Origin of the sequence: Runella sp. (assembly GCF_027484545.1) — a bacterium.
Taxonomy (GTDB): domain Bacteria; phylum Bacteroidota; class Bacteroidia; order Cytophagales; family Spirosomataceae; genus Runella.
The window spans coordinates 1-57,671 of record NZ_JAIXST010000129.1 but is presented as its reverse complement, the minus strand read 5'-3'; the positions used below and the strand labels follow the sequence as shown (position 1 = coordinate 57,671).

General features: G+C 41.9%; 48 protein-coding genes and 2 tRNA genes (1 of these 50 running past the window's edge). 16 read left to right on the top strand and 34 right to left on the bottom strand.

From position 1 onward, the window contains the following. A protein-coding gene (locus Q0081_RS11415) for an ATP-binding protein (protein ID WP_298352977.1) crosses the window boundary here: on the top strand, positions 1–196 show its end. It extends 1,502 nt beyond the left edge of the window; 196 of the gene's 1,698 nt are visible here — the last part of the coding sequence; the start codon falls outside the window, past its left edge; it ends in the stop codon at positions 194–196. 75 nt (positions 197–271) lie between these two features. Here Q0081_RS11415 and Q0081_RS11410 read toward each other — a convergent pair whose 3' ends face one another. Together Q0081_RS11410 and Q0081_RS11405 are read right to left on the bottom strand one after the other, a co-directional pair. Next, positions 272–979, bottom strand: a complete 708-nt coding sequence (locus tag Q0081_RS11410) for a hypothetical protein (protein ID WP_298352974.1) — start codon at positions 977–979, stop codon at positions 272–274. A 6-nt stretch (positions 980–985) separates the two neighbouring features. Further along, entirely contained in the window at positions 986–1,972 is a 987-nt protein-coding gene (locus tag Q0081_RS11405) for a Gfo/Idh/MocA family protein (RefSeq protein ID WP_298352972.1), read from the bottom strand. A 181-nt stretch (positions 1,973–2,153) separates the two neighbouring features. Between Q0081_RS11405 and Q0081_RS11400 the strand changes: the two genes are divergently transcribed. Further along, positions 2,154–3,509 (top strand): ATP-binding protein, encoded by a 1,356-nt coding sequence (locus tag Q0081_RS11400; protein WP_298352970.1) that lies wholly within the window; start codon positions 2,154–2,156, stop codon positions 3,507–3,509. A 19-nt stretch (positions 3,510–3,528) separates the two neighbouring features. On the opposite strand, the gene Q0081_RS11395 is transcribed toward Q0081_RS11400, so the two are convergent. From Q0081_RS11395 to Q0081_RS11360, 8 genes are all read right to left on the bottom strand, one after another. After that, a complete protein-coding gene (locus tag Q0081_RS11395; protein WP_298352968.1) occupies positions 3,529–4,233 on the bottom strand; it encodes an HNH endonuclease in 705 nt (234 codons plus the stop codon). A 132-nt stretch (positions 4,234–4,365) separates the two neighbouring features. Next, positions 4,366–4,899 (bottom strand): protoporphyrinogen oxidase HemJ, encoded by a 534-nt coding sequence (gene hemJ / locus Q0081_RS11390; RefSeq protein WP_298352965.1) that lies wholly within the window; start codon positions 4,897–4,899, stop codon positions 4,366–4,368. Positions 4,900–4,996: 97 nt separating this feature from the next. Then, on the bottom strand, positions 4,997–6,457 hold the full coding sequence (locus Q0081_RS11385) for a lytic transglycosylase domain-containing protein (protein WP_298352962.1): 1,461 nt from the start codon (positions 6,455–6,457) through the stop codon (positions 4,997–4,999). Between the two features lie 81 nt (positions 6,458–6,538). After that, positions 6,539–8,005 (bottom strand): Asp-tRNA(Asn)/Glu-tRNA(Gln) amidotransferase subunit GatA, encoded by a 1,467-nt coding sequence (gene gatA / locus Q0081_RS11380; protein WP_298352959.1) that lies wholly within the window; start codon positions 8,003–8,005, stop codon positions 6,539–6,541. 172 nt (positions 8,006–8,177) lie between these two features. Then, positions 8,178–8,378 carry a twin-arginine translocase TatA/TatE family subunit gene (locus tag Q0081_RS11375; protein WP_298352956.1) on the bottom strand — a complete coding sequence of 67 codons (201 nt, stop codon included), beginning with the start codon at positions 8,376–8,378 and terminating at the stop codon, positions 8,178–8,180. Between the two features lie 178 nt (positions 8,379–8,556). Continuing rightward, a complete protein-coding gene (locus Q0081_RS11370) occupies positions 8,557–8,997 on the bottom strand; it encodes a YkvA family protein (protein ID WP_298352953.1) in 441 nt (146 codons plus the stop codon). 84 nt (positions 8,998–9,081) lie between these two features. Further along, on the bottom strand, positions 9,082–9,612 hold the full coding sequence (locus tag Q0081_RS11365; protein ID WP_298352950.1) for a YfiT family bacillithiol transferase: 531 nt from the start codon (positions 9,610–9,612) through the stop codon (positions 9,082–9,084). Further along, positions 9,612–10,118 (bottom strand): phosphoheptose isomerase, encoded by a 507-nt coding sequence (locus Q0081_RS11360; protein WP_298352948.1) that lies wholly within the window; start codon positions 10,116–10,118, stop codon positions 9,612–9,614. Before Q0081_RS11360 ends, Q0081_RS11365 begins: the two co-directional genes overlap by 1 nt. Positions 10,119–10,203: 85 nt before the next feature. Between Q0081_RS11360 and Q0081_RS11355 the strand changes: the two genes are divergently transcribed. Then, entirely contained in the window at positions 10,204–11,055 is an 852-nt protein-coding gene (locus tag Q0081_RS11355) for a UDP-2,3-diacylglucosamine diphosphatase (protein ID WP_298352946.1), read from the top strand. 13 nt (positions 11,056–11,068) lie between these two features. On the opposite strand, the gene Q0081_RS11350 is transcribed toward Q0081_RS11355, so the two are convergent. The 7 genes from Q0081_RS11350 to rimP form a co-directional block, all read right to left on the bottom strand. Then, complete coding sequence (locus Q0081_RS11350; RefSeq protein WP_298352944.1) at positions 11,069–11,797, bottom strand: carboxypeptidase-like regulatory domain-containing protein; 729 nt, start codon at positions 11,795–11,797, stop codon at positions 11,069–11,071. Between the two features lie 58 nt (positions 11,798–11,855). Further along, positions 11,856–12,689, bottom strand: coding sequence for a phosphatidate cytidylyltransferase (locus tag Q0081_RS11345; RefSeq protein WP_298352941.1), 834 nt, complete (start codon positions 12,687–12,689; stop codon positions 11,856–11,858). Continuing rightward, on the bottom strand, positions 12,670–12,882 hold the full coding sequence (locus tag Q0081_RS11340; RefSeq protein ID WP_298352938.1) for a DUF2007 domain-containing protein: 213 nt from the start codon (positions 12,880–12,882) through the stop codon (positions 12,670–12,672). The genes Q0081_RS11345 and Q0081_RS11340 overlap by 20 nt, the downstream gene beginning before the upstream one ends. Beyond that, positions 12,872–13,837 (bottom strand): CPBP family intramembrane glutamic endopeptidase, encoded by a 966-nt coding sequence (locus tag Q0081_RS11335; RefSeq protein WP_298352936.1) that lies wholly within the window; start codon positions 13,835–13,837, stop codon positions 12,872–12,874. Before Q0081_RS11335 ends, Q0081_RS11340 begins: the two co-directional genes overlap by 11 nt. A gap of 183 nt (positions 13,838–14,020) precedes the next feature. Next, a complete protein-coding gene (gene infB, locus Q0081_RS11330) occupies positions 14,021–17,311 on the bottom strand; it encodes a translation initiation factor IF-2 (RefSeq protein ID WP_298352934.1) in 3,291 nt (1,096 codons plus the stop codon). Positions 17,312–17,480: 169 nt separating this feature from the next. After that, positions 17,481–18,725, bottom strand: a complete 1,245-nt coding sequence (gene nusA, locus Q0081_RS11325) for a transcription termination factor NusA (RefSeq protein WP_298352931.1) — start codon at positions 18,723–18,725, stop codon at positions 17,481–17,483. A gap of 84 nt (positions 18,726–18,809) precedes the next feature. Beyond that, a complete protein-coding gene (rimP, locus tag Q0081_RS11320; RefSeq protein WP_298352929.1) occupies positions 18,810–19,277 on the bottom strand; it encodes a ribosome maturation factor RimP in 468 nt (155 codons plus the stop codon). Positions 19,278–19,426: 149 nt separating this feature from the next. On the opposite strand from rimP, the gene Q0081_RS11315 reads away from it, so the two are divergent. Then, positions 19,427–20,692, top strand: a complete 1,266-nt coding sequence (locus Q0081_RS11315; RefSeq protein ID WP_298352927.1) for an McrC family protein — start codon at positions 19,427–19,429, stop codon at positions 20,690–20,692. Positions 20,693–20,747: 55 nt separating this feature from the next. On the opposite strand, the gene lpdA is transcribed toward Q0081_RS11315, so the two are convergent. The 14 genes from lpdA to Q0081_RS11245 all read right to left on the bottom strand — a co-directional run bounded on the left by lpdA (position 20,748) and on the right by Q0081_RS11245 (position 36,336). Next, on the bottom strand, positions 20,748–22,151 hold the full coding sequence (lpdA, locus tag Q0081_RS11310) for a dihydrolipoyl dehydrogenase (RefSeq protein ID WP_298352925.1): 1,404 nt from the start codon (positions 22,149–22,151) through the stop codon (positions 20,748–20,750). A 261-nt stretch (positions 22,152–22,412) separates the two neighbouring features. Then, positions 22,413–22,625, bottom strand: a complete 213-nt coding sequence (locus Q0081_RS11305) for a type II toxin-antitoxin system HicB family antitoxin (protein WP_298352923.1) — start codon at positions 22,623–22,625, stop codon at positions 22,413–22,415. Further along, positions 22,625–22,882, bottom strand: coding sequence for a type II toxin-antitoxin system HicA family toxin (locus Q0081_RS11300; RefSeq protein ID WP_298352921.1), 258 nt, complete (start codon positions 22,880–22,882; stop codon positions 22,625–22,627). The genes Q0081_RS11305 and Q0081_RS11300 overlap by 1 nt, the downstream gene beginning before the upstream one ends. A 62-nt stretch (positions 22,883–22,944) precedes the next feature. After that, positions 22,945–24,540 carry a 2-oxoglutarate dehydrogenase complex dihydrolipoyllysine-residue succinyltransferase gene (gene odhB / locus Q0081_RS11295; RefSeq protein WP_298352918.1) on the bottom strand — a complete coding sequence of 532 codons (1,596 nt, stop codon included), beginning with the start codon at positions 24,538–24,540 and terminating at the stop codon, positions 22,945–22,947. A gap of 99 nt (positions 24,541–24,639) precedes the next feature. Further along, a complete protein-coding gene (locus Q0081_RS11290) occupies positions 24,640–27,411 on the bottom strand; it encodes a 2-oxoglutarate dehydrogenase E1 component (RefSeq protein ID WP_298352915.1) in 2,772 nt (923 codons plus the stop codon). 84 nt (positions 27,412–27,495) lie between these two features. Beyond that, entirely contained in the window at positions 27,496–28,446 is a 951-nt protein-coding gene (locus tag Q0081_RS11285) for a PorP/SprF family type IX secretion system membrane protein (protein WP_298352913.1), read from the bottom strand. A gap of 357 nt (positions 28,447–28,803) precedes the next feature. Continuing rightward, positions 28,804–28,889, bottom strand: a tRNA-Leu gene (locus tag Q0081_RS11280). 51 nt (positions 28,890–28,940) lie between these two features. Beyond that, a tRNA-Gly gene (locus Q0081_RS11275) sits at positions 28,941–29,013 on the bottom strand. A gap of 140 nt (positions 29,014–29,153) precedes the next feature. Then, on the bottom strand, positions 29,154–30,002 hold the full coding sequence (locus tag Q0081_RS11270; RefSeq protein ID WP_298352910.1) for a UbiA family prenyltransferase: 849 nt from the start codon (positions 30,000–30,002) through the stop codon (positions 29,154–29,156). Between the two features lie 30 nt (positions 30,003–30,032). After that, positions 30,033–30,740 carry a DUF6089 family protein gene (locus tag Q0081_RS11265; RefSeq protein WP_310586493.1) on the bottom strand — a complete coding sequence of 236 codons (708 nt, stop codon included), beginning with the start codon at positions 30,738–30,740 and terminating at the stop codon, positions 30,033–30,035. Positions 30,741–30,899: 159 nt separating this feature from the next. Continuing rightward, positions 30,900–32,720: a DUF6089 family protein gene (locus Q0081_RS11260; protein ID WP_298352905.1), complete on the bottom strand. Its 1,821-nt coding sequence runs from the start codon at positions 32,718–32,720 to the stop codon at positions 30,900–30,902. A gap of 129 nt (positions 32,721–32,849) precedes the next feature. After that, entirely contained in the window at positions 32,850–34,298 is a 1,449-nt protein-coding gene (locus Q0081_RS11255; RefSeq protein ID WP_298352903.1) for a M17 family metallopeptidase, read from the bottom strand. Between the two features lie 113 nt (positions 34,299–34,411). Beyond that, on the bottom strand, positions 34,412–35,104 hold the full coding sequence (locus tag Q0081_RS11250) for a sulfite oxidase-like oxidoreductase (protein WP_298352901.1): 693 nt from the start codon (positions 35,102–35,104) through the stop codon (positions 34,412–34,414). A 122-nt stretch (positions 35,105–35,226) separates the two neighbouring features. Further along, positions 35,227–36,336: an o-succinylbenzoate synthase gene (locus tag Q0081_RS11245; RefSeq protein WP_298352898.1), complete on the bottom strand. Its 1,110-nt coding sequence runs from the start codon at positions 36,334–36,336 to the stop codon at positions 35,227–35,229. A gap of 102 nt (positions 36,337–36,438) precedes the next feature. Here Q0081_RS11245 and lpxK point away from each other — a divergent pair, with 102 nt between their 5' ends. Next, on the top strand, positions 36,439–37,467 hold the full coding sequence (gene lpxK, locus Q0081_RS11240; RefSeq protein ID WP_298352896.1) for a tetraacyldisaccharide 4'-kinase: 1,029 nt from the start codon (positions 36,439–36,441) through the stop codon (positions 37,465–37,467). Here lpxK and Q0081_RS11235 read toward each other — a convergent pair. From Q0081_RS11235 to Q0081_RS11225, 3 genes are all read right to left on the bottom strand, one after another. Beyond that, on the bottom strand, positions 37,436–38,914 hold the full coding sequence (locus Q0081_RS11235) for a gliding motility-associated C-terminal domain-containing protein (protein ID WP_298352893.1): 1,479 nt from the start codon (positions 38,912–38,914) through the stop codon (positions 37,436–37,438). The genes lpxK and Q0081_RS11235 overlap by 32 nt on opposite strands. Before the next feature lie 87 nt (positions 38,915–39,001). Continuing rightward, complete coding sequence (locus Q0081_RS11230) at positions 39,002–39,631, bottom strand: gluconate 2-dehydrogenase subunit 3 family protein (protein WP_298352890.1); 630 nt, start codon at positions 39,629–39,631, stop codon at positions 39,002–39,004. After that, complete coding sequence (locus Q0081_RS11225) at positions 39,628–41,367, bottom strand: GMC oxidoreductase (RefSeq protein WP_298352887.1); 1,740 nt, start codon at positions 41,365–41,367, stop codon at positions 39,628–39,630. The genes Q0081_RS11230 and Q0081_RS11225 overlap by 4 nt, the downstream gene beginning before the upstream one ends. A gap of 313 nt (positions 41,368–41,680) precedes the next feature. Between Q0081_RS11225 and Q0081_RS11220 the strand changes: the two genes are divergently transcribed. The 11 genes from Q0081_RS11220 to Q0081_RS11170 all read left to right on the top strand — a co-directional run. After that, positions 41,681–43,456, top strand: coding sequence for a glycosyltransferase family 39 protein (locus tag Q0081_RS11220; RefSeq protein ID WP_298352885.1), 1,776 nt, complete (start codon positions 41,681–41,683; stop codon positions 43,454–43,456). Further along, positions 43,456–44,277 carry a transketolase gene (locus Q0081_RS11215; protein ID WP_298352882.1) on the top strand — a complete coding sequence of 274 codons (822 nt, stop codon included), beginning with the start codon at positions 43,456–43,458 and terminating at the stop codon, positions 44,275–44,277. The genes Q0081_RS11220 and Q0081_RS11215 overlap by 1 nt, the downstream gene beginning before the upstream one ends. A 6-nt stretch (positions 44,278–44,283) precedes the next feature. Then, positions 44,284–46,263 carry an NAD-dependent epimerase/dehydratase family protein gene (locus Q0081_RS11210; RefSeq protein WP_298352878.1) on the top strand — a complete coding sequence of 660 codons (1,980 nt, stop codon included), beginning with the start codon at positions 44,284–44,286 and terminating at the stop codon, positions 46,261–46,263. Positions 46,264–46,303: 40 nt separating this feature from the next. Further along, positions 46,304–48,013, top strand: a complete 1,710-nt coding sequence (locus Q0081_RS11205; protein ID WP_298352875.1) for a hypothetical protein — start codon at positions 46,304–46,306, stop codon at positions 48,011–48,013. 109 nt (positions 48,014–48,122) lie between these two features. Then, a complete protein-coding gene (locus tag Q0081_RS11200) occupies positions 48,123–49,046 on the top strand; it encodes a transketolase family protein (RefSeq protein ID WP_298352872.1) in 924 nt (307 codons plus the stop codon). Positions 49,047–49,054: 8 nt separating this feature from the next. Beyond that, the gene (locus tag Q0081_RS11195) at positions 49,055–50,668 is read left to right on the top strand and encodes a hypothetical protein (protein ID WP_298352869.1); all 1,614 of its coding nucleotides are present in this window, start codon (positions 49,055–49,057) and stop codon (positions 50,666–50,668) included. Next, a complete protein-coding gene (locus Q0081_RS11190; RefSeq protein WP_310586492.1) occupies positions 50,665–51,783 on the top strand; it encodes an acyltransferase in 1,119 nt (372 codons plus the stop codon). The genes Q0081_RS11195 and Q0081_RS11190 overlap by 4 nt, the downstream gene beginning before the upstream one ends. Before the next feature lie 147 nt (positions 51,784–51,930). After that, positions 51,931–52,674: a glycosyltransferase family 2 protein gene (locus Q0081_RS11185; protein WP_298352864.1), complete on the top strand. Its 744-nt coding sequence runs from the start codon at positions 51,931–51,933 to the stop codon at positions 52,672–52,674. Between the two features lie 137 nt (positions 52,675–52,811). Next, complete coding sequence (locus Q0081_RS11180) at positions 52,812–55,538, top strand: hypothetical protein (protein ID WP_298352861.1); 2,727 nt, start codon at positions 52,812–52,814, stop codon at positions 55,536–55,538. Between the two features lie 14 nt (positions 55,539–55,552). Next, positions 55,553–56,581 (top strand): hypothetical protein, encoded by a 1,029-nt coding sequence (locus tag Q0081_RS11175; RefSeq protein WP_298352858.1) that lies wholly within the window; start codon positions 55,553–55,555, stop codon positions 56,579–56,581. Positions 56,582–56,660: 79 nt separating this feature from the next. Next, the coding region (locus tag Q0081_RS11170; protein ID WP_298352855.1) for a BamA/TamA family outer membrane protein at positions 56,661–57,671 on the top strand (1,011 nt) is incomplete at its 3' end.

The window sequence follows — 57,671 nt, the reverse complement described above, 5'->3', positions numbered from 1 at the left end:
AGGCATTGAGAGTAAATACCAACAACGCATCTTTGACCGGTATTTTCAAGTACCTACCAACGGCCAATCCAAGACAGGAACAGGGCTTGGATTGGCGATTTCCAAAGAATTTATTGACGCTCAAAATGGACACATCGGCGTTGAAAGCGAATTGGGCAGCGGCAGTCGTTTTTGGTTTCAGTTGCCCATGGCTTAAATCAAAATGCTCGTAATGCTCATCGGGATTTGTAATCCTGATGAAATCTGACCACAGATTTACAATCTGTACCTATCACCTCCAAAGCCGCCGAATTGCCGCCAAATGCGAAAACAACACTACAGGTACCACAAAACCTGGAAGCCAAATAAACGTCGGTTTCAAAACGCCGACATTGGGTTGCTCAAAGGCCAATTGTTGAAATGGAAACGGAGCCGACAATACCGCAGTCGTCACGATATTAATCAATAAACCTAAGGCAAAAATATTCCACCACAACAATGCCTTCGATGACCATTTCTTTTGGCGAAAAACCATAAATACCATCATTGGAGCAGTCAACCCGGCCAAAATATCCCAATTCCGCCCTTCAAACGTCATGATTTGCGGAATCTGTCCGACTACAAACAATTGAAATAATAAGAGTTCAACCCCAATCCGTATCGTATGTACCCAAGTCAGGTGACGAAGCGATAAACCTTCCATAAATTGTCGCCCTTTACGTGACACGAATACTCCTCCAATGAAAATGAAAGGAGGCAGCACGGCAACTAAAAATCGCGGCGGCACGGCCTGTAATTCCAGAAAAAATGAATTTTGAGCCAAAACATAAAGTAAACATAGCCACAGCAGACATCCTAAAAAGATGAAAGGCATTTTCTTTTTAGCAACACTACGAACGGCATAGTAAATACCTACAACGAGTAAAACTACCAATAAAGCAAAACAGGCCGAAAGCAAGGTAGGAATGGGTACATAAAGATAGCGCAAATCAGGCTGCATAATTTTTTAAAGGATTTTATCAAAATCTTTATAAATCAACCCAATCTCCTGTCTTACTGCATCCAGCAGAGCAATCAAATTCATACTGTCTCTCAAAGTCCAACTATCACTTTCCAATTTACCCTCTGCCAAACACGCATTCACCTCTTCTATTTCATATTGATACCCCCACGTCGGACGGTCAAAAGGAAATGTTTCGGTCGTTTCATCGTCGTAAGTGACCGTCACAGACTTGCTTTCGTGCCAACGTGAAGCAATGGCAATGCTTCCTTTTTCGCCGTATATAAAGGCCTCACAGGGCGTATTGGCCATAAAAGTACAATCCAGAAAGGCAAACTTTTCATCCGTATACGTCAGCGTCATTCCGGTAGATTCATCCACTTTGGTAACTCCAAAAATGGCCTGAGCGGTGATTTTGGTTGGTTTTCCTAAAATAAGGTAAGACAGGAACAACGGATAAATGCCAATATCTAACAGTGCTCCGCCGCCTAAGTCTTTATTAAAAGTACGTTTATCTACATCATACGGTGCTTTAAAACCAAAATCCGCTTTCACTCCCAATACTTTCCCAATCGCCCCCGACGCAATGATTTCAAGCGTTTTAAGGGTTGTAGGCAAAAAACGAGTCCACAATGCCTCCATCAAAAACACGTTTTTTCCGCGGGCTACGTGAATCATCTCACTTACCTGAGCGGTATTCATAGCAAAGGGTTTTTCACACAAAACAGGAATACCAGCGTTGAGACAAAGAAGGGTATGTTCAAAATGCCCAATGTGCGGTGAAGCAATATAAACCGCATCCAATTCGGGACATTGGATGATTTCTTCGTAACTACCGTAGGTATATTCAGCGCCATATTCGCGGGCAAACAGTTGCGCCCGCCCCAGATCTCGTGACGCCACCGCCATTAGCCTAGCGTCAGCTACCTGCATCAAATCCTGAGCAAATTTATGCGCAATGCGCCCTGGTCCGATAATTCCCCAACGTGTCATGATATTTCTAATTTGAGTTTAGACAAAGTAACTATTTACAGCGCGCATCTGCTAAAAAAGGGTCAGATTTATCGCAATATTTTCTAAAAGTAATCAATTACCCTAATTTCATTACAAATTTTCATAATATTTACCCTAATTTTGTTACATAAAAAAGTATTTTTTACCCTAATTCTGTGTCATGTTTCAAAGAAAACTACTGAAAGAGTTAACTGATTGGATGAAAAAGCCCGCTCGTAAACCTCTGGTTTTGAGAGGAGCAAGACAGGTGGGAAAGACTACGGTTGTTAATCAATTTGCTCAACAATTTTCCCAATACATTTATCTGAATTTGGAACTGCCTGAAGACCGCCTGCCTTTTGACAATTTCAGTTCAATTGAACTATTATTACAAACCTTATTTTTCGCAAAAAATCAGTTAATAAGCAAAAAAGAACAAACGTTACTATTTATAGATGAGATTCAGGCCGTTCCTAAAGCGCTCCAAATTCTTCGATTTTTTTATGAATCCGCTCCCGAAATAGCAGTCATTGCGGCAGGCAGTATGCTTGAAACACTTTTTGATAAGCACATAAGTTTTCCGGTAGGAAGAGTAGAATACAAAGTAGTAAGACCCGCTTCGTTTCCCGAGTTTTTAGCAGCAATAAACGAAAAAACCGCGCTCGAACAACTCGAAAATGTGCCGATTCCAAGTTTTGCTCACATCAAAATGCGGCAGCTTTTTCATCAATATGCATTAATTGGCGGGATGCCCGAAGTAGTACAGCATTATAGTCAGTTTAGAGATTTAACAGCCCTATCGCCTATTTATGACGCCCTTCTTACGTCTTACTCAGATGATGTAGAGAAATACGCGCATTCAGGAAGTCAGACTCAGCACATCCGACATGCCATGAGTGCGGCTTTCGGGCAAGCCGGCAAACGCATCAAGTTTGAAGGGTTTGGCAATTCTCCTTACAAATCAAGAGAAATGGGCGAAGCATTACGAACCTTAGAAAAAGCTTTATTGGTGCAATTGATTTATCCCGAAACGTCTGCCATTTTACCTTTTAATCCGGACCTTAAAAAATCTCCTCGCTTACAGGTGCTTGATACGGGACTGATGAATTATTTGGCGGGAATTCAAATAGATATACTTGGAACAACCGATTTGAACAGTGTATATCAGGGGACAATGATTGAACATTTAATTGGGCAGGAGATTTTGTCCAAACAATACTTAGCATTAGGTAGCCTGCATTTTTGGGTCAAGGAAAAAAATAGCTCGACTGCCGAAATTGATTTCCTATATCCCTATCAGGGAAAATTGATACCCATCGAAGTAAAATCAGGTACAGACGGGCGTTTAAAATCCCTGCATCAGTTTATGGATTTAGCACCTCATACCATGGCGGTACGGTTTTATGCTGGAGAAGTAACCATTACAAATAGTAGTTCCATTGAAGGCAAGCCCTATTATTTGCTGAATTTACCTTACTATTTAGCTACTCAAATTGACAACTATTTGGATTGGTTTCAAACCCAAATTGGGCTGTAGAAGACAAGTTTTGGAAACTTTAATTATTCCGTTTACTAAAAACGGTATCTAAATGAAACTGTAAGAATTCTTTCTTAGGCAGATACCTTATGGGAAGCAGTAACTTTTTATTCTCTAATTCAGCGAAGTATTTTTGGTAGTAATCTTTATTGGCATTCATTTTTAAGTCTTTAGAAATAACCACCGAAAACTGTTCAGTGATTCCTATCAATCCCTTGTCAAAAGCTTTGTCATAAAGACTGGAAAGGCAAATTCCATTTTCAGGATTCAACCTTTCATTTTCATTAACCGCCCATGGAATAATATGACTTGCTACTAACAAATCCGGAATATCAATGTTAGAAACCGCACATTTTGTTGAATAATTTGACAAAACAATCTGCCTAAATACATTCTGATTGATTCGCATTTTGACTTCTCGAATCTTTGTTTCTCCTTTCAGGTCTTTAATATCTCTAAACAGTCCCTCAAATTTTTCTTCAAGGGTCAAATTCTCTTTTTCGGCTAAAATTCGCTCACTTTCAAACAGTAAACTTTCCCTATTTTCAACAAATTCATCCCAAATCGGTTGGCATTGCTTTCGGCCGCCATCCATTCCTTTTATTCCTCTTGCCTGATGATAGGGGTCAACAGCTGCAAAATTAGTGAGTCTGATAGCCACAGCATTAGCCGTTCTTCCAATCAACTTGGCAAGGCGAATTACATCAGAATTTCGGCTGTCCATTTTACCAAAAGGTAATTTCAGGTACAAATTAAGAGCCAATATCAATTCATCCTTTGTCCAAAGATTTACAGCCATTTAATTACCAAATTATGGTTTCGAGAGAAAATTTTAGGCAAATAAAGTCAAAGCCGTCTACCCCTCCCGCCGCTTTCGATACGCTTTGGCAAATACAAACAGCAATACCCCAAAGACCAATACCCCACCGAAAGCGTATAAGAAATTGAGCATGTCTCTTAAAACAGCAAGCAGAACAATACTTAATAGAAAGAGCGTAGGGAGCTCATTGAGAAGACGAAACTGAAAGGAATCAAAGGGTTTTTCGCCTTTTTCCAGTTTGATAATAATACGTTTACACCAAATATGATAAACCGTCAGCAAAATAAGAAGTGAGAATTTAGCTTGGAACCAGCCCATCTGCCAATAGCTGGGGTTCAAGAAAGTCATGATAAGCCCACATGTCCAAGTGAGCATCATGGCAGGATTACAAATAATTTTGTAAACACGCCATTCCATGAGCCCAAATTGCTCTTTAAAGGGCTGCCGTAAATGTTCCGGTTTTTGGTCAGCTTCTGCGTGATATACAAATATCCGAACTAAGTAAAACAAGCCTGCAAACCAAGCTACGGCTCCCACAATGTGGAAGGCTTTGAAGTAAAAAAGAGCCATTGATAATGAGTTATCCGTTAATAGTTATCGGTGTATTTGAAAATGCATAAATGAGGTCTGATAACGTTTAACGGATAACCAATAACGTTCTGAATTGTTATCCAACAATCAATTTTTGTCCTTTCCGTACAGTATTACCTCTAAGTCGATTTATTTTTTTGAGACGGTTGATGTTGATGCCGTACCGTTCTGCTATTGTAGAAAGCGTATCTCCCGACTGAACCTGGTGATAACGCATTTTTATTTTACCTTTTGCTTTAGCAGGGGCAAGATTAGCTAAAACGGCTTTGTTCGACTCTTTATAAATCACCAGTTTCTTTCCGCGTATCACCGTATTGCTCCGCATCCGATTCCAGCGCTTCAAGTCGTAGGTATCTACTCCGTAACGATTCGCTATTCTTCCCAGTGTCTCCCCTTTGCGTACCGTATGGTACATTTTCTTGGTTTGACGCGTGATAATTGTCTCGGGGTCATCATTTTCATCACCTGCCGCTACAAGCCCACCTACCTTTTTGATAGCCAAAGCACTGTCAGTACCGTCTTCTTCGTTAGAAGCTAAAGCCAATTGGGATTGGAAGGGTGACTTAGCCGCAGAATCCCAAATAGCCAAACGATTTTCCTTCAAATATTCAAAATCATGGCTTGGTACTCGAAGCACATAATCTTTTACGTACGAAGGCAATTCTGTATTAATCAGTTGAGGATTAAGTTTGTAGAGTTCCTCAAAAGTGATGTTACTTAATTTGGCAAACGTATGCAGGTTGAAATAGCCCGAAATCTGAACTGTATCTGAGAGAGTGGGATAATCAGGGGTTTCGGCAAAAATACCATGATCCGCGTGGTAATGCATCATGTAGGTCATCGCTACAAATTGCGGCACATAATGACGGGTTTGCTTAGGAAGAAAATTATAAATTCCCCAAAACGTACTTGAACCCGAGCGGCGCATTGCTCTTTTCACGTTCCCCGGGCCTACGTTGTAGGCCGCTAATGCCATTTCCCAATCGCCAAACGCTTTGTGAAGTCTTTTTAAATAACGGCAAGCAGCATCGGTAGCTTTTACGGGATCAAAACGTTCATCGATGTAATCGTCCTGCTTCATTCCATATTCACGCCCTGTAGCAGGCATAAATTGCCACAAGCCTCCCGCTCCTGCGTACGAAATAATTCGTGGGTTCAGCCCTGATTCAATCAACGACAGGAATTTCAGTTCCTTGGGCATATCGTACTTTTCGAGCATTTGTTCGTAAAGTGGGAAGAACAAATTCATTTGTTCCAGCATTCGTTTTACGAAACTGGGCTTGCGATAAATGAAGTATTCAACAAACTGATGCGTAACTTTATGATAACGTAATGGAATCTCACTCTCCAACTTCGCCAAGCGCTCTCTTATCAATGCCTCAGGTACGGTCGAGTCAGCCATGATTTCGACTTGTACCAATTCTTCTACACTGCTGGTGTCTATTTCTACCTCTTGCGTACGGGCGAACTCGGTTGCTCCAATCAAAAATAGTCCCGACAACATCCCTACGCTCACAATTCGCTTCAATTCCATCATTGTTTTGTTGTTTTCTCGTTAGGTTTTACATTTTACAATGAGTTTTCAATGGCTATAGTAAAAGGAAAAATTCCTATTCAATTAAAACGAAGAATCAACACCTACCTGTGTTCCTTCGATTACATATTTAGAAAATGCCAACAGTTCAGCTTCACCAAAAGGTTTACCTATCATTTGCAATCCCATCGACATTCCTTGGGTATCTGTTCCGTTAGGTATCGAAATCGCGGGATTTCCTACCACATTGGCCTGAACTGTAAATATATCTGCCAAATACATCTGCAACGGGTCTTCGGTCTTATCACCAATCGGAAAAGCCGTTGTAGGCGTTGTGGGCATCACTAAAAAATCATATTTTTCAAAAAGTCGGTCCGTTTGTTCTTTCATCAAACGTCGTACTTTTTGGGCTTTGGTATAATACGCATCATAATAGCTGGCACTCAACACAAACGTACCCAACATAATCCGACGTTTTACTTCACTCCCAAAACCTACACTACGTGATTTCTTGTATAAAGACATCAAATCATTTGCTTTACTACTCCGATGACCATAACGAACCCCATCAAATCGGGAAAGATTTGAACTTGATTCTGCCGTTGTTAAAATGTAGTAAGTAGGTAAAATATAAGGCAGTAAATCAAAGTCGACTGCCTCTACAACGTGACCCTGCTCGCGTAGCCAATCCAATTTTGACTGCATAGCCTGCTTAATTTCAGGTTGAAGGGCTTCACTTTCTACCCCTTCACGCAAGTATCCGATACATAAGTTAGCTTGTGAAGATTGAGAAGAAGCTATAAGAAGTGAATAAGAGGGAACTGATTGTTGTGAAACTGTACTGTCAAATTCATCAGGACCTGCCATAATTTCAAGCAACAAAGCAGCATCTTCCACGCTTTTTGTAATGGGGCCGATACAGTCAAACGAAGAACCATAGGCAATCAATCCCCAACGGGAAATACGTCCGTAAGTTGGTTTTAAACCGACCAAGCCACAAAAGGCTGCCGGCTGACGTACTGAACCTCCTGTATCAGAGCCGAGCGATGCCAAACACATATCTGCCTGTACTGCCACTGCCGAGCCACCTGAGGAACCACCCGGCACCCGCGAAATATCGGCGGCATTGCGTACTGCACCAAAAGCCGAATTCTCGTTGGAAGACCCCATTGCAAACTCATCGCAATTTTGGCGTCCAATGATAATTGCATCCTCATCCAATACCCGTTGCACTGCCGTGGCCGTGAACTGAGATACAAAGCCATCTAAAATTTTACTCCCTGCCTGCAGACCATGATCTTTATAACACAATACGTCTTTTATTCCTATGACCATGCCAGCCAGCCGTCCTGCCGTTCCTGCCGCTATCTTTTGGTCTATTTCATCTGCTCTTTGAAGTGCTTCCTCATCATAAACTGCCAAAAAAGCATTTAGTACCGCATTTTTCTCTCCAATATTCTCCAGATAATACGCCACCAGCTGACGACACGTAACCGCACCGACTCGAAGGTCTGCCTGTACTTCACTAAGAGAGGAATAATTATAGTTCACAATAAAAGGGTTTCAACCAATGCAGGTTGACGTTAAAACAGGAATGGTACAAAATAAAAAATCCGCAGTAGTCTTTCGGCTACTGCTGATTCTGATTGAAATTAAGAAAGATTACAATCCTACTGCACTATCATCTATCCGGGATAGTCAATTAGAATCCATTTTAAAAGAATTAACGAGTCTCGTCCAATCCTTTTTCGATACTGTCCTTCACCTCTTTAGAAGCATCTTTAAACTCGCGAATACCTTTCCCTAAGCCTTTCATAAGTTCAGGGATTTTTTTCGCGCCAAAAAGGAGCAATACAATCAGGCCAATTAGAATGACTTCCTGTCCTCCTAAACCTAAAATCAAAAAAATCGAAAGCATATTCATTGGAAAATTCAGTTAGTGATTATTTATTTATCCGTTGTTTGAAAATAGGTATCTATCTACCAACAACTAATTAGTACATCAATAAAACGAAATAAGGCCAACGTCTACCTTATCTTTTTTAATTTTAACCCTTTTTTAAGGTTTTACTCTGCAAAAATAACAACTATTTCGCAGAATATCAGTCAATGGAGACAGTATTTCGCTCCGTATCCCATTGACGAAACGCATTTAAGTCATCAGCAATGGCATTGAAAAGCCAAACGACCAAAGCGATATCGTCTGTAAATCCAATCACAGGCAACAAATCGGGGATCACATCTATAGGCGAAAGAAAATATACTAAAACTGCAATAATTCGCGTAAGCGTTTTCCAAGGCACGGTTCGATACTCTCCTTTTACGTACGCCTTTAACAGGCGTGCCAATAAAGCAATTTTTTCACGAAATGCGTCGTACCCTGCTCCTTTCAGGGCATTGGTCTTATTAAGGACATCACGTAAAAGCTGCATAAGACTACCCGTATTGCGGGCATAACGACTGGCTTTCCCCGTAGCACTTTTAAAAAAAACGGACTTTAATACCCGCATAAGGATATTATCAGATGTAGATGCAGAAGGCATTATTACAATTTAAATTAATGGTTAATAGCTTAACGTAAAACCAAACAAAAAGATTTGCTGACCGCTGAATATTCCTAATTGGCCTTATATCCAACCTTGTCGGATACAAAGTTGATGGATGTGCTCATAGTGATGTTCGCTGTGCCAGGCATACATCGCCACCACTTGATGTAAAGGATAAACCAATTTACTTTCGGGATGGAAATAAGTGCGCTCTAAATCTGCCTCCGTAAGAGAATTCAACAACATCACCCAGCGTAAATGAACGTATTTGAGTAATTGAAGCGACCAATCCACCGGGGCAGCTTTCCCGTCCGCAAGTTCGGCCCATAGCGCTTCCTCATAAGGCTTTATATTGGGATTATCTTCTGTTAGAGCCAACTTAAAACGGATATAGGCATTCATGTGGCTGTCAGCTATGTGGTGAACCGTTTGGAGAACGGTCCAGCCTTCAGGGCGATAGGGAGTTTCCAACTGCGCCTCCGTCAATACATTGACGATATTAAACAGCTTAGAAGGTAAAGCACTTATGGTTTGAATTTGGGCCTGAGTTTCGGCTTTACTGTACGTTTTGCCAAACTCAAAACGTCCAACGGGGTATTTTAAATTTTCCATTATCTTCCAAAATCATCTTGTACGCGTACAATATCATCTTCATTCGAAGGGTTTTCTGGGTCAGTATGTTGCCAAATCTCAGCCAAAACACCCCATTCAGTAAGCCCTACCAAACGGTGGCGCTCCCCTTGACGGAGTGTAATTAATTCTCCGGGCTGATACGTTTTCACTTGCGTTTCTTCGTCTGTATCGCTTGTTACCACGCCTACAATTCCCGAAACTACCCGCCAAATTTCCGCACGACGGTGATGATACTGCCACGAAAGCCGCTTTTCGGGTGCTACAACCAAAATTTTGGGACTCAATTTTTGAGTAATCTGAAGACTTGATAGCTCAACTGTCGGAAAATAAGTAGATGCAAACTGAGGGGTTTGAGATTCGTCCAATACAAAAAAACCTCCCCAAGGGCGAGTTTGATCTTGATTTACAACCTTAAATCCTTGTTCACCCAATTGAGCGGCTATTTTTTCAAATATTTCTGACTTAGTGAGAATAGGTGTTTCCATGAAAATTTGCTTGTGTGAGTCGTAAAATTAGGAAAAATCTTGTAAAGTAATCTCCGTATTTTTGTCCGAATTTCAAAAGCCTCTCATGTCATTTCAACAATTAGAAGTAACACTTTTACCGGAAAAGAAAATTTATTTTGCTTCCGATTTTCATCTTGGTGCCCCCAATCATACTGAAAGTTTGAAACGTGAACGCAGATTAGTACGCTGGTTGGAATCCATTCGCCACGACGCTCAGATGATTTGCTTAGTAGGAGATTTATTTGATTTTTGGTACGAACACAAACGAGTGGTTCCTCGCGGTTTTGTACGTTTTTTGGGGAAATTAGGAGAACTTACCGATGCCGGGATAGAAATCATTGTCTTTCCAGGCAACCATGATATGTGGATGACTGATTATTTCGAAAAAGAACTCAATATAAAGACGTTCCGAAGACCGTTAGAGTTTACAGTTCACAGTTCACAGTCTAAAGTTTACAGTTTACAGTTTACAGAAAACCCTGAACAGTCAACAACTCAAACCATAAACATTTTAATCGCACACGGAGACGGATTAGGGCCGGGCGATTACAACTATAAATTACTCCAAAAGGTATTTGAGAGTAAATTGGCGCGTTGGGCATTTGGGAATTTAATGCATCCCGATTGGGCGCTTTGGTTAGGGCAATCCTGGGCCCAGCACAGTTGGAAGAAACACGACAAAGAAGCACAACCCGTCTTTCTTGGCGAAGACAAGGAATGGCTGTTACTGTACGCTAAAGAGGAAGAAAGTAAAAAGCACCGTGATTTTTACATTTTTGGCCACCGGCACATAGAATTTGACCAAGCAGTCAATAGTGAAAGTCGAATGCTGATTCTTGGCGATTGGATAAACTACAATACGTTTGCGGTGTTTGATGGCACTGCGATGGCGTTAAAAAACTACATTGAGTATTAAAAAGTGCCGATTACTATTTTTTCAAAATATCCTGACGTGAAATATTTTCGCGGGGAGCCTGTTTAAGAATTTCGCGGTATTCTTTCTTTTTCAAATCTCCATTTTTGACCGACTTAATGAAACTCGCCCACGCAAATGGATTTAAAAAGGGCATAGTAGTTGTAAAGCTTCGGTTGGCGGCATTTTCCCGGCCAAATATCTGCTGATCCATGAAGTTTCGATAATTCCCTGCGGCACTCAAAGGCGTAGCAGCCGCCATTTGCATCAACAATTCCTGACGGGTGTTCCTTTCCAAATTGTCGCGCTCAAATTCATCAGGCAATTTCATAGATATAAATGCCTTCTTAAACTCCTCTTCCGTCGCATAAGGGTATACTTTCACCTCTGCCAACGTTTTAACATCTTCCTTCATCAAAATAATGGCCGAATAAGACTCTTCCATGTGTCGTTTTGGAATGATATGGTATTGCTTTTGGTAACCCAAATAACTGAAAACCACACTATCTCCCGGAAAAACGGGCAAAGCAAAATACCCCTCTATGTCGGCAAGTGTACCTCGTCCCGCACGAGGAATTAAGATATAGGCTTTTCCAAGAGTCTGAGTTCCTTTTACACCCACTACCCGCCCCGTAAACATGATGCTTTTCACCTGCCCCTGTGCCTGTACTTCCTGCAAGGCCAAGGCACTAATCAGTAAGACTGTTACCCAAGTGAAAAGACTGTATGTAATTTTTTGTTGCATAATCTACTTTTGAAATTGACAGGTAACGGTATCTTTCTTATAAAGTCTAACTTGTATCTTACGAAAAAATTTTAACAAACGTCACAATAAAAGGGGTAGAAAGTAATAATCCATCAAATCGGTCCAGAAATCCACCATGTCCGGGAATTGTACTGCCTGAATCTTTGATAGCGATACTGCGTTTAAATAGTGACTCAACCAAATCTCCCAAAGTACCTGATACGACCATCAACGCTCCAATACAGTACCATTCCCAGGGGCGGTGAGTCTTAAAATAAACTCCTAATATAAAGGCGATTATGGCTGCAAATAAAGCCCCTCCCGCAGCTCCTTCCCACGATTTTTTAGGCGATACCCGTTCAAATAATTTACGCTTTCCGAAATAAGTACCGGCAAAGTAGGCTCCTATATCCGTAGCCCAAAGCAGAAATAAACATCCAAGTACGATTTCATAATTGTATATACCTCCTCGCATAGCCAACACACTCAAAAGTGAAAAAGGAAGAGCAACGTAAATAATACCCAAAAATGTAAAGGCAATATTCTGAAATGGTTTAAGGTCTCGTTTTTTATATAGCTTAATAAAAAATATCATAGTCACTAATGGACTGATTAAGAAGTAGTTTTGAAAACTTATTACTTCTTTTTCAATCAAAAAAGTAATGATATTAATAAAAACGCCACACATAGTTCCATAATAAGTAAGCGGTTGATTTCCATCCAAACCAAGCAGTTTATAAAACTCCAATTGCGTCAGTACGCTGATGGCACAAAAGAGTACTATAAACGTCCATTCGCTGTAGAGAATCGCAGATAAAATAATGGCTACGCCAAAAATGGCAGCAATAATACGTTGTTGAAGATTGGAAAGATTATTCAAAGGAGATTTCATTCACTACAATTGTTTTAGCAATGATAGCATCTTTCACAGGAACATACAACTCGTATTTTCCAAAATGATAACTGCTGTCCTGTTTATTGATGATAACCGCAGAAAATCCTTGCTGCTCTAAGTAATCTCGGACGATTTCGGCGCGGTGTTGAAAGCTCGTTTCAAAGATTTTTTCCCAATTATCAAATACCATTGATTGCAGCGCTACGTTGGGAAATCATTTTTAGATTAAGAAGTAATCCGGCGGTAAGCGCTAATGAAATCAAGGCGACTATCCACGAAACAGCAGAATCGGACTTCTCAATATCAAAATTAATTACCTGTTGATGAGATAAAAACACAATCACGACGGTGGCTGCATTGTTTATAAAATGGGCAAAAATAGGAGTCCATAAATTTCGTGTCCAAGCATACATATATCCAAACATAGCTCCCAAAAGCATTCTTGGTACAAATCCATAGAATTGCAGGTGAATAGCGCTGAACAAGGCCGCTGTTGCCCAGATAGAGGCGTGCATATCACCGATTTTATGGAATATCTTTCGTTGAATAATGCCTCTGAACAGCACTTCTTCCCCAACAGCCGGTATAATAGCAATGACCACCAAAGCCACTATTAACTCTGCTCCAGTACTGAAATTGGTTAAAAACCGTGTCATAGTAGCCAACTCATCTTCTTTACGAAGCATCCATTCCTCAATTCGTTGCAAACCTTGCGGCAAATGAAGATTTCCATTCCATTCAATAATCCAGCTGTTGAATGGCATAAATACCAAAACAATTAAGAGGGCAATTGCGAGAAGCAAATAGGAAGGTAAAGGTCGACGCACAAATTCTTCGACTCGATGCTGCTCTGACCAACGCCAATAGATCACGCCCGGAATCAAAAAAGTAAAAAGATGAGAAATCGCCTGTAACAACATCAAATACCACCAGGAATTTGGGAACTGTTGAGGGTTTTGGAGCATTTGAGAAACATCTTCTAAACCCATCCCTCCCTGCGGCATACTCAATGCCATGATAGCTGCCATAGCCAGTAGATTACCCAATGACATACCTAACAATACTAATCCAAGCAGCAACATCACGTTACGCCACGGGGGGCGTTGTGGGATACTATGTGCAATATCAGAATGAATTTCTTCCACGGGTTAGGTTAAAAACTAATACAAATATAACATTCCCTGCAAAAATATGACAACCTATTCCATTTTAGTGTCAAATTTAATGAGCAACAATAGTGTTTCAAAAGTAGTTTAAAAAAGATGCTCATAAATCAAACAAGCTTTTGGGGTCTCCAAAAGCCTGTTTGATTTATGAATAGTTGATGACTAAAGTGTCCGTTTAACTTCCTTCATTTCAAAGCTTTCAATAATATCTCCTATTTGAATATCATTTAAACCTTTGATACTGACACCGAATTCAAATCCTGATTTCACTTCATTAACGTCATCTTTGTAGCGTTTAAGCTGCGAAATTTCGCCTTCGTGCACAACAATAAAATCACGTATCACCCGAACTTTATTATTTCGTTTAATGATACCATCTGTGACGTAAGAACCAGCAACGGTACCGATTTTGCTAATCTTAAAGACCTCACGTACTTCCGCATTTCCGACGATTGCTTCTTCCATCGTTGGTTCCAACATACCTAACATGGCGTCTTTGACCTCATTGATGGCATCGTAAATGACCGAGTAAAGACGAATCTCTATTTGCTCCTGCTCAGCCAATTTCTTAGCATTATTTGAAGGTCTCACTTGGAAACCTACAATGATGGCATCAGAAGCTATCGCCAAATTGACATCAGATTCGGCAATTTGTCCAACGGCCTTATTGATAATATTGACCTGAACTTCTTCAGTCGAAAGTTTAAGCAACGAATCTGAAAGGGCTTCTACTGAACCATCCACATCACCTTTGATGATAATGTTTAGTTCTTTGAACGTTCCAATTGCCTTACGACGTCCAATTTCTTCTAAGGTAATGTGCTTACGAGTACGGATTGTTTGCTCACGCATGATTTGCTCACGCTTATTCGCAATTTCGCGGGCTTCGCGTTCGTTCTCCATTACATTGAACTTATCTCCCGCTTGTGGCGCTCCATTTAAGCCCAACAGCTGTACGGGAGTAGATGGTCTTGCCTCTTTGAGACGAGTGCCTGTAGCATCAAACATTGCTTTAGCACGTCCATAGTGCGCTCCGGCGATGATAACATCCCCTACTTTCAGCGTACCTGTTTGTACCAAAATTGTTGCCAGATAACCTCGGCCCTTATCAAGTGAAGCTTCGATTACTGTACCCGAAGCACGACGATTAGGATTAGCTTTTAATTCCAGTAATTCTGCTTCAAGCAATACTTTTTCGAGTAACTCAGCAATACCTACTCCGGACTTAGAAGAAATTTCCTGCGTTTGGTATTTTCCTCCCCATTCTTCTACCAGAATGTTCATGTTTGCCAAAGCTTCACGAATTTTTTCAGTATTAGCACCTGGCTTATCTATTTTACTAAAGGCGAATACAATAGGAACTCCCGCATTCTGAGCATGATTGATTGCTTCACGGGTTTGAGGCATGATTGAGTCATCGGCCGCAATTACGATGATAACTACGTCAGTCACTTTAGCTCCCCGAGCACGCATGGCTGTAAAGGCTTCGTGACCCGGCGTATCCAAGAAAGCAATTCGGCGACCGCCTTCTGTTTTAACACTATAAGCACCAATGTGCTGGGTAATGCCCCCCGCTTCACCCGCAGCAACGCGAGTACGACGGATATAGTCAAGTAACGATGTTTTACCATGGTCAACGTGACCCATAATAGTCACAATAGGCGCTCGCTCCAAAAGATCTTCTTCGGCATCTTCCTCTAATACAACATCGCCCTGAATTTCTTCTTCGGCTGAGATAAATGAGACTTCAAAACCAAATTCGTCGGCAATAAGCGAAATACTTTCTGCATCCAAACGTTGGTTGATAGAGACAAACATCCCCATGCTTAAACACACAGATATAACTTCCTGCACAGAAGAGTCCATCAGAGAAGCAAGTTCATTTGCCGAGATAAACTCAGTTACTTTGAGCACTTTTGCATCCTCCTGCTCTTGCATTAAGCGTCCTTCTTCGGCCTCAGCACGCACTTTACGACGTTCACGTCGTTTATCCGCGCCAAAGTTTTTACCTCTCGTTCCTCCACTCAAGCGGGCATTAGTCGCCTTTATTGAATCTGCAACTTCTTTCTGCGTAATTTCGTCTTTTCGCTCACGTCGGTTATTGTTTCCACCTTTTTTGTTCGCTCCACCACCTCCGGTAGTTGTAGCTGGTTTCTTTGCATTTGCATTGTTATTAGCGGCATTCGCATTAGTACCCGTGGCAGGAGTAGTATTAGAAACAGGATGTGCAGGAGTAACAGGTCTTGAATTACCTCCATCACGGGGAGCGTTCGCTGGCTTATCGCCAGGTCTTGCCCCTCTGTTAGCAGGTGCATTCTCTATTACTTTCTCTCCTTTACGAACTCGCTTACGTTTACGTTTTTTATCTTTATCCCTATTAGCGGCGCTATTGTCATTACTGCGGCGTTCTGTAGGGAGTTCAATTTTTCCTAAAATTGTCAACCCTTTCAACGGATCTGCTTTTGCTTCAATCAGCATAGGCTCCACCTCTGGCTCAACTACTGGCACTTCTTTCGGTGGCTCAGGCTTTCTTTGAGCAGGCGGGGTCGGTTGTTGCGGCCTTGAATTCCTATTGGCAGGCTGTTGTTCCTGCTGCGGTCTGAAACCTTCTTCTCTGCGGGGAGGTCTTTGCTCCCGAGATTCTGGTCTGTTCTCCACAATTTTATTTTCTACAACAGGTACTTTAATCGGTTCCGGTTTGGGTTCTTCTTTAGGTACTTCCACAACTTTAGGTGCTTCCACAGCAGGCGCAGAAATCTCTTCTACAAGTGTCGCAACTTTTTCTACAGGCTTTGGCTGCGGCAGCTCTACCACCGGTTTTGGTAATTCCTCCGCAGGTTTTACTTCCTGTTTAGGCTCAGGCACAGGGGTTGGTTTGACTTCAACCACAGGTGTCGACACTGGTTGCACGACTGCAACTACTTCTGGAACAATTTCTTTGGTCGTTTCAATTACAGGAACTACCAGAGGTTCTATTTTCTTTTCTTCAACCACAGCAGGCACCACAGGTTTTGGTATTTCCGCAGGTTTGGGGGCAGGTGGAGGCGAAACGATTTTGGGAGCATCCAAATCAATTTTACCAACTACTTTTAAACCAATAGGTGATGTTTCAGCATGTTCAGACTCCTTTCCGACCGGTTCAGGCTGTGGCTCTGCAACAGTGGGTTTTGTATTGACAGCAGCGGCCTGTGAAGTACGGAAATACAATACAGGGCTATCATCAGGCTTAGATTGAGGCACGGCTACTTCTTCTTTTTTGGGTGTGCCTCCCCCCAATAACGCCTCAGCCCTGAATTCCTTTGCTAAGAATTCAAGCTGTTCTGCGTTCAATTTGGTATTGGGATTGTTGTCCACCTTATACCCTTTTGCCGCTAAAATACTCGCTACCGCAGCGTGGTTACGGTTGAGTATTCGAGCCGCTTGGCTAAGGCGCATACTTTTTTCTTCCGACATATTGGAAATGTTCGTACCGAAGTACGGGTTATTGGTTATTCGTTATTTGGGAAAAACCTTAAAAATTAGTCCAAAGATACAGATTTATTTATCAACAATGGACATATATACAACTAAACAAGGCTTAAAACCACGTTAGTATTGGGCATTTTAAGTTTCAATACTCCTTTTATTCAAACTCTCGACGCAAAATTTCTAAGATTTCATCCACTGTCTCTTCTTCAAGGTCTGTACGGCGAATCAGTTCTTCCTTGCTGATGCTAATCACTTGTTTAGCGGTATCCAAACCAATTTTACGGAATTCCTCAATCATCCATTCGTCAATCTCATCCGTAAATTCGCTCAAATCAACATCTTCTTCGTCTTCCTGACCTTCTACATCACGGAATACATCTATCTCCATTCCTACCAAACGGCCCGCCAATTTAATATTCTGACCTCCTTTACCAATTGCTAAAGATACTTGGTCAGGTTTTAAATAAACCGATACTCGTTTCGTCTCGCGGTCTATCACCATGGAAGTGATTTTGGCAGGACTCAGTGCCCGTTGGATAAGCAATTCAAGATTCTCGGTATAATTGATAACATCAATATTCTCGTTGTTCAATTCCCGCACAATTGTGTGTATCCGCGAACCTTTCATCCCTACACAGGCTCCTACCGGATCAATGCGATCATCGTAAGATTCTACGGCTACTTTCGCTCTTTCTCCCGGCTCCCGAACAATCTTACGAATATTAATAAGTCCGTCATAAATTTCGGGAATTTCCGTTTCAAACAATCTTTCCAAAAATACCGGTGACGTACGTGAAAGCGTAATGCGAGGCGTACCGTTGTTTAATTCAACTTTATGAATTACTACTTTTACGGGTTCTCCTTTACGGTACTTGTCCTTAAAAATTTGTTCCTGTTTTGGCAATACAAGTTCGTTTCCTTCCGAGTCTAAACAGATAATCTCATTTTTGAGCATCTGATACACATCTACCGTGAGAAGGTCGCCAACCATGTCTTTGTATTTGATATACAACAACTCTTTTTCCAAATCTTTGATTTTTTGAATCAACGTTTGGCGAGCAGTCTGCACCATACGACGTCCGAAGTCTTCCAACTTTACTTCTTCAGCCACTTCTTCCCCAACTTCAAAGTCATCCTGAATTTTATGGGCTTCGGTCAAAGGAATTTTATCGGGTTCCCAAATATCTTCTGAATTGTCGTCTACAATCTCACGAGTACGCCACATTTCAAGATCACCGCTATCGGGGTTGATAATGACGTCAAAATTGGTATCTGTACCATATTTTTTACGAATCATCGTGCGAAACACTTCCTCCAGGACTTTGATGATCGTTGGACGATCAATGTTTTTGGAGCGAGCAAACTCGGCAAACGATTCTATTAATACTACACTATCCATTTTCTTACGAAAGAGTTAATAGTTATTTGTTAACGATACACCGCGGTCGCGACGATCCGCCGTTGCGGTTATTAATGCTTTATTTTAAAACTTTATCTGTACTTCTACTTTGGAAATATCAGCGTATGCAAAGAACAGCTCAACAGGTAATTGGTCTTTTTTCTTCTTTTTTACTTCTTCCAGCAACATAAATCCCTCCTCCGTCGCCGATTGAAGTTGCCCTTTTTTCTCTATTCCATCTTTCAATACAATTCGTAATGTACGGCCAATATTTTTGCGAAACTGACGCGGCATGGCCAATGGATAATCTACTCCTGGCGACGAAACTTCAAGTGTATATGCGTGAGGGATCAATTCTTCGGCTTCAATCAAATCATCTAATTTGCGGCTAATCTCAGCACATTCATCAATACTTATTCCGGCATCGCTGTCTATCAATACAGTTACTTTCGGCCTGATTTTGGAAGGTGATACCTGTACTTCAACTATGAAAAAGGTATCATCTTCCAAAAGCGTGGAAAGTAAAGCGATGATTTTTTCTTTTACGTTCATTTTTTGCCAACAAAAAAGGGGAATTTGACTCCCCTCAATAATCATCCATCATACAATTGCGGTGCAAAGGTAATTGATTTTTACTAATTTAGCAATAGCGTTTGTATCTAAAAACCTCATAGTACGCAATTCCTAAAGAAAGCACCCGTATGCCTCAACATTTTATTATTTCAGAGTATGGTTCTATCAGACGAGGGAGCGATTACCCTCTTTCTGAACGGGTTAACACATTATCGGACATTTTTGTTTCCGAATCTACGTTTGCGTTTTTGAAACAACTTACGTTTAAGGCAAATGCCGATTCCGTCCTAAGTTTTACGATTCAAAAAAGCCGGGAATGTATTCGGATAAAAAAACAAGTTGGTTTACTGGAAACTTCTGACGGTACTCAAATCGAAATTTTACCAAAAGTAGTTCGCAACGACAATCCGGTCCAAGCCAGAATGTGTCTGTTGAAAATGCTGCGCTACGTTCCTGATTTACCCTTTCATACACTCACACAGGCTCATTTACACCACGCTAATTTGCCGCTTTGGGAAGTTTTCATATCGGCTTTTATTGCTGAAATGGAAAAATTGACAAGACAGGGAATTCAGAAATCGTACATAACCATAGAAGATAACCAACCTTTTTTACGCGGGAAGTGGCTTCTTAATCGTCAAAATCACGCACACCCCGAAACTTTGTACGTAGCCCATGATGAATTTTCGGCAGCTATTTTACCCAATCAACTCTTAAAAACGTGTCTTTTATTCTTAGTAAAACGAAGCAGACATTTGCCCAATCAAACAAGATTGCGGCAGTTGCGATTTGCATGGGATGAAGTAACTGTTTCGGAGAATATAGATGCTGATTTTGAAAAGAGTAAAGGATTGATGAGGAATTTCAAGCGCTATGAAAAGGCGCTTCAATGGGCTAAAGTATTGCTCCAACAACAATCTTGGGCTACCTCAGGGAAGGAGGCTAATGACTCCTTACTGTTCCCGACAGAACGGCTTTTTGAAAACTACGTGGCTAAAGGATTTAAAGCCTATTTGACGGATTTTGACGTAGTTTATCAAGACACTTTACATTATCTGATAGACGATCACGCAGGTAAAAAGCAATTTAATTTACGCCCTGATTTGGTGCTGAGAAAAGGGAATCGAACGATAGTGCTGGATATGAAATGGAAGTGGATTGAGCCAAACGCTCCAAAGCAAAGTATTGAGCAGGCTGATTTATACCAACTGTATGCTTATGGCCAAAAATACAACGCTGATGCTCTTTTCCTAATCTATCCTGCGCATGAATCATTTCAAACTCCGCTCCCACCTTTCCGTTATGACGAACAGCTAACGCTTACGGCAATTCCGTTCAATATCACAAATTCTTTAGCCAATGAGATGGCGAAGATAAAAACCTTTTTAGAGTAAACCCTCGGTAAATGACACATTTGAAATATCATTTACCGAGGCTACTAATTTTACTTTATGCATTCAAAGCACGGTTGCCTGTGGCAGCCAAACACGCTTCTTTGAAAGCTTCAGTATAGGTAGGATGCGCGTGCGACATACGACTCACGTCTTCTGCCGATGCACGATATTCCATTGCTACCACAGCTTCTGCTATCATATCAGCAGCGCGTGGGCCAATAATATGCGCTCCCAAAATCTCATCGGTTTCTTTATCCGCCAACACTTTTACGGTACCGTCAATGTCCATACTGGCACGGGCGCGTCCAAGCGCTTTAAAAAGGAATGAGCCTGATTTATAAGCAATTCCTTTGGCTTTGAGCTCGTCTTCGGTATAACCTACTCCCGCTACTTCCGGCCATGTATAGACCACGTTAGGAATCAACAGATAATTAATATGCGGTTTTTGTCCAACGATTGTTTCCGCTACAAACACACCTTCTTCTTCCGCCTTATGAGCCAGCATAGCGCCCCGAATCACGTCACCGATCGCGTAGATGTTAGGAACCTTCGTTTGCAGCGTATGCTCATCTATTTCAATTTTACCGCGTGAATCAGCGGCTAAACCTGCATTTTCAAGGGCTAGTCCATCGGTATAAGGGCGGCGTCCAACACTCATAAGGCAATAATCACCTGTAAAAGTTACGATTTCACCTTTTGGGTTTTCAGCAGTAATAACTACTTCATCGCCCGTGTTCTCAACCGTTTTTACCTTGTGACTAAAATAGAAATCAGCACCTAATTTCTTTACAGTACGCAGCAGTTCTTTACCCATGGTGGCGTCCATGGTTGGAATCATGGCAGGAGCGTATTCAATAAAAGTTACTTTCGCACCAATTCTGGCATAGACTGAGCCCAACTCGGCTCCAATCACTCCCGCTCCGATTACAATAAGATGTTTCGGAATTTCCTGAAGAGTCAACGCTTCGGTTGAAGTGATAATGCGTTTTTTATCAATGACTACCCCCGGTAACGATGAAGGTTTAGACCCGGTGGCAATGACAATGTTCTTACCCGCAATCATTTCAATATCTCCACTTTCCTTTGTGATTTTCACAGTATTTTTATCCACAAAAGAGCCCATCCCTTGATAAACATCAATCTTGTTTTTCTTCATCAGGAACTCAACCCCTTTGCATACTTGGTTCACAACTTCAGCCTTACGAGCTATCATCTGCGCAAAATCAACCTGAAGATTTTCGAGTTTGATGCCATGTTCGGCAAAAGAGTGAGAAGCGTTGTAATAATGCTCGGAAGAATCAAGCAATGCCTTGGAAGGAATACAGCCTACATTGAGACACGTACCTCCGAGGGTTTTATATTTTTCGATAATAGCCGTTTTCAAGCCCAATTGCGCACAACGAATAGCGCAAATGTAGCCGCCAGGCCCTGAACCGATTACGATGACGTCGTATTGCATGGTGAGTTATAAATTTAATAGAGATTTCAACTATAAAATTGAATATGAATATTATTAATCATTTTGATTTGGGCCTCTTAAAAACGGCCTATAGACCTGAGGTCTCAGAGTGGCTTGTTAACCAACCTTTGGTTTCTATTGAAATCATAGACACTAACTCCCAACCCTTCTCTCCGTATTCGTCTAATTTTTCCTGAAACTGTTCTAACTCCTCTAAACTAACGTACACTTGTAAATATTCCCATTGCATAGATAAAAGTTTTAAGCAAAAATCAACCTGCCTTTTGGCACAGGAATAGTCCACCCTTCTTCCTGAGCGATTTTGAGCCATTCAGAAGCTACCTGATTAACATTTTTTAACGCATCTTCATAGCTCGTTCCATGAGCTATACACCCCTTTAATTCAGGAATTTCGGCTAAGAATGCCTCATCCTCCTGACTCCAATAAATAATTATTTCGTATTTTGAAGCCATTATTGAGTCGTTATTTTATTACTGACAATAAAATCTCTTACTTGTTTGACTTGGTAAGGTTTTGCTTGGTTATTCTTGTCACGTTGCAAATTGATAATCCCTACAATTCCTTTTTTCTTAAATATATGATGACTCCCAGCAGTGGTTCTTTCTTCAAAATCCAAATGTAATAATACATTTCTAAGTTCGTCGAAAGTAAAGTTTTTGTCCGAAGTACCCGAAAGAAGTTTAAAAATCAATTTCTCAAATTTACCCATTCCTTATTTCAAAAAACAGCAAAGACGCCTTTTCAAGCGTCTTTGCACTAGCATTGATTTTATTAAACTTCTAACAACAACCGTGTCGGGTCTTCTAAAATTTGTTTTACACGAACCAAAAAGCTAACCGAATCCTTGCCGTCAATAATACGGTGGTCGTAACTGAGAGCTACGTACATAATGGGGCGAATCACTATTTCACCATTTACCACTACGGCACGTTCAACGATATTGTGCATTCCAAGAATAGCCGATTGGGGCGCATTGATAATGGGAGTAGAAAGCATCGAACCAAAAATACCGCCATTGGTAATGGTGAAGGTTCCTCCCGTCATTTGGTCAATGGTCAACTTATTATCACGTGCCAAACCTGCCAAACGAATAATTTCTTTTTCGATTTCAGAGAAAGTCATTTTCTCGGTATGACGCACTACCGGCACCACTAAGCCGCGTTCCGTTGAAACTGCAATGGCAATGTCAGCACTGTCATTATAAACAATTTCATCTCCATCAATGTACGCATTTACCACCGGGAAGTCTTTCAATGCCACGGCACAGGCCTTGGTGAAGAAAGACATAAAACCCAAACCTACACCATGCTTTTCTTTGAATTTGTCTTTGTATTTAGCTCTTAACTCCATGATTGGCTTCATGTCTACCTCATTAAAGGTAGTAAGCATAGCCGTCTCATTTTTCACTGCCACTAAACGACGGGCAATCGTCTTACGCAATGAAGTCATTTTTACCCTACGTTGTCCCACTTTTTCAGTAGCCGCCGGCTGACTGACAGGTGCAGCAGGAGGAGTAACAGGCATTGGCGTTGGCGGTGGAGTCGGTGCGGTAGGTTGCGCACTGCTTGCCGAAGCTTTATCTGCATCTTCTTTTGTTATTCTTCCACCTACTCCACTACCCGATACATTGGCCGCTTCGATTCCTTTTTCTGCCAAAATTTTTGCGGCGGCAGGAGAAGGATGTCCCGTAGCATAGTTTCCGGAACTTGCTGCCTGCTGCACAGTTGCCGTTTCTGCTGCGGGAGGTTGTGGTCCATTCACAGCCGTTGGCTGAGCAACAACGCCACCTACTTCGATACGGCAAATAACGGCACCGATAGGTAAAGTAGCGCCTGTTTCGGCTACAATTCGCAGGGTTCCGGCAGCTTCAGCAGGAAGTTCAAAGGTAGCTTTATCAGATTCCAATTCGCAAAGAACTTCGTCTAATTGAACGGTATCTCCGTCTTTTTTATTCCAATTGGCTATGGTAACTTCCGTTACAGATTCCCCCACTGTCGGCACCTTCATTTCTACAACCTTCGCAGCGGCTGCCGGAGCAGACGCAGGTACGGGAGCAGGAGACGGTGCCGCAGAAGCTGCAACCGGTGCGGGTGCAGCGACGGCTGCCGCAGGAGCAGCCACACCATTCGCAGAAGTTTCAACCGTACAAATCAATCCTCCAATGGGCAATACATCTCCTTCCTGAGCTTTAATATGCAGCATACCATCTGCTTCAGAAACCACTTCAAAAGAGGCTTTGTCTGAATCCAAACTGCATATTACTTCGTCGCGTTTGACGTTCTCACCGTCTTTTTTTACCCAAGAACCAATCGTCACTTCTGTGATGGACTCTCCTACGGTAGGTACTTTTATTTCGATCTGTGACATTTTCTGTTACCCGTTAATTGTTATCTGTTAATCGTTATTTGAAGTTTAATTGTTAAAGATCATATTCACAAATAACATTTTGAGTGATCAAATATAGTTTTATAGCTGAAAAGCCTGTTCAATGAGTTCGGTTTGTTCTTTGGCGTGAACTTTCATATATCCCGTAGCCGGTGAAGCACTGGCTTTGCGGGCAATTACTTTTCCTAAACCAATTTCGGGAAACTCACGCAAAATATACGACCAATATCCCATATTTTCCGGTTCTTCCTGAACCCATAGTACCTCGGCTTTTTTGTATTGAGCCAAATAAGCCTCCACTTGTTTCTTGGGGAATGGATGCAACTGTTCTACCCGAATGATGGCGACGTCCTTACGACTGTCCTTTTGTTGTTTATCCAATAAATCCCAATAGAGTTTACCGGTACACAACAACACGCGTTTTACCTTTTTGGGTTCAACATAGGTATCACCGATGGTTTCCTGAAAACGAGTCCCCTCAACAAAATCGCTCATCGGAGAAACCGCTACTGGGCTGCGAAGCATCGATTTAGGCGACATCAGAATACAAGGCTTACGGAAGGGCAATGCCAATTGCCGACGCATCATGTGAAATAAATTCGCCGGCGTCGTGATGTTGCAAATGTACATATTGTACTCTGCCGAAAGCATCAGAAAGCGCTCCGGACGGGCGCTTGAGTGCTCAGGGCCCTGTCCTTCGTACCCATGAGGCAAAAGCATTACCAAGCCGTTCATTGCATTCCATTTTGATTCAGTAGCAGCGATAAACTGGTCCACCATGATTTGAGCTCCGTTGACAAAGTCTCCAAATTGAGCTTCCCAAATGACCAAAGCATGAGGGTTAGCCATGGCATAGCCGTATTCAAAACCCATTACCCCGTATTCCGACAGTAACGAATTGTAGATTTCAAACTTGCCTTGCCTTTCACCTACATAAGACAAACTGTTGTGATTGGAGTTGGTTTCTGAATCGTGCAAAACGGCATGACGGTGCGAAAAAGTACCGCGTTGTACATCCTGCCCGGTCATCCGCACGGTTTTTCCTTCCGTAAGAATAGACCCATACGCCAAAAGCTCACCTGCCGACCAGTTGAAAGGCTTTTCGCCCGCAAAAATCTGCTTGCGTTCTTCAATCACTTTCTCGATTTGCTTCAATACTTTGAAACCTTCGGGCAACGAAGTAAGCGCATTTCCTATTTTTTCAATTACTTCCTTCGAAATTCCTGTTGCGGGAGATTCTTCAAAATCTTCGGGAACCGAACGACGCAATTCCGCCCAATCGCGTTCCAATTTAGGGCGTTCGTAAGGAAGTTGCTTTTGTTTTACTTTCTGTAATAAATCCTGCAATTCACCTTCCAGTTCAGCCCGCATTTGGTCCGCAATTTGCGCATCCAATTCTCCGCGCTCGGTCAACACTTTCAAATATAAATCCCGGCCGTTAAGCTGCTGAGAAATTTTGGTGTACATGGTAGGCTGCGTAAAACGCGGCTCATCCGATTCGTTATGGCCATATTTACGATAGCAAACCATATCCACAAACACATCACGGTTGAATTCCTGACGAAACTCAATAGCGACTTTCATCACAAAAGCCACCGCTTCCGGGTCATTGCCGTTGACGTGAAAAATGGGAGCGTCTACAATTTTGGCAATATCTGAGCAGTAAATGGAAGAGCGGTCGTCTTCGTGGTCAGTTGTAAACCCGATTTGATTATTAATGACAAAATGAAGCGTGCCTCCTGTGTAATAAGCAGGCAAGTTTGACATCTGCGTCACCTCATATACAATACCCTGCCCAGCTACGGCCGCATCGCCGTGAATCAAAATAGGCAGAACGGGGTCGTATTTATCCTGGCCCGCAATGTGACTGTAATGCTCATCGGCACGGCCACGGGCATAACCTACCACTGCAGGATTGACAGCCTCCAAATGAGAGGGGTTGGCCATTAATTTGAGGCTCACGCGTTTTCCTGTGGGAGTTTCGATTTGACTTTCGTACCCCATGTGGTATTTTACATCGCCATCGCTGAATTCGTCCAAAACGACGTTTTCTTCAAATTCATTGAATACCTGCTCATACGGCTTCTGAAGAATGTTAGTTAGTACGCTGAGACGACCTCTATGGGCCATCCCTATGACTACTTCCTCCACGCCCAGTTCTGCACCAAGATTGATGGCCACATCCAATGCAGGAATTGTAGCCTCTCCACCTTCCAATGAGAAACGTTTTTTACCTAAAAACTTAGTATGCAAAAAATTCTCGAACGTAACCGCTTCATTCAATTTTTCGAGAATACGTTTTTTCTGCTCGATGGTCGGGTTGAAATTGAGATATTCATTTTCAATTTTCTTCCGAAGCCAGCTTTTTGCTTTACGATCACGGATGTATTGGTATTCAAAACCAATCTTTCCTGTATAGACTTTTTGAAGCGCATTTACAATTTCCCGCAAAGTTGCGGCACGTCCAAACACCTCAATACCCGCTTCAAATACAGCATCTAAATCGGCATCTGAAAGGTTAAAATCTTTCAATTCCAACTCCGGGTACCGATTTTTACGCGGCCCGAGCGGATTGGTTTGTGAGGCCAAATGCCCCCGTTGGCGATAGCCTCTGATGAGGTGCACCACCTCCATTTCTTTGCGAGTATGGTTGGCTGAAACGGGCTTTTCTACCGTTGCAGAGCCATTTCCGTTTACTTTAGGTTTATTCTCTCCGTATTTAATTGAAAATTCAAAACCTTCAAAAAATCGTTGCCAACTCAAGTCCACTGAGTCAGGTTGTTGTTGGAATTTTTGGTACAGCTCCTCTATGTACGCTGCTTCCGAATTCGCTATATATGAGTATTTTTCCATTTAAAAACCACTTAGTTTCAATCGGGCAAAGTTAGCTTATGAATTTGTAATAAGTTGCAAAAATCGTATAGTTTTAGCAAAAATCTACTCGGAACGGGGATTGGGCTGAAGTGTAAAAACAATTTCGTGAATCCCTTTACCTACCCCGGAAATAGAAGATGTCTGTCCATTAAAATCTTCCACTCGGCGCGAATTGTAGGTATATCCAATGCGAATGTTCTTAGAAAAGTCGTACGCAAGCAATCCTTGCCAGTACGTAGTTGTACCAAATCGAATTGATGCCCCCACCATAAAACGGGTTTTATAATTAAGAAGAGCATTTACATCCATCCTTATTTTACTGTTTTCGGGTTTGGTCAATAATATAGATGGTGTCAATTTGATATCTTCTGTCAACTCTTTTTTTAGACCTATCTGCACAAATATAGGTCGTTGGTAGTTGAGCAAACCGCTGGTGTTATTGTATTCGTATTGTTGTTTAAGTACTTCCGGCATAGATACCCCTCCAAAAAACGTCTCATCCTGGTAATAAATTCCCACTCCAGCGCTGGCAAGGGCTTTATTGATACTTCCTCCCGTACTGATAATGTTGCGGGAAGGTAAAACGTTGATTCCCCCTAACGCTCCTATCGAAATTTTTTGGTAGTCAGAAATTTTGAAAATATAGCTAATGCTTCCAAAAACGGCGGTATTGAAAGAAACCCGATCATTCAACCCCTGTAGTCCTAAACCCACTTTCCCATTTCCAACGCTGCCGTCCATGGCAAACGATTGGGTAATGGGCAAACTTTGAACGCCTGGAATCACCTGACGGCGAAGTATCGCATTGAAATGAAAATTTTCACGAACACCGGTTACCGCCGGATTGATAGATAACGGATTAACCAGATATTGCGAATACTGAACCTCGCGTTGTGCCTGAAGATTGTAAGAAGCAGAAAGAAGGCAAAATGTGAGCAATATTGATGTTAAAATTTGTAGTTTGAAGTTTACAGAGGGTAAAAAGAAGGTGAGTTGTTGTATTGTTTTTTTCATGAGGATGCTTTGGTTGATTCTTACTCAACGCAAAAGAAAGCATGAATCTTGCCAAACACAACAAAAAAAGGCAGAAGTTCTTACGTACGATAGGTAAGTAACGTTCCAAAAAAAGCTGAATTTGATTAAATGCACAAACTTAAAAAAATCCAACGTCCTCCACAAATTTTGGCTTTGATCCGAGATAATCTACTAAAGCAAGGTAACTTTCCAAAATAAGCCGAATTTGATTAAAGGCACAAACCTAAAAAAACCCAACGCACTCCACAACTTTTGGTCTTGATCCAACAAAGGCAAATAAAAAAGCCTAAATCGCTCTTTTACAACGTTTTAGGCTTCTCTTTTTTGTACTTTAGGTACCGGGGACGGGAATCGAACCCGTACGAGCGTTTCGGCTCACAGGATTTTAAGTCCTGCGTGTCTACCAGTTCCACCACCCCGGCGGGTGGTATATTCTTTTCGACAAAAAAAGCACCGTTTTCGGCGGTGCTTTGAGCGAAAGACGGGGTTCGAACCCGCGACCTCGACCTTGGCAAGGTCGCGCTCTACCAGCTGAGCTACTTTCGCATTTATGTATCTATGCCTAACTTTTGGGCTGACCAAGTGTTATTTGGTGGTGCAAAAGTAGTCCCTTTAGCTATATGACGCAAGTATGTGGCCGAAAAAAATTCATATTTTTTTAACAAAAGAGTCCAACCATTTGAAAATCAATGTTTCAAAAAACATAATGCACCAAAAAAAATAGTTAAACAAACCCCAGCTAATAGGTTTAGCCACATCGTATTTTTAAAGTTTGCTTTGGATTCGTCTTTCCAAACTTGCAACATCCACCATCCAAAAAAGCCGAGTAGAGGCGACAGCAAAATTATCACGAAAGTAAAGCCAAAATAGACTAAAAAACCCACTCCCGAGAGTCCTAACCAGAAAACCGCATTGAGAAAGGTACCACGAATTCCTAATAATCGACTCATGGTCATATCCCCGCGACGAGCGTCTTCTTCATGCTGATATACTTGTGTTAGGGGATAAATCGCCAATAAATTTGAGGTACAGATGAACGCCGGCAAAAGAATATCAAAATCAGTTAATTGGCTCATTTGAAAATCAGCAGTTATTGATTGATAAACTGCTAAATAGGTAAGCGTTCCCTGGAAAAGTGTAACGACAAACCAGCTTATTACGGGGTATTTTTTGAGCCGTATCGCAGGGTGACTGTATGCTTTGGAAATCAGACCGTATACTAATAGGAAGATGACAAAAAATTCACCAACAAACATCCAACCCAAAATCAGTGCCAATACATCAATAACCCAAGCAGTATAAAGCAGTTCTTTTGTCACAGGAGGAGGGTTTTCCAGCAAACCAATGCTGCCTTCATCTTTGTCATAGTAACTGTTGTAGGCATTGCTGGCAGGAAAAAGCATAAAGTGCAAAATAAAAAATACCCACCCTGCTTTTGCAGCATCCACAGCAGGTGATTGACTCAATGCAAACAAATAAATTGGTAGAAGAAAAAAAGAAAAAGGAATTCGAAGATGGAGAAGAATATTTTTCATAAAAGTCGAGAATAAGAAAGTTAAAAGTACTCATTCCTGTATTATATCGCATTTCATTGGGTTGCGTTTTTTTAACCCAAACGGTTGCCTGCGAAAACGATAGGCTACAGTTACGCCCCAAAATTGATACCGGTCAGATTTCTCAGGGTTGGCTGCAAAGCTGATTCCGTCCAAATAATCGGAGAATGTCAACCGAAAACCTGCCTCTACGGTAAACGTCCATTGGTAGTGAGGTCTATACTTAAAACCGGCCCCAAAAGGGATAGTTCCATGCACAGAACTGAACTTAGCATTTCGGTCAATTTCTGCCCCTTTCACAAACTCAGGTTTCTCAACGAGCATATTTTTCAAATCAGGCTGTGGATTAGTAATAGCAACTCCTACTCCTGCAAATAAAAAAGGTGAAAAGGAAGGCTTGAAAAAATGGGATGTTCGAGGTTGTATCAACGGCCATATATGCCATTCAGTTTGTAATGTCAGTTCATTTATGGGTGAAACAGTGGAAAAATTTCGAAAAGCACGGTCAGGATAATGACTGTCACGTCCAGACAATTTTCCATGCAAAAACGAGGCTCTTAAGGCAATATAATCCGAAAGATTATACCGAGCCAAAAATCCAAATGCTGCTTTGGGTTCTTTTGAAGCCCAATCGGACTTATTTAAGTCACCTAAATAGCCTGCTCCACCCAAAAAACTACCGACTTCCAAACGGTCCTGTCCTTTGGCTAAAAGGGGCATCAAGAGCAGACTAAGAAAATACTTCAAAAATTGCCGCATAATGAAGTGAGATTTCCAATCTGTAACGCAAAAATCAGACCGCCGATGCGGTCGAACAGGACATATTCCATTCGATCGCATCGGCGGTCCGATTTTTGTAATGTGATTTATTAGTCAAGTTTACTGACGAAACGCTTCCACTTCCACCCGTCGGTTACGCTGACGACCTTCTTCGGTTTGGTTATCAGCAGCAGGAACGCCTTCTCCAAGACCTATCAAAGCCATTCGAGTTGCACTTACTCCTTTGGATTGCAGGTAATCAAAACAAGCTTTCGACCGCTTTTCTGAAAGTTTACGGTTGTAATCATCAGGTCCTACATTGTCAGCATGACCCGATATGCGAATTTTATAACTGGGGTTTTTAGCCATTAAATCTGCAATATTGTCCAACGTAGCTTTATAGACCGATTGAATAACAGCGCTATTGGTTTCAAACAAAATAGGGTCAACACGCACATCCATTATTTTTTGCGACTCGTCAATTTTAACCCCTTGTTTTTTAGCGGCTATTGCTTCAAGGCGCGCTTTCTGCTCTGCCGCTTTAATGATTGCCTTCAATGTTTTAGCATCAGGGCAACCTTCAAATTCAGGTTTACCGGCTATATCAGGACAACGATCTTTGGCATCCTCCACACTGTCTGAGTCAGTATCTGGACACCCTGCAAACATGGCTACCCCTGCCACTGTTGGACAGGCATCGTCTTTATCAGCAATGCCATCATTATCTCCGTCGGGACAACCCTTCAGCTCAATTTTGCCCGCTATAGTTGGGCACTCATCATCTTTATCAGGTAAACCATCACCGTCAGTATCAGGACAACCACTAAATTGCGGAAGACCGGCTACATCCGGACAGGCATCGTCTTTGTCAGCGATACCGTCTTTATCACGATCAGGACAGCCTTTTAATAAAGCTGAACCGGCAACATCAGGACAGGCATCATCTTTGTCGGCAATACCATCTTTATCGCGGTCAGGACAGCCTTGCAAAGAAATAGGTCCTGCTTCATCAGGACAGGCATCATCTTTATCACGAATACCATCACCGTCAGCATCCGGGCACCCTTTCAGTGAAGCAAGTCCAAAAGTATCGGGACAATCATCATCTTTGTCAGCCACGCCGTCGTTATCTTTGTCGGGGCAACCATTCATTTTTACAGAACCGGGCTCCTTAGGACAGGCATCTTTTTCGTCAGGAATACCGTCGCGATCCGTATCTTTTTTATCAAAACGATACGCAATAGAAAGTGTAGACAGTTTATAGCGGTCTTCACGACCCGGATTTGCAGCTTGGCTTACACCATCCAAATAATCAGAAAATGCCAATCGAAAACCCGCTTCCACTCCCAATACCCAATGCTCAGCAAGGTCATAGCGTACACCTACTCCAAATGGAATCACGAAATTAGATTTAGAATAACTCGCTGCCTGATCTGCAATTGCACCTTGTCTATAAGCAGCAGAAGTAGAAGCTGTACCTGTGAAATCAGGCTTAGGATTCGTAAAACCTAAACCTGCACCTGTAAATAAATAAGGGGATAGTTTACGCTTAAAACGTACTTGAAAAGAAGTAGAATCGTATCGAAAGCGGTTCTTTCCCAAAAAATCGTATTCAACAATCGCCGATAAGTCAGTAAGAGGAGAGCTGGTTTTAAATCCCCGTACTTTTCGGTCATCAAAATTGGCATCACTTCCCGACAGTTTACCAAATGTTAATGCACCTCGCAAAGCCCAGCTTCTATTGAAATGATAACGACCAAACACACCGCCGCTTAATTTGGGGTCTTTGGAAAAGAAATCCGATTTGTTGAGGTCACCTAAGTAACCCGACAGACCAAGTCCGCCACCAACTTCCCAACGTTGATGCACTTGCTGGGAATAGGCCGCATTAAACCCAAATAGCAGCGAAACGACACAAACACAGCGTAATAGTATCTTCATAGTAGTTTTTGCAAATTAAAAGATTTGTAATTATGAATTTGGACGTATTGAAAAGTGACTCACTTTTGAGACCAAACTATTTTACGCCTAAAACTAACAGAACGCTACTGAAATACCAAATACTAACTATCAAACTTGACGTCGTAACCAATGAGTCAGAAGACGAACTCCGTAAGCCGTTGCAGACTTCATAGTTCCAAATTCCGAATCACCAAAAGCCGTTCCCGCAATGTCTAAATGCGCCCAGTTAGCGTGTTCATCCACAAACACTTCCAAAAATTTAGCCGCAACAATGGCACCGGCGATTGGTTTTCCATGAAAGTTCTTAACATCTGCTACGTCCGATTTCAGTTCGTCTTTGTAATCATCCCACAGCGGAAGCCGCCATAGCTTTTCGCCCGTTTGTACTCCACTTTCGTAAAGACTTTGGGCAAGTGATTCGTTATTCGTAAATAACCCAGCGGCGGCATACCCTAAAGTAGCTACACAACTCCCCGTCAGCGTAGCCAAATCTACGATACAATCCAATTCATAGTTTTGTCTCGCATAACTCAGTCCATCCGCCAAAATCAGTCGCCCTTCGGCATCTGTATCAATTACTTCGATGCTTTTACCCGAATAACTTCCAATGACATCGCCGGGTTTGATGGAAAGGCCATCTATACTATTTTCAGTAGTGGGAATTATTCCAATTAAATGAACAGGTAATTGAAGTTTGGCTGCCAATTCAATGGTTCCCAACACTGCTGCCGCTCCTCCCATGTCGGACTTCATGTAGTGCATGTTGGTGGATTGTTTGAGCGAAATCCCTCCTGTATCAAAAGTTACTCCTTTCCCAACTAAGCCTATTTTTTGCGTGGCCTGTGGATGAGTATATTCCATAACTATAAAACAGGGAGGATTTTTGCTTCCTTTACTCACTGCCACAAGTGCCTTTAATCCTATTTTTTCACACTTTTTTTCGTCGAAAATAGCGACTGAGTAGCCGTATTTTTGCCCCGACTCCACTGCCCAATCGGCCAATGCTAACGGATTCTTTTTGTTGGAAGGTGCATTCATCAAATCCATGACACGAATTTGTGTCAAAGCGGTCATCTCGCCGATTCGTGCCGATTCTATGATGGATTCAATGCCTGATTCCGCTGTTTCCAATTGAATTTTAGGAGTACGTTCAAAGAAATTGAACTCCGCACTTTTATCTGTTTTGTATAACCCCAAATCATAACTACCTACTATACAACCATTCGCGATTGCTTCCACCCATTGAAATTCAATGCCGCCTTTTATTAAACTGAGACCGATAGTATCGGGCAGGGTTTTCTTTTGTTTGTAAAAAAATGACCGCAAAATTTTAACAAAATCAGCCTCTTTAGGAGATTTACCCAAACCGATTAAAAACACTTTTCGAGAACCCTCGTACAAAACATGAACCTGTTTTGCTTCGGCTTTAAAATCCTCTGTCAACAAATCGGCGTTTGAAAATGAGGCCAAACGTGCTTTCAGAGTATCGTCTTGGCGAAAAAGATATATAACGGCTTGAGCCGTTTCTGTCAATTGAGAAACTACTTCTAAAATCATTCTAATTAGGAATTCCGTTGTTTTATTAACTTCTTGAAGAGAAAGGAAATTAGAATTAAGAGGTAAGACACGCAAAAATTTCCTACTTCGACATTCTTAATTCGACACTCCTCTTAGCTGTATCTATCATTACGCCAAGGGTAAGCCGTATTTGAGTAACCTCGTTCTTCCCAAAAACCACGTTTGTTTTTAGACAAAAATTCAATTCTTTTTATCCATTTTGAGCCTTTCCAAGCGTACAATTGCGGCGTTATCATCCGCACCGGTCCACCGTGCTCTTTGGGAAGCGGTTCTCCATAGACGGTATGCGCTAAAAGAACATCAGGTTTGAGAGCTTCCTCAAGCGATACATTCGTAGTGTATGTATCGTAGCCATAGCACATTAAATGTGTTGCGGTTTCTTTAGGCCGTACCAAAGCCGCCAAATCTAATAAACGAACTCCCACCCACGACATATCCAATTTTGACCACGTAGTAACACAGTGAAAATCAGACACATCTTCGGTTTGAGGCAGTGACATAAAATCATCCCAAGTCAAAATCATAGGATTTTCGACTTCCCCATCTATGTAAAGTCGCCAACGATCAAGAGTTACATTGGGTTGGTAGCCTAAATCCAAAACAGGCCATTTGGTTGTCAAAGTCTGTCCCACAGGTGTATTTGGCATCCCATGACGATTAAGTTCTCCTTGTCCCTGCGGACGGGCATCAGCCATTGAAGGCGTATTCTGCATTTTGTCCTCAAATCGAGCTTTCAGCTTCATTCGAGCTTCAATGATTCTGTCGAGTTTATTGTTTTCTTCCATGGTGTTTTTAAATTAGTACCTTATAATTATAAAACGACCTGAAAAGAAAATAGTTTCATTGAGCAAATACTCAACACCCTTCGTTGAAAATGGGCATTGAAAATAATTGAAATTCTGAAGCACTAAGCATTAGTAGAAATGCGACTGGAATTCAGCACACTAAAGTCCCATGATTGCTGAGAATCATAGCGAAGATACCCTCTTTCGATCAACAAAGGGCTGGGAATGTTATTATTATACAACTGACCTGTACCTAAACCTTGGGGAAGCGGATTGTCGAATTCTGCAGTAAACTGTGAAATGGCATTCAATCCAATGTTTGACTCCAACGCAGAAGTAATCCACCAGCCAATATCAAGTCGTTGAGCTGTTTCAATCCACTCGCGTGTGGCTTCAAAACCGCCTAAAAGCGTAGGCTTTAGGATAACGTAATGTGGTTTCAGGTTTTTTAACAAGCGGCGTTTGGCAGCATAATCATAATTACCAATCAATTCTTCGTCAAGAGCCACAGGTACGGGAGATGTTTCACAAAGCTCAGTCATCAATTCCAGTTGCTTTGGCTGAATGGGCTGTTCAATGGAATGAATATCAAATTCGGCCAGTCGTTGGAGTCGCTCATGTACATTTGTCCCATTAAAAGCTCCATTGGCATCTACTCTCAGCGTAATTTCTTGAGCCGAAAAATGACGCCGAATATGTGCCAAAATGCTGCATTCCTGTTCAAAATCAATAGCTCCTATTTTCAATTTGATGGTATTGAATCCCGTTACAATTTTCTCCTCCACCTGTTGCAGCATAAAATCCTGACTTCCCATCCATACCAATCCATTGATGGGGATTAGACGTCCGTTATTTACAAAATCGTTTGGAAAAAGTACTCTCTTACAGCCATTCAGGTAGTCAAGCATGGCCGATTCAAACCCAAATCGTATGGAAGGCCAGGCAGTACCTATGAGTTGGTCAAGAATAATAGAAATATTCCAACTGTAAATTTCGAGGTCAAGGCGATTAAAATTTTGGCAGAATTGCTGTAAATTATCCTCAAAATCAGGTCGATCATCAATACTTAACCCACTTAACGGTCCACATTCCCCCATTCCAACCAGTGTTGGTTGGCTATCGTCATAAATTTTAATAAGCCACGATATTTTTTCCGTCAAAATGCCTCGCGAAGTCCCCGCTTCAAACCGAAAATTCAGTTTATATGGCTGATAATGAATTTGTAAGGGCATTGGCAATTAACTGTTTGGGGTAAGCAAGCGCACAATTTAGAGAAAAATACCTTACTTTGCCAAAGTCAGTTTAAGAAAATGTTAAGAAAGTTATCAAATGATATGAAGTGGGTACTTTGGCCTTTCAGTTTACTTTATGGTCTTATTACTTCTCTCCGTAATTATGCATACGACAAAGGCGTAAAAAAAGTATACCGGTCGTCTATTTATACCATCAATATTGGCAATTTAACAGTAGGCGGAACGGGCAAAACTCCACACATTGAGTATTTAGTTCGTTTACTGAATTCACACTTTCAAGTAGCCATTTTAAGTCGTGGCTATGGTCGTAAGACCAAAGGGTTTGGTCAGGCCAGCAACAGCTCTACCGCCAATGAGATAGGTGATGAGCCTCTTCAACTTTATGGAAAGTTTGGGGACAAAGTTCCCGTATATGTATGCGAAAAGCGTGCTCAGGGTTTACAGGAAATTGAACTTAGAACACCTGATACCCAAATTATTTTATTGGATGATGCCTTTCAGCACCGTGCTATACTTCCCAATCTTAATTTGTTGTTAACTGATTACGGGCGTTTATTTTACAATGACCATATACTTCCAATGGGGCTTTTGAGAGAATCCAAACAGGGAGCAAAACGTGCGAATGCAGTCATTGTCACCAAATGTCCTGAGCTTACTAAAGAAGATAAATCACAGATAATAAAAGAGATACACCGTTATACTCAACCTAACACTCCTATTTTCTTCTCGACCTTTGACTATGCTTTACCTATCCCTTACTTTGATTCCAACCCCCATTTAGAGTATAATTCAACCTGCTGGCTGGTATCCGGCATAGCTCAGCCCCGCACTTTTGAGCAGGCTGCATCCGATTTTTTTACGTTAAAAGGACATTCAGCAATGGGTGACCACCACGCTTTTACAGAAGAAGAAGTACGTAAATGGGCTAAGATTTCTGAAGACAATCCGATTCTTACCACCGAAAAAGATTGGGTGAAAATCAAGCCGATTTTGGTAAAATTGTCATTCATGAAACCTCAATTTTATTATTGGCCCGTTCAGGTAAAATTCGATACAAACGACTTCGATAACTTTATCCTCACCGAAGTAAAGCAAAGGATCCTCGTTTGACAAAATTACGACCTATTTTATCGGTCACACTGATACGATAAAAATATGCTCCTGATGGGGCAGGATGTCCATTGACAGTCCCATTCCAATGTCGAACATTAATGCTGTTTTGAAAAACAGGTGTTCCCCAACGGTCATAAATCAGAACTTGGATTTCGCTTGTTGCCTCTCCTTTTACTTCAAAAAAGTCATTGACTCCGTCACCATTGGGTGTAAAAGCATCGGGTACATAGACATTGGTCAAGGTAACACACAATGCCGGCGGAGGGTCGATACAGACCGTATTTGACAAAACAGTACCGTTGCGCGTTTCCAATTGCAGGCGGTAACAGGTTTTTTTTCCGCATTCAGCTTGATTATCCTCCCGAAATAAGTCAGTAAAATTAGGGGTCCACCATGGAGAATTGTTACGAAACACTCTCATTTTCGTAATTTCCGAAGGATAACGGTAGGGCTCCACAGCAATGGTATTATGAGAAATATCAGGAGTAGCTATAAGGTAGCTCACGCACAAAACATTGGATTCCAAAGAAGCGATGCAACTGTCGCGGGGCTTGAGTTTATAACAAAAGAGTTTAGTTGTATCAATGGCAACTTTTGTTTTTTCATCCGCATTTTTAAGAACTTTCCCTGTGGTTTGAAATTGACCTGCCCCATCCTGACGATACAATTCCAAATCAAAAAGATTAGGATTGGAGATTGTTAATTCGGCCGTATTTGCATCAAGGACTTCTAATTTTGACAAAACAGCAGATTGAGTACCGATTTCAAGCGATACCGTCCGGGCACTTTTGCCGCCGCATTTGCTAACGCTGTGGCGTCCCTGTACACTGATTTGCTTCGGAGAAAGGTCTTTGTACTGGTACTGAGCCGATAAATTCAGCCGATTAATAATCGCCACATTTCCATCTCCCCATTCAATCACATACTCTTCGTATTGGGTAAGGTCATGATTGGAAATAGTAAGGGTAACTTTCCCATTTTCACAAGGTAAAACTCTAAACGTAGGGGGAATCGGGTCTTGGATAGTAACTCGCTGACAACTTCGAAGGGGTTGACCAAAAGCACTTTCCGACAGTTGCATGATGATATAAAGCCCAGGCTTTGTATATGTAAAGCTCGTAACAGTATCAGTTTTATATACTTGTGAATTGTTTGGATTTCCTCCTTTATAATCGTAGATATATCGGCTTTTCGTAGATCCGATTTGATTATTAGCTACTTTGACTGTTTGCGGAATACAACCAACGGGATCCGTAATACGCATCCCGCCACTTCCAACTCCAGGTTGATTATCACATTGATTATCAGCAATTTGTTGGGCCGATGCTAAAGCAGTACTTCCTAAAAAAAAACAAAAAAGAGATGACCGCTTTGCTTTTTTCAGAAGCAATAGCGGTTGAAAAAGAGAAACTGAACCAGAGTACGATTTTTCCCAAAATTGCATTTTTTTGAGGTATTTCCGTAAAATAACAAAATAGCGGAACAAAAATTGTATCCGCTATTAAAAAATCCAACAATTTATTGAAATTATCTAAGAATCGTAACTCAATTTATACTTCTTTAAAACTTCTGCGGGCACACCATCCCAAGCGTTGGGGCGATTGCCTACGTAGCCCAAGTATTTAAAACCTACTTCTGTAGTAAAATATCCCGTAGCGGTCAGATTTCGCATCAAATTAAAAAAGGCAACTCCCTGACTCATTTCCGGTTTGGCCTGCTCAGGATAAGCAATTTGATCCAACATTTTAATTTGTTGGTCTTTTGTACAAGCTACAAATTTCTTTCCGAATTGTTTTGCACATTGCGTATCCAACCATACCAATCCGCCTCGCATAGGCGTTTGGTGTTGCGGCATGTCTTTTACAATGAACCCAATAAAATCACCCACTTTTGCTTCGGTAGCTCCCCCAAATTGTCCATCGGCAGGAATGATAAAATCAGCCAGTAAGCGTATGGTTTGCATTTCGTGGACACTAAAAAAGGGCTCGGCAGCAATTTTGGCATCACGAGCCAATTCGGCAGCACTTTTACCGTTTTTAAAATCAGATAATGAAGGGGGTGCAACGGGCTTTTTAGGTACATCTGCGTGAGCTTCCGTACCTGCGATTGTCGCCGTGATTGCGCTCAGGGACAAGGCTTTCAGCGTATCTCTGCGTTTCATAGGTTTGCTTTTTTACGTTGGTCAATGATATATTCTGAGGCACGCATAGACATCGCCAAAATCGTCCAAGTAGGATTTTTGTCAGCCTGCGACACAAATGTACCTGCGTCTACGACAAACACATTGCGCGAATCGTGCAATTGGCTGTAACGGTTCGTCACTGATTTTGACGGATCATCGCCCATCCGCGTAGTTCCTACTTCGTGAATAATACGCCCGGGAGCAGCCAAGCCGTAGTTGGATTCCGGTCCGGGCTTTGTACCATTCAAAATCCCGCCCATTTCCAACAATAACTCTTCAAAAGTATCCTGCATGTGTTTGGCTTGCTTGATTTCGTAATCCGACCATTTGTACTGAAAACGCAATACCGGTATCCCGTATTTATCCACTACGTTGGGGTCAATTTCACAGAAATTATCTTCGCGAGCTATCGCCTCACCACGACCTGACATTCCGACATTTGCGCCAAAGAAATGACGATAATCTTCTTTCAATCCAAGACCATAGCCTCCTGCTGGTTTGATTTTACCATCTTTGCCCGCATACTTGCCATTGGTGTTTTCCATTCCAAACCCAAAACCATAGCCGGGCATTCCCATACCACCGCCATATTCAATGTGGTAACCTCGTGGAAAGTCTAACTTTTTGTCGTTGAGCCACCAAGGAGAATAGATGTGGGCTCCCCCTACTCCATCTTCGTTGTAACGTTGACGATCTACCAAATGCGGCATAAATGCACTGCGACTTGCTCCTGTCGAATCATGTAGGTATTTACCCAATACCCCACTGGAATTTCCGAGCCCTTTGGTATGACGTGATGATTTTGAGTTCAACAGCAACCGTGCTGTCTCGCAGGCACTGGCTGCCAATACAATGACATTGGCGCGTACTGTATATTCCTGTCCATTGTCTTTATTTACGTAAGATACTCCTGTTGCAATGCCTTCTTTGTCGGTAAGTACCTCGCGAGCCATCGCGTTGGTAAATACTTTTACGTTTCCTGTTTTAATCGCAGGTTTTACCAATACTGAAGACGATGAAAAATCGGCATACGCCTGGCAACCGCGACTACACTGAGAACAATAAAAGCAGGAGCCGCGCTCATTATTGATAGGCTTGGTCAAAATTGAAAGTCGCGATGGAATCACGGGGATATTCAATTTCTTCCCTGCTTTCTTTATCATTAATTCGTGCAAACGCGGCTTAGGAGGAGGCAAGAAGATTCCGTCGGGTTCGTTGGGTATATTTTCAACGCTACCAAATACACCTACCAGCCTATCTACTTTGTCATAATAAGGCTTTACATCCTCGTAACCGATTGGCCAGTTATCGCCCAAACCATCTACATCTTTTCGTTTAAAGTCCAGTGGTCCGAAACGAAGCGAAATACGCCCCCAATGGTTGGTGCGACCGCCAATCATGCGCGACCGAAACCAGTCAAACTCAGTACCTTTTTTGCGCGTATAGGGTTCGCCATCTATTTCCCAACCACCCCAAGCCGCATCAAAATCGCCAAAAGGACGATGATTGCCCGCCCCACGCCGAGGCGATTCCCAGGGATTTTTAAGTTGAGTGATGTATTTTGGGTCAGCGGGGTCATACCAAGGTCCTGCTTCAATCAGCGCTACTTTAGCACCTCCTTCTGCCAGCACTTTGGCTGCCATGCCACCACCTGCCCCCGAACCTACAATGCAAACATCATAAACAATGGGTTGTTCTTTGATTTGAAAACTCATACAAGTAGAAACGAAATGGTTTTTAAAATTTTTCTTTAAGTAGTATAAAGCAATTGACGTACCACAAATACTGTATATTAAACCAACAGTACTACAAACTGTTTTAATGTTTTTTTGAGTACTTCTTTTCACACAAATTCAAAGCGCTATTCTTTTGTTTTCCAGTCGGATTATTTACTAAAATCAAGAGCGCAAACTTGGCTTATTTTCATTTGCTTTGTATAATAAGAGTATTTTTTATTAGAAAGTGACTCATTAAACATCGTAACTTCCCAAGCTTTTTTCAATAAATTTGCGGCTATAACGTCTGATTATGGCATTACAGCAAACAGCTTCTTTCTTCGACAAGTACACTTCTTATTGCCTCATAGCTATCTTAGCACTGGCTTTGGGCCTTCGTCTTTATCATTTGGACGCTCACGGTATTTGGTTTGACGAAAAGTCCACCATGGTGGTCAGCCAGGGCATTGTTTTGGATGGAGGCAACCAAAAAGAGGTATTTGGCAAAGGAAAATTAGTCTATACAAACCAAGAATTTTGGCACGAGAAAAAATTGCCTGATTACTACGAAGCTATGACCCGCAGTGACATTGGCAATAGCTCCTTTTACTATCTATTGTTACATCCCTGGCTCAACATTGTCGGTATTTCTGACTTTTCAGCCCGGCTTTTATCCGTTCTCTTTAGTGTTCTGACGGTCTTTTTACTTTTTATTTTTACCAAACATTTCTTCAAATCCAACGGATTAGCTTTGACGGCTGCAACATTAGCGGCTATTGAACCTTTTTTTATTGCTTATAGCCAACAGGCTCGCAATTACTCACTGACCTTCTTTTTGACATTGTTTGCTTCTTACTGTCTCCTTCGTGCTTTGGAAGCCGATGAGAAGAAAGAATCTGCTTTAAAATGGTACATTTGGTACGGTATTTCGGCACTTTTAGGACTTTATTCACACTTTTTAGTCGCTTCTGTTTTATTGGCGCACGGAGTTTATGTTCTCTTCTTCGTTCGCAAATTCAAAAGTTGGGTTGCCTTTGGAGTCGCGGGAATTTTTGCAGTTTCAGGGCTCGCGTGGTGGCTTATCTACGGTGGCGGACAATACACGCTTTTCAGCCTCAATCACCAATCCAAAGTCTACCTTGAATGTGCGCTAAATCGACCGTATAATAATCCGTATGGAATAATTCTGCCCGCCACGTTTGGCAATGTGTTTCAAAAAAGTCTGCCCATTTTTAGTGATATGTGGATATTTACCAATGGGTTGGTTGATAAATTAGAAGGAAAAAAAAATATAGTTTTGGCATTCATCATTGGTTTGCTCTTCATTCTGTCGTACCGCTTTTCGCAACGAAAACATCCTAAATCCAATTGGTTCATTATTGCATCGGTCATTAGCTTAGGGCTAAGTTCATTCCTGTTTAAAGACAAAACGCTTGGCTTTTGGGTGTTATCATCGGGTGTTTTCATAACTTATTTGACAACGGAAATCTTGGTTGGCAAAAGTGCTGTTTACTCCAAAAAACACCTTTGGTTCTTACTCATTATCGGGATTGTTCCAACGGCATTTCTTATCTTTAACGCGGTAAGAAGTGGACATACGTATGGCCTAACTCAACGTTACTCTGGATTTTCGTTTCCTTACGTAATCATTTTGGCAAGCATTGCTTTAGGGCGATTACGGGAGGCAAAAAACAGCTTAAAGTTGGGCATTATGATACTGCTCGGAATTCAACTGTTTTTTGTAATCCAAACCCTACAAATCATTTACGCCGACCGTTCGCCCAAGTACAACTACCGTACCGAACCTCGGCAACCCAACCCTCATTACGCCGCGGCTCAAAAAGCTCAAAAGCTCTATCAAAAGGGGGATACGCTCTTATTACCAGCTCCGTTGGCAAAGTTTGACAATCCCATGGACAGGACTTATCTGCCTTATTCGGTGGTAGATGCGCAATATTTTAACCTGTATTTGCCAAAAGACGGTATCTTTGTGCAAAAGTTAGACACCGTCAATGTAGATAAGATACGTTTGAAAAAAGCAGACGGTACGGTAATTGAACTCACAGATTTGAAAGGAAAAAGATACTAATGGTCGAAACACACGCCATCGCAACAGACTATTTAAGACTCAGTGGCGAGCTTCGTCTCAAAGTCTTAGGTTTGTATAAAAAAGCCAATGCGGGCCATATTGGTTGCTCATTGAGTTGCATTGATTTATTGATTGCCGCTTTAATTAACCAAAAACGTGCTCAAGACTCCTTTCTGCTTTCCAAAGGACACGCAGCGGCGGCTTTGTACGTAGCCCTCAACCATTTAGGTGAAATTTCGGACGAGGTACTGGAAACATTTTATCTGGATGGTACCAGTTTACCCGCCCACCCCGCTCCCAATCAACACGCAGGTATCCCTTTTGCTACGGGTTCTCTGGGTCATGGTTTGCCCATTGCCACCGGTATTGCCCACGCCAACAAACTTTCAGGCGAAAAGTCATTTTCCTACGTGCTCATGTCTGACGGCGAAACAAACGAAGGAACTACCTGGGAAGCTTCACATTATGCTATTCAGAATCAGTTGGATAATTTGATTGTTCTCATTGATAAAAACGGTTTGCAGGGCTTTGGAAACACCGCCGATGTTTTTGGTGATTCCGCAGATACCGCCAAGTGGCGAGCCATCGGTTTTGACGTTTTTGAGGCCGACGGGCATAACCCTGCTGAATTGATTGAAGTGATTGAGACTGTAAAAAAGCGTTCCAATGGTTTGCCTAAGGTTATCATTGCGCACACAGTCAAAGGAAAAGGAGTATCCTACATGGAAAATCGCATGGAGTGGCATTATTTGCCCATGAGTGATGCGCAATACGAACAAGCGAAAAACGATGTTTTAGACGCCTACGGCGTGACAAATTAGACTATTTTGATTTACCAAGATAAAATACACCAACTCAAAGGCCCTATTTTCGTTTATGGGGCAAGTGGCTTCATCGGAGCCAATTTGTTTAAAGATATTTTCAGCGTTCGGAAGGATGTCTATGCCCTCACCCACGATGCTACCAAAGCTTGGCGGCTGAAACTGTTGGATGTGCCGTTTGAAAATATCGTCCATTGCGATATTTTATCCAATAACTCCGTTGAACAGATTTTTGAACAGTACAAGCCCCGCACCGTCTTCAATTTGGCGGCTTATGGTGCTTACAGTAAGCAAAAAAACATCAATCTTACCTACGAAACCAACGTTATCGGTACGGTCAATATTCTCGAAAGTTGCACCGACGAAACGGTTTATATTCACGCCGGCAGTAGTTCTGAATATGGCTTCAACTGCACTGCTCCCAAAGAAACCGATGCCGTAAAACCCAATAGCCACTATGCCGTTTCTAAAGTCTCGGCGGCTTATTTGATTGAGTTTTATGCTAAAGTTCATCAGCGTAAAGCTCTTAATTTACGTCTCTATTCGATTTATGGTGCTTGGGAAGAACCTGATCGCCTGATTCCAAGATTGGTGGAAGAAGCACGGAAAGGCAACTACCCTCCGCTCGTTTCGCCCGATATCAGTCGCGATTTTGTCTATGCAGACGACTGCATAGAGGCATTTTTGGACGCAGCATTACAAGTCAACAGCACTATTTCAGGTAAATCATACAACATCGCCACCGGGCAAAAAACCACTATGCGCGAGTTGGTAGACATTTCGGGTCAAACCTTCGGTCAGACTCAGCCTCCCACTTGGGGCAGTATGCCCAACCGTGGTTGGGACTTAGCCGACTGGTACGGAGACCCATCCGAAGCTCAAAAAGATCTGGGCTGGCAAGCTCGCACTTCATTGAGCAATGGACTACGTTTAACTAAAGAATGGCAGGAAGCTCATGAGTACGAAGCTGATATATTGCCGGCTTTTACTAATCCAAAACTCAATCCGGTCATTACGGCCATTATTGCCTGTTACAAAGATGCTCAAGCCATTCCGTTTATGTACGAGCGGTTGGTAAAAACATTTAATGAACTCAAAGTACGTTACGAAATCATTTTTGTCAACGATGCCTCTCCGGATAATCAGGATGAAGTAATCAACGCGATTTGTCAGCGAGATTCCAATGTGATTGGAATTACTCACTCGCGTAATTTTGGTTCTCAATCCGCTTTCTTGAGCGGCATGGAGATTTCAACGGGCGATGCCGTAGTGCTCATGGACGGCGATTTGCAGGACCCCCCCGAGATTATTCCGCAGTTTTATGAAAAATGGAGCAATGGCTTCGATGTAGTATACGGGGTACGGGTGCAACGCGAAATGAAACCCCATATTCACTTTTTCTACAAGACGTTCTATAAGATTTTTCAAAACCTCAGCTACGTACCTATTCCACGAGACGCCGGTGACTTTTCGATGATTGACCGCAAGGTGGTTAAAGAATTGGTGGCTTTGCCCGAAACGGAACAATTTTTACGAGGTCTCCGGGCATGGGTAGGTTTTAAACAAACCGGGGTGGATTATGTCCGCCCGGAACGAATGTTTGGAGTTTCGACCAACAACTGGCACAAAAATATCTGGTGGGCTAAGAAAGCTATTTTCTCCTTCAGTTTTGCTCCGTTGGAATTGATGAGCTACGCCGGTTTTATGCTCACAGGTTTGTCTATTCTGGGGATTTTTTACCAGATTTTGGCCAAATACTTTTTTGCCCCTGATACACCACAAGGTTTTACTACCGTCATTATTCTAATTGTATTATTTGGCGGTTTAACGCTGCTGGGCATTTCATTCCTCGGCGAATACATCAGCAAGATTTTTGAAGAGACTAAAAAACGACCCAAATTCATACGCACTAAAATTCAAAAAGGAGAAAAAACATTCCGCACTTCTGAAGAGATTATGACCTTGGTGAAACAGAGAAAGAAGTAAACGTCTGACCTTCCTTATATATCGTTCAGATTTATACTAAATGAAAAAAATAAGTGGTTATCCACTCCTAATCAAGGTATTTTTACTTTTTCCTATCGCCGTATTCTGTATTTTTCTGGGATACTTTGCCGTAAATGTGCCTCAGGGAGATGACTTTGAACTAATCCTTCATTTTCTTTCCAAGTATGTTTCGGCAGGAAATGATTACGCCCAAAAAATATCTTTGTTAACGGCGCAGTTTGTTGAGCATCGCCTTTTTTATACACGAATTGTTGTACTCATACAATATCTGCTAACGGGTCAAGTCTCGTTTTACTTAATTATTTTACTGGGAAATCTGTCGCTGCTCGGTATTTTCATAGTGTGTTGGAAGCAACTGAAAACGGCAGGCTATTCATTACTCTATCTGTTGCCCATTTCGCTGATTATTTTTCAGCCCTGCTATTCGTACGATGGAGTTTTGTGGCCTGCGGCTACGTTGGCCTATAATTCCGTTTCTTTTTTTGCCATCCTTACTATTCATTGGTTATCCACTCGTCGCAGTCTGCACTTTTGGTTAGCTCTTGCCAGTGCCGCACTTTGTACGTATACGTTTGGCAACGGCATTGTGGTTTTAATGGCAGGATTAGGATTATTAGTCATACAAAAACGGTGGAAATATACCTTGATTTGGATTGCAATCTCTGCACTTATCATAGGCTTTTATTTTCAGGAGTATGTGCAAATACAAAGCCGTAATAATCCTTTTCAAAACATTATTACACATCCTTTTTATGTATTTGCCAATTTTTTGGTCTTTCTCGGCTCGGCACTTAATTGGGATGAATCTTGGCCTAAATTTCTGACCTCTACCGACATCGAGTCTTTAGTCGGTGGTGGAATCGTTTTAATCATTGCCTGCGTCGTTTTTTATCGTTCATTCAAATCTCTTTTTATTTCTTTGCGCACGCCCAATTCCTCACTATCCGATTTTTTGTTTGGAGGATTTACTTTTTTTGTTTTAACCGGATTGCTGATTTGCTTTTCGAGAGTTAATAAAGACGAATTACTGCTGTATATCAACCGTTATCGCATCAATTCAGTAGCAGTTTTGGTTTTAGGCTATCTGTCGTTGCTTCCTTTTCTAAAACAGCGTACCAACTTATATAGTCTGTTTTTGGGCGGTTTGATAGGATTTTGGCTTCTTTCTTATTTCAATTTTTATGCTGTATTTTCAGAATATAAGCGTATTTATATTTCAGGTCAGTACAATTGGGCTACTGCCCATGAATGGTTCATTTATCGCGATACTTCTTATTGGGAAAGAGCGTCGGGAGTTGTTATGGAGCAGGCTAAAAGCAACTTGGGGTATACTATCACACAATCTCCCTTTAGCCGAACAATTGATAAAGAAGAAATGATTAAGGGTTTAAAAATCAGCAAATTAGAGAATAAAAAAACAGTATCGATTGAAGGTAAAGCCGATTCCGTCAATCATTTTGGGTGGGGAAAGGACTGTTACATTGCATTCAAAAACAAAGAAAAATCAACTACCTACCTTATTCATACGTTATATAATCGGCGAAGTATTCGATTTTTTTTACTTGGGCAAAGCTATTACTACCCTGTTTTTCACGCGAGTTTAACATACAGGCATTTTCCCACCGGCAAGTATCAAATCGGTATTGCAACCGAACAAAACAAAGTGTTGACAATCCGTTGGCAGCCCTTCACTTTTGACGCAATTCAAGAAAGTAATATTACCCACTAATGTAACCGGATTTGGGTAGCCTTTTGAATTTCGCTTAATTTGTACCTGTTTCATCAACTTCTTAGTACTCCTTCATTGACTGAGGTTACTCAAAAGGATATATAAAGTTATGCGTAAAGAATTTTCAGCCGCTATAGAAAAGTTAGCACTTGCCGATGAATCCGTCGTGTTCATTACGGGCGATTTGGGATATAATGCCCTTGAGAATCTCCAGAAAAAACTGGGCAAACGTTTTATCAACGCCGGCGTAGCCGAGCAAAATATGGTAGGTGTAGCAGCAGGGATGGCCTACAAAGGCTACAAAGTGTTTTGCTACAGCATTGCGCCGTTTGTAGTTTATCGCTGTCTGGAACAATTTCGCAACGATGCCTGCCTGCATAATCTGCCCGTTTTTTTGGTAGGGAACGGCGGTGGATACGGATACGGCATCATGGGCAGCACACACCACGCCATTGAAGATTTGGCCTGTTTGAGCAGTCTGCAAAACGTAAAAACGTGGATTCCTGCCTTCAGCGATGAAGTAGAGCCCGTTTTAACCCAAATTCTCCACGAAAAACACCCCGCCTATTTGCGCCTTGGCGTAGGCTCGCTCACTCCTGAAGGTGCTGAACTTTCGGGGTCATTGAAACAAATAAGTCACTCGGCCAATGCTCAAACGGCAATTGTTGCCTTAGGGCCTATTGTTGCCAATGTACTGAAAGCGCTGATCCAAGTGGGATTGCAAGCTGAATGTGACGTGTATACGGCTCTTACTCTTCCTCTTGAACTAACTAACGCTACTGCCGAAGCTTTACGAAAAGTGGAAAATATTTTGGTAGTGGAAGAACACGTCAGTATTGGCGGATTGGCGCAACAACTTTCGGTCAAACTTTTAGAAGCCGGTATTCATCCCAAAAATTTCAAATCACTGACCGCGCAGGGATACCCTAACGGGCGTTACGGCAGCCAAAGTTATCATCAGACACAATCGGGATTGGATGCAGCAAATATTGCCTCTATTATTCACTCATTCACCCCTTCACTCATCCACTAATTGTGCTGATGAACAAACGAGCATTCGCTTCCTTAATCGTCACCTTTGCGCTGATTTTTGTCTATTATCAGCTTTGGAATCGCTATGCCATCAATATTCCAAAATGGGATGACCATGCCTTCAAAGCAACCATCCTGAATTTTGAAATGGCCGATAGCTTTGGGGGCAAACTCTATGAGCTTTACCGACAACACAACGAGCACCGCGTTGCGCTTACCCGTTTAGTTGCCATCATTGACTACAAAATCTTTGGTCGCATCAATTACGAGCACTTGATGTTTTTTGGGAATCTGGCTCTATTGCTGATTTGGTGGTTGCTGACTCGTTTTTTTAAACCCCTGGCGGGTGCTGTGTGGTATGCTTTGCCCATCGCTACCTTTTGGTTTTCGCTGGCTTTTTGGGAAAATGCCTTTTGGGGCATGGCTGCTATCCAAAATAGTTGGGTAGTTGCCTGGGCCATGCTTACGTTTTGGAGACTCAGTCGCGCTGATAAATACTGGTGGTGGGCGTTGCCTACGGCCTTTATGGGAATGTTTACGAGCGGAAACGGGCTTTTTATTTTTCCATTGGCATTAGGCATTTTATTGCTCCAGAAACGTTGGAAAAATACAGCTATTTGGCTTGCATTCAGCATTTTCAGTATTACCCTTTACTTTTGGGACTACCAAAGTCCACCCACCGATTTGAGTGCTTCCGGGGATGTTAGAGCCATGCTTCACAGCTATGTATTGTTTTGCGGCTCCTTGGCTGAAGGTTTGCCTTTTGGTAATTTCCCTTATCAAATGCCCATTTGGATGGGTCGATTGACTTTGTTTGTGAGCTTGAGTATGTTGCTTTATATATTGAGAAGTTATTGGAAGCGCAATTTTGCACTGGACTCCTTCGATTATTTTTATCTGGGCGGCGTGTTGTTTGCACTGGCCACCGGGCTCATCGTTACTTATTCACGGACGGGCTTAGGCGCAGAAATAATGCTGACGAGCCGCTATAAACTGTATTCAGCGCTACTGCTCAGCTTTAATATTGCCTATTTGACAAGACTGGTCAGCTCAGTATTCAGGGAGGTACTGACAGTGACTTTTGTGGTGGGAGCAGCGTATTTGTATGCCTGCAATCAGCATTACCATTTATACGACGCTATCCAATTACGGAAGTACAACATCAGCAGCAGTTTCAATTGGCGCAATGACGGTCCTGTTTCAGGTTCCATTTATCAGGCTCCTAAGTTATTTTTAGAAAATATCGTCCTTCCCAAGGATAGCATCGTAAGCGGAAAAGCGTGTCAAGTGGTCAACAATACGCTCAAGCTTTCGCAACCCAACTATCGTCTTTACGACTTACGTGACGGAGGTCTTTACATCGTTTTGTCAAATTCCAACTATCAATACGTATTTCCTACCTCGCAGGCTCGTAAACATTCATTCCGAAATATTTTCAACTACAATCGCTATTTTATAAAAGGCTCTACCGCCACCGTTTCGGCTCAGGAAGTAGAAGCAGGCACATACCGCGTTCGTTGGCTCCATTATGACCGCCAAGGAAAGCTGTATCTGGAAAATGCCGATTGCGAAGTAGTAACCTTTGAAAAAACCGAGAAACAAAACATTAAGACAAATTGGTGAAACATCAGGACAATTATCTCATTCAATTAGATGGATTGCGTTTTATGGCCGTGGCTTTGGTGTTATGGGATCACTGGATGCCCGAACCTCATACGCTACCATTCGGAAAATTGGGAGTCAATTTATTTTTTGTCTTGAGTGGTTTTCTCATTGCCCGGATTTTGTTGAGCAGCAAAGATAAAAATTACGGAAAAGAGGGTGGTTTAGGAGATTACCTGAAAAAATTCTACATACGTCGTACCCTACGCATTTTTCCCATCTACTACCTTTCTCTATTTGTTTTGTGGATTCTGCGTGACCCTTCGGTACGTGGAAAAGAATTATGGCAAATTCTGTATGCATCCAACATTTACATTGCTGTTGAAAGAACATGGTTGGGAGTGACCGACCACTTTTGGTCATTGGCCGTTGAAGAACAGTTTTATATTTTCTTTCCTCTACTGATTTTCTTTATCCCTCGTCGCTACATAGTTTCATTTTTTGGGATTTTGATTGCGTTCAGTGTTTTATTACGGGCTTATTTTCTGCTGACTAACCAACCTTGGTATGTTTCTTACGTGACCATGCCAACTGCCTTAGATGCTTTTGGATTTGGGGCGTTGATGGCCTATTCACAATTGTACCATCGTCCTTTTTTTCAAAAATTATTCAGCAATCGCCTGTATTTGGGATTAAGTTTCGGAGCATTGGCCGTCATTTTTATACTTTCAGCTCAATTGACCAAAGCCGGCGTTACTCAGAATCAAAATCTGTATATCAACATTTGGGAGCGTTTTTTTGCCTCTATTTTCTTTATGTTCCTGCTTGGTGGTGCCATTATTGGTTACAAAGGATGGTTTAAATGGTTTTTAGAACACCCCATCAGCAATTATTTGGGCAAAATCAGTTATGGATTATACGTTTATCACAACTTTGTCTATAACCACTATCATTCCCCGGCCTATCATCCAGTTGTTCGCTTTTTCAACAAATTAGGCCGTACTATTGAAGGCTTCCAAGAGATGCACATACTACAGGTTATGATACTTTTTTTACTTACCACAGTAGTGGCAACTGTATCCTGGTATCTGATTGAAAAGCCCATCAATAACCTCAAAGACAAGTATGCGCCTTAAAATTGGCAGGATGTTTGATGTCCATAAAATAAATCCTTCCCGGTCAAACGTAGGCCAAACGCCTTTTTTTGAGTAGTTTTGCGGGCAAATTAATGTACAGGTTATTCAAATTGTGCAATTCGCTAATCACAAATCCCCAATTAACTAATGAGCCTTTATTTCTCGATTGTAATGCCTGCTTATAATGAAGAAGAATGTATTGAGCAGGTAGTAGATATGTGGACTTCCTTCCTCACAAATACTTTCCCAGGCAAAGAAACTAAATTAATTGTAATCAATGACGGCTCTAAAGATGGTACGAAAGTCATTCTTGACCGCATTGCTCCCAACATTAAAAACCTGCTTGTAGTACATCAGCCGAACGGCGGACACGGAAATGCCGTCGTAAATGGCTACCGTAAAGCTGCTGAACTTAACTCTGAATGGGTGTTTCAAACCGATAGCGATGATCAGTTTATAACCGACGACGTTAAAAAATTGTGGGAAAAGCGAAATGAATCCAATTTTGTAATGGGCTATCGTCAAATTCGTCACGATGCGGGTGCCCGATTGATTATTACCCGGATTCTAAAATACACCATATTCTTTGTATACGGCACGTTTATCAATGATGCCAACATTCCTTTCCGACTTATAAAAGGAAGCTATCTCAAAAAACTCTTAGCACAACTACCTAATCCTGAGCCGTTTGCTCCCAATATTTTCTTGGCGGTTATGGCAAAGAAAGCAGGAGAGAACACGTTCGACATACCTATTACGCACAAAGAGCGTCTAACGGGTACAGTTTCGATTCTGCGCTGGAAACTTATTCAGGTTTGTATTCAAAGTTTCAAAGAATTGCTTCACTTCCGTTTAGAATTGAATAGCAAAGTAAGAGCAATCAAGGCATAAATTGAACTGGTAGGGTGTTTACACGGGACACGGTACCGCATGAGCCCGCGACGGCTTACCGTGCCCCGGCCGTCGCGGGCCCATGCGGTAAGCAGTAGATGCCATTTTCAACTTTTAACCGTAAACGGTAAACTACTATGAGAAAAAGAGGCTTAATCGTTGGAATTTCATTAACGGTTTTATTTGCCGGGTGGTGGGGATTTCAGAGGTGGCAGATGTACTCGGCTTCAGTCTGGAAATTGCTCCCTGAAAACACCTTCTTTTTAGTTCAAAGTCAGCGTTTACAAGATACCACCTACAAAGTTCAAAAAGGTGGTATTGAGATGCGCGAAGTGCCTTTATTCAATTTGGCCGCTCGCCAGATTGATATGTTCCGATTACTATCGGATGAAACTAACCGCCCCGAGCAACTACTCAAAGGCCGTTCCATCACGTATGTGCTGCAAAAAACATCAGGAGGGCGCTTTACTTATTTGGTTTTCCTACCCCTCGAAGCCTTCCAGAGCTATAATTGGCTGGAAGGGCCTGCTTCCTCCAAAGCACGTGTAACGTCTCATATCCATAGCGGACAGAAAATTTATGACGTTACCACCCCCAACTCGGAGCCTTTATTTACCTATACTTTCTTTAATAATTTTTTAGTTTCCTGCGCTTCCGGTGATGTGCTCGAAGATTGGATACGATTTGCCAGAAGCCCACTCCGCGCTACCAATACCAGCCGTTTTGAAAGTATCAAACAGGAAGGAAGCGAATTGAGCGTATACATGGATAACGTCTTGCTTTCTGAAGCACTCCGCAATGAAGCTTCCACCAATCCTGACGCAGCGCTACTCTATTTCTTATCATTTTTACCCGGAACTGAAGGTTTGCATTTGGACAAATTATTCTCTTTAAAGAATCCTACGTTGGTCTCCAAAGGCAAAAAAGTAAAATTGGAAGGCTATCTGGAAGCACTTAACAATCAAAAAGCAAGCACCTTAAAAAGTGCTTTTTTTATTCCCAACAATACGGCAATTATGTTCCGTTTAGGCTTCGACGATGGACTTACGTTCATTCGCAAGCTCCGCCCTCAGTTAAGCAACATTTCAACTGATTCAGTAAATCAATCTCGAAAAAGCCTGTTGACATTGTTGGGAAATGCTCGGTTAGATTCTTTTTATCGGAGTATCAATAAAGAACTGATCTTGTGTCAGTTAGAGCCTAACAATGTGCTTACCAAAGGCCAGATTTTGCTGCAACAGGTGCAGCCCAAAAACGGCCTTGAAAGGTTTTTTAAGCGTTTATCTATTCTTTTCAATAAAAACAAAGGCTTTCCTTATGAGCCGTTTCAGGGAGGATATGTCTACACTATTGATTGGTTTGAACTTCCTTCTGTGTTGTTTGGCGGACTCTTTAAGGGCTTTCCAAAGACGTATGTAGCGTTTCACAAAAACTTTGTGGTTTACGCCAACGATTCACAGGTATTAAAAGATTATCTCATTGATTTAGAATACCAACGAACTTGGGCCAACTCATCTATTCATAATACTTTTCTGGAAAAAACACTTGGAGCTTCCAATTTCACTTTCGCCATCAATCCGCGCAAAAGCAAAGAGTACATGGGAACTGGTTTTATGAATTATCTTTTCAATAATCTCAACTATGACATTACTGAAAAGCATCCTTTTGACCAGTTGGTGTTTCAATCTGCTTACAAAAACGAACGAGCATACTCTTCACTGACGTTTGGCCGTTTGAGCAAATCTGCCAGTGCCAAAACCCTCAATAAAGTATTCCTGCAACAGGAACAGGCCTTTGAACCGGCTCCTGCGGGTGGTATCTATATCGTTCGTAATTACCCGAGCGATTTGGAAAAAATCGTAGTAGTGACACCCTCCCGCGAAATGCAAAATCCTTTTGCCGAAGAGAAAAAACGAAAAATGACGCAATTGGATGCTCCGATTATTGGCGACATTTACTCCGTTGACTTCCTTAGCATTGGCCGATTGCAATACGTTTTTGCCACCGAAAAAAGCCTGAATGTGGTAGATGAAGATGACCGTCAACGCTACATGACGCTCCCACCCGTACGCCTGCCAGTAGGTCGCAGCATACGCAGCTTTCAACGACTTGAAAGTGGGATTGAAGGAAGTTTTAGATTCTTGGTGATAGACACGGGAGGTTTTTTATATCTCTGGAACAGCCCCAGCCAACCTCCTGTACTTCTGAACCGTTCGCGTCCCTTTGTCGATTTATTATTGCCTATTCATGAAGTGGAATACCAAGGTAAACGCCATTTTCTCTTTACGCAGGCTTCTGGTCAGGTAGGATTAATCAGTGAAACAGGGGTAATACCCGAACCGTACAAATTAGACCTTAAAACTAATTTCTTCGGACCCTTTTTTGGGGTGTTTATGCCTGAAAACGGCACGACTGACCTTCTTGGAGTAAGCAAATACGGTGAATTGTTTGAAATCACATTGGGAGGTAAAATCACCAATAAAAGACAACTGTTCCGTTCAGACCCTACCTCCTATTTTCGGGCCAGAGCCGCCACCAACAACCGGGATTGGATCTTATTCCGTGAATCGGAAACCCAATTTGCGGTATTGGATAAACGTGGCAACGAGTTGTTTTCGGCCAAAGGACTCATTGAAGATCAGAACCAGGTACAATACCATTTCTTAAGTTCGGAAGTGAAGTTCCTGAGCGTAAAATCAGGTAATTATACAACGCTATACGATTTAAAAGGCAACCAGATTGGCGACAAGCCCTTCCCAAGCGAAATACCAGTTCGGGTGAGTTTAGTGGAAGGCTACAACAAGCTGTTGATTTACAGCTATGCCAACAAAAAATTACAAACTTGGTCATTGAAGATTAGATAACAGGCTAAGCATCTATGAACAAAATAGCCAAATACAGTATTCTCATCCTCTTTTCTCTTCTTTGGGTGGTGGGCTGTAATCCAACACTTCGCCGAACGGCTTTCGAATGGGGATTGACCAAAGACTCTTATCGCTTCGGTGATTTGTATCGCCTTTCCAATTTGGCACAATTCAAACAAACGACGGAGGCGTGCCCGAAAAAATTTGCAGGAAATCGCTCAAAAAACAACACAGCACTCTATATCATTGGTGACAGTTTTACCGAAAAAGAACGCATCAATGCCGACGACTTCAACACAAATGGCTATCTAAGAATCCACTGGAACGACTCGCTCAACATCTCATTGGACACCGCCAAGCGCAATATTTTAGTGCTTCAAACGGTAGAAAGGCATTTTCGGGAACATTTCGCTGTGCCGGTTCATCAGTTCACCGTTGAAAATGGACTGCGCTCCACCTCACCTTCGCAAAAAGTCAATGAAGGGCACGTTTCTGATTTCTTCCTTGCGTTATACAACGAAGCGGAGCAAACCCTCAAAGAAAGTGAAGAAGCCTTGACAAGTTTCTTATTTTCAGGAGATGCATTTCTTCGTTTCAAAGAGTGGAAAGCGGCGATTAATCTTAGTTGGTTTGGCCGCCACAACGACCAGGTAGCCTTATCGCCTGACAAAAAGAACATTCTATTTTGTTGGGATACCGATTCCACCCGCATCACTTCTTCGTTCAACTATCTGCCTGACAGCGAGTTACAAAAACTTATTCAGCAAGTGAATCAAGCCAAGGATTATTATAAAAAACAGGGTTTTGACGAAGTTTATCTTTCAATCATTCCTAACAAAACCAGTATTGTTGCCCCCGAAATGGGACACTATAATCACCTCGTGGAACGGGTGCAACAGCACTCCATGCTCAAAACACCTTTGATTGACACTTGGACACCATTTTCTCAACACTCAGAAGAAGCTTATAGCCTCAGCGATACGCATTGGAACTGCCAAGGGCAGGCGATTTGGCTGGAAGAAGTCAATCGCTGTTTGAAGTAAGCCTAATCCTTCTACTATTCTGAACAAAATCTTTAGTTTGATTGTATTGTAGAGATACCCAGTATTTCCACAGCTTACCATGCCTCGCTATTTTATCCATTTCCGTAATGTCATTTTGGCTGTTCTGTGCGGGTATGTATCCTACGCCCAAAATCAACCAAAGTGGCTGCAAAAATTCCATCCTGATTCGCTCGTAAACCATGAAGTAAAGGTCATTCCAATGCCTATCTTTCAAAGTTCACCGGAAACAGGGCTGCGAGCAGGTTTTTCAATAGACTATTTTTTCAATACCGGCCACCCCAAAGACAGTATTCCAACGAGGGATTCATTTGCCTGGCTGGTAGCTACTTACAGTACTCGGAGACAATTGGTCTTTGAACCCGTCTGGCAAATTTATACCCAAAACGAAAAGTATTTATTACGCGGACAAGCAGGGCATACTGATTTCTCGGAATATTTCTGGGGTATCGGCAACGAAGTACTAAACTTAGATAGCCCTACTACTATGTTTTATTCCCGTACTTATTTTCAGGGAGAATTCTTACGTAAAATTGTTCCTAATGTTTTTGCAGGTTTACAAGTTCAGATAAGCGCAACACGAAATATCAACTTTAACCACTCGACCGGCGACTTACTCAACGATGTGCGAGGACGCGCCAGCAGTCATACCTCGGGAATTGGCCCCAATCTTATTTTTGATTTTCGCGACAATCCCTTCAGTCCTACCAAAGGATGGTTTTTAGAATTAAGTTATGTACCGCATAACCATCAATTACAGAGCGAATATAGCTTCAACGAAATGCTCGTAGATGGCCGTAAATACTTTGAATTTCCTAAAAATCAATTTCTTGGTTTTCAGATGTTGGGTAATTTTTCTTGGGGAGATGTACCCCTCCGCGAATTACCCCGGCTGGGTGGAAGTAACCTGATGCGTGGCATGGTACAGGGAAGATATCGAGATAAAAATATGGTGGCTTTTCAGGCTGAATACCGCAAAGGAATCCATCGTTTTATTAAAATAGCGGCGTTTGTGGGCAGCGGGATGGTCAATAAAAACGTTCGTGACTTTTCCACTAAAAACATTCACTAT

Bases quoted from the DNA above. Each gene is read 5' to 3' on its own strand.
- Q0081_RS11410 (WP_298352974.1), bottom strand. From the start codon at position 979: ATGCAGCCTGATTTGCGCTATCTTTATGTACCCATTCCTACCTTGCTT.
- Q0081_RS11405 (WP_298352972.1), bottom strand. From the start codon at position 1,972: ATGACACGTTGGGGAATTATCGGACCAGGGCGCATTGCGCATAAATTT.
- Q0081_RS11400 (WP_298352970.1), top strand. From the start codon at position 2,154: ATGTTTCAAAGAAAACTACTGAAAGAGTTAACTGATTGGATGAAAAAG.
- Q0081_RS11395 (WP_298352968.1), bottom strand. From the start codon at position 4,233: ATGGACAGCCGAAATTCTGATGTAATTCGCCTTGCCAAGTTGATTGGA.
- hemJ (WP_298352965.1), bottom strand. From the start codon at position 4,899: ATGGCTCTTTTTTACTTCAAAGCCTTCCACATTGTGGGAGCCGTAGCT.
- Q0081_RS11385 (WP_298352962.1), bottom strand. From the start codon at position 6,457: ATGATGGAATTGAAGCGAATTGTGAGCGTAGGGATGTTGTCGGGACTA.
- Q0081_RS11375 (WP_298352956.1), bottom strand. From the start codon at position 8,378: ATGAATATGCTTTCGATTTTTTTGATTTTAGGTTTAGGAGGACAGGAA.
- Q0081_RS11370 (WP_298352953.1), bottom strand. From the start codon at position 8,997: ATGCCTTCTGCATCTACATCTGATAATATCCTTATGCGGGTATTAAAG.
- Q0081_RS11365 (WP_298352950.1), bottom strand. From the start codon at position 9,612: ATGGAAAATTTAAAATACCCCGTTGGACGTTTTGAGTTTGGCAAAACG.
- Q0081_RS11360 (WP_298352948.1), bottom strand. From the start codon at position 10,118: ATGGAAACACCTATTCTCACTAAGTCAGAAATATTTGAAAAAATAGCC.
- Q0081_RS11355 (WP_298352946.1), top strand. From the start codon at position 10,204: ATGTCATTTCAACAATTAGAAGTAACACTTTTACCGGAAAAGAAAATT.
- Q0081_RS11350 (WP_298352944.1), bottom strand. From the start codon at position 11,797: ATGCAACAAAAAATTACATACAGTCTTTTCACTTGGGTAACAGTCTTA.
- Q0081_RS11345 (WP_298352941.1), bottom strand. From the start codon at position 12,689: ATGAAATCTCCTTTGAATAATCTTTCCAATCTTCAACAACGTATTATT.
- Q0081_RS11340 (WP_298352938.1), bottom strand. From the start codon at position 12,882: ATGGTATTTGATAATTGGGAAAAAATCTTTGAAACGAGCTTTCAACAC.
- infB (WP_298352934.1), bottom strand. From the start codon at position 17,311: ATGTCGGAAGAAAAAAGTATGCGCCTTAGCCAAGCGGCTCGAATACTC.
- nusA (WP_298352931.1), bottom strand. From the start codon at position 18,725: ATGGATAGTGTAGTATTAATAGAATCGTTTGCCGAGTTTGCTCGCTCC.
- rimP (WP_298352929.1), bottom strand. From the start codon at position 19,277: ATGAACGTAAAAGAAAAAATCATCGCTTTACTTTCCACGCTTTTGGAA.
- Q0081_RS11315 (WP_298352927.1), top strand. From the start codon at position 19,427: ATGCCTCAACATTTTATTATTTCAGAGTATGGTTCTATCAGACGAGGG.
- lpdA (WP_298352925.1), bottom strand. From the start codon at position 22,151: ATGCAATACGACGTCATCGTAATCGGTTCAGGGCCTGGCGGCTACATT.
- Q0081_RS11305 (WP_298352923.1), bottom strand. From the start codon at position 22,625: ATGGCTTCAAAATACGAAATAATTATTTATTGGAGTCAGGAGGATGAG.
- Q0081_RS11300 (WP_298352921.1), bottom strand. From the start codon at position 22,882: ATGGGTAAATTTGAGAAATTGATTTTTAAACTTCTTTCGGGTACTTCG.
- odhB (WP_298352918.1), bottom strand. From the start codon at position 24,540: ATGTCACAGATCGAAATAAAAGTACCTACCGTAGGAGAGTCCATCACA.
- Q0081_RS11290 (WP_298352915.1), bottom strand. From the start codon at position 27,411: ATGGAAAAATACTCATATATAGCGAATTCGGAAGCAGCGTACATAGAG.
- Q0081_RS11285 (WP_298352913.1), bottom strand. From the start codon at position 28,446: ATGAAAAAAACAATACAACAACTCACCTTCTTTTTACCCTCTGTAAAC.
- Q0081_RS11270 (WP_298352910.1), bottom strand. From the start codon at position 30,002: ATGAAAAATATTCTTCTCCATCTTCGAATTCCTTTTTCTTTTTTTCTT.
- Q0081_RS11265 (WP_310586493.1), bottom strand. From the start codon at position 30,740: ATGCCCCTTTTAGCCAAAGGACAGGACCGTTTGGAAGTCGGTAGTTTT.
- Q0081_RS11260 (WP_298352905.1), bottom strand. From the start codon at position 32,720: ATGAAGATACTATTACGCTGTGTTTGTGTCGTTTCGCTGCTATTTGGG.
- Q0081_RS11255 (WP_298352903.1), bottom strand. From the start codon at position 34,298: ATGATTTTAGAAGTAGTTTCTCAATTGACAGAAACGGCTCAAGCCGTT.
- Q0081_RS11250 (WP_298352901.1), bottom strand. From the start codon at position 35,104: ATGGAAGAAAACAATAAACTCGACAGAATCATTGAAGCTCGAATGAAG.
- Q0081_RS11245 (WP_298352898.1), bottom strand. From the start codon at position 36,336: ATGCCCTTACAAATTCATTATCAGCCATATAAACTGAATTTTCGGTTT.
- lpxK (WP_298352896.1), top strand. From the start codon at position 36,439: ATGAAGTGGGTACTTTGGCCTTTCAGTTTACTTTATGGTCTTATTACT.
- Q0081_RS11235 (WP_298352893.1), bottom strand. From the start codon at position 38,914: ATGCAATTTTGGGAAAAATCGTACTCTGGTTCAGTTTCTCTTTTTCAA.
- Q0081_RS11230 (WP_298352890.1), bottom strand. From the start codon at position 39,631: ATGAAACGCAGAGATACGCTGAAAGCCTTGTCCCTGAGCGCAATCACG.
- Q0081_RS11225 (WP_298352887.1), bottom strand. From the start codon at position 41,367: ATGAGTTTTCAAATCAAAGAACAACCCATTGTTTATGATGTTTGCATT.
- Q0081_RS11220 (WP_298352885.1), top strand. From the start codon at position 41,681: ATGGCATTACAGCAAACAGCTTCTTTCTTCGACAAGTACACTTCTTAT.
- Q0081_RS11215 (WP_298352882.1), top strand. From the start codon at position 43,456: ATGGTCGAAACACACGCCATCGCAACAGACTATTTAAGACTCAGTGGC.
- Q0081_RS11205 (WP_298352875.1), top strand. From the start codon at position 46,304: ATGAAAAAAATAAGTGGTTATCCACTCCTAATCAAGGTATTTTTACTT.
- Q0081_RS11200 (WP_298352872.1), top strand. From the start codon at position 48,123: ATGCGTAAAGAATTTTCAGCCGCTATAGAAAAGTTAGCACTTGCCGAT.
- Q0081_RS11195 (WP_298352869.1), top strand. From the start codon at position 49,055: ATGAACAAACGAGCATTCGCTTCCTTAATCGTCACCTTTGCGCTGATT.
- Q0081_RS11185 (WP_298352864.1), top strand. From the start codon at position 51,931: ATGAGCCTTTATTTCTCGATTGTAATGCCTGCTTATAATGAAGAAGAA.
- Q0081_RS11180 (WP_298352861.1), top strand. From the start codon at position 52,812: ATGAGAAAAAGAGGCTTAATCGTTGGAATTTCATTAACGGTTTTATTT.
- Q0081_RS11175 (WP_298352858.1), top strand. From the start codon at position 55,553: ATGAACAAAATAGCCAAATACAGTATTCTCATCCTCTTTTCTCTTCTT.